Consider the following 56,396-nt stretch of genomic DNA (forward strand, 5'->3'; position numbering starts at 1 on the left):
AAGGTGATTTGATCGAAGTCTGCCAGGCGAATAGCCGGGGTTACAGCGCCGTAACTCGAAGGATGCTGCAGCTCACGCGAACAGCTTGTCGATGTCGTCCTGGGAAATCGCCACGCCCGGCCGCTTCGGGCCCTCCATCAAGTTCGGTGCATCTGGAACAGCAAGCTCGGCGGCCATCCGCGCCAGCTCCTCCTTTCCCCACATCCGGACCAGCCTGTTGATGTGGTCCTCCATGAACTGCAGCGACTTGACGACTCGCGTGATCCGCTGCCCTGTGAGGTCCTGAAACGCGCAGGCCTCGAACACGTTGTTCGTGCTATCGACGATCTCGCCGCATACCGCTGCGACTGTCGGCGCATCGACGCCCTGCAACTTCGCGACGCTGGCGACGATCGCCTCCATGTTTTCGAGGATCGCGTTCCCGGCTGTCTCCGTATTCTCGACAATCGCGTCGAGAGTGTCTGTCATCGTGGCGAAACTGCCTTTGCTGTTGCCTTGAAGAGCGGCGAATTCCCGCCGCATGCTGCTAATGTGGCCGAACATCTCGACCAAATGGGTTTTCAACACCCTCTCTTCTTGCGGCGTAATCATCAGAAATCCCCGACGGTGGCGATTTGCCCTTTGTGTGCCACAGCAATCTATGGCGGTTTCGAAAGGAAGCTTCGAATGAGTGGGCGCATTTTCGTGCTCTCAACTTTCGCGCGCCACCAAACCAAGCGATCGTTAAATAAGCAGCAAGACCGACACCCCTACGAAAGATATTCTCGTCTTTTCTCATTGGTTCGACTGCGGTACGGCGCCAGGGCTGGCCAGCGGCTCTGCGGTCCGTGAACCAAACGGCTGGCGGTGGCGAATCATCTCACAATCGCATGCGCCCCAAACAACTCGCCGGTGCCCTTTAGCTCTCCGGCCCCGCAACCGTAGCCGGCGCCGTCAGCGGCGCACCGCCAACCGACACGGGTCCAATCGAAACCGGCGCGTTCGACTTCGGCTGCCGGGACATCCGCTTGCGCATCAACAGCCGATCGCGCGCGCTCAGTCTCGGGATCGACGAGGTGAATTCCGACGACATTGCATTTTGCAGCGAGTCGATCTTCGCGATCAGCGTCGAGAGCTGCGGCGAGATCTTCTTCACGTCGCCCCGTTCTTCCGTGATGCTCTGTCGGAGCGACAGGAGCGTCGTCGAATCCTGCTGACGCATAGCCGTGTTCTGCTGCAAGGAGGAATTGATCTCCTGCAGCGCGGCCTGCTGCTGCTGCTGGGCCGACTGGATCTCTTTCAAGGCAGCAACAACCGGATCCGGTTTCGGCGCGGGCTCTTCCTGGCGCGGAAACAGCGCGGCCAAGTTGCTCAAGCTGCTGAGGTCTGGCGAGGGAAGATCATACGGCGAGGTGTAGATGGCCGCGGCGCCATTGATCGCCAGGGCACACACGGCAAACGCGAGAACCGATTTCCCGCTGGAGCGCTTGAGTGGTGCTGGTGTTTCCAGAGCTTCAGGTTCGGCCGGAGTGTCGGAGGCTGCGGCTGCAAGGGCTGCGGCGTCGAGGTGCTCGGCAAAGCCCAGCGTTTCGGATGTCGTGGTCATGCGCATTGACCTCATGAGCGAGCAAAAGGAGGCCGTCGCCGGAACGTCGTCACGACGCCTCCCTTACGCAGCACTCACTTACACAACTGCCTAAAATTGTCGGTGTTCTGGATTAATTCCACGTTAGCGGCGCGGCCGCCTGGAACCCCGGCCAACTACGGAACCGCGTCACTTCAGCGCGATCACGATCGTGCTGAGATTGGCGGCCAGCTCCAGGCCCGCCTTGGGGCCTCGCAGCGTGATGGTGACGCCCTTCTCGTTGCGGAGCTGGACGCCGTTGACGCCGCCGACCAGCGCAAAGCCGCCGCCGACGGAGCTGTAGGTGCCGGCGAAGTCGCCCACCTCATTGATGTCAGAGGCCCAGCCGTCGAGCCGGCCGACCGTGGCGCCGGCGGTGATGCCGAAGCTGAGGCCGGTGATCCTGAACGGATAGGTCTTGCCGCGATAGGTCAGCAGGCCGCGACCGGCACCTCCGCCGACCAGCAAGCCGGCCTTGACGATCCTGACCCGGACCTGGCCAGCGGCCTGCGCGAAGGACGGTGTCGCTGACGCGGCGAGCCCCACCGCCAGCAGGAGCATCGCGATCAGGCGGGAGATGCGCGCGCGCCGGTCAGGGTTTCGCGGCATCGACCTTCTTCCAGGTCTCGTCAGGATCGAACAGCGTGGTGCGCTCGGCGATGAACTCCGTCCGCTTGCCGAGATCCTTCTGGTAGACGGTGCCGGCATGATTGACCAGGAAGGTCATCACGCCGGAATTGCCGTATTCGGCGGGCCAGGCGATCAGCGCGAAGCCGCCGATCATCTTGCCCTTGACGACATAGTTGAGCGTACCGCCAGGCGCATCCCGACCCTGCCCCTTGAGGATGTGGAAGTAATAGCCGTGATAGGGTGTCGGCCCGACATCGGCCGCCTCATAGCCTTCCTTCGAGGCCCGGGCCGCCAGCGCGCCGAGCGGGCTCGGGTCGCTGTCGTCACGCCAGAACAGGCCGTCCTTCTTGCCGGGCGAGGAGACAAAGCGCTGGGCATAGACGCCGACGCCCTCGCCGCGATCCTTGTCGGCATATTCGTTCTGCGCGTCGACATAAGCCAGCGCCGTCTGGATCGCATCGAGCTCATTGCGGCCGATGCGGCGACGAAGCACCTCGATCCGCCCTTCGTCGGTGTCGAACTCCCAGCCGGTCCTGGTGTTGACCATCGGGATCGGGAACGGGAAGTCGTCCGGCCCCAGCATCAAGGTCGCGGTCTTGTTGCCCTCGACCTTGATGCCGTGCTTGGCGTCGTACATGGACGAGAAGCGCGCCCGGATGTCCTTGTCGGCGACCTCGTCGCCCGAGGAGACGATGTCTTCGGCGGCCCGCCCGAGCACCTTCAGGACGTCTTTCGGACCAGCCTTGACCGCCGCGGCGAGCGCAGCGGCGGCATCCTCCGGCGACTTGTAGGATTCCTGCGCGCGCGACGGCGAAGCGAACAGCGCGAGCGCGACGATGCCAGGCAGGATCGCGCGATGGAACGATTTCATGCAGATCATGGCATCACCTCCGCAGGGATCTTCGCGCCGCCGGCGAGCCAGTCGCGGTAGGTGCGGAATGTCAGCCCAAGCTTCTCGTAGTAGACGCGCAAGTACCCGTCGCTGCCGCGGGTCACCGCGTCAGGCATCACCTGCGCGACCTCCTGCGCCATCACGCCGACATAGGCCCTCTCGCTGCCGATGTAGCTGAAGCGATAATAGCCGAGGCCGTTGGAGAGATGGCCGAGCAAGACGATATCGTGCTTCAACGCGATATCGGAGCGCCGGCCACCGCCGCCGCCGCCGCCGCGACCTCCTCCGCCGCCTCCGCCACGCGCGGCCATGCCACCACCGCCGCCACGACCGGCCATCGCCGCTCCGCCGCCGCCGCCACGCGGCATGCTTCCCATGCTCTCCCGTCCGCGCGCCGAGGCTGCGGCCGCCGACCGGCCGGAGGAGACGTTCATCGCGCCGCCGCGATTGTCGCCACCGCCACGGTTGGCGGCAGCGCCGCCGCCGGCGCGGTTGGCAGCCTTGGCGCGGTCGCCACCGCCCTTGTTGCCTCCCTTGGCACGATCACCGGCGCCAGCGCGATCACCGCCACCGGGCCGATCACTCGTCCCCGCGCTCGGACGATCGCCACGATTACCTGCACCGGCGCGATCACCGGGGCCGCCACGATCGCCTGCACGATCGCCTGTACGATCTCCTGCACGGTCTCCCGGGCCGCCCTGACTGGGACGCAGCACCTGGTTGCCGTCACGACCGCGGAAGTCCATCCGATCCGATGCGCCGGCCCTGACATTGTTGTTGCCGAAGCGGTTCTGAACGTTGGTGTTGTTGTAGCGCACCCCGCCGCGATGCGCCGGATTGTGCTGCCAGCCGCCATTGATGTTGGTGGTGCGATGATTGACGTAGACGTTGCGGTTACCCCAGTTGCAGCCACCGCCCCAGTAATTGCCCCAGCGCCCGATCGCCCAGGCGGTGCCGAACGCGATGCCGGCCGCGACCACGCCCGCGCCGATATAGGACGGATAGCCCCAATAATACGGCGGATATTCCGCATAGGGCCAGGTGCCGTAGACCGTCGCCGGATCGTAATACGGCACGTACATCGTCTCAGGATCAGCCTGCTGAATGACGACGACCTGCTTGCCTTCCTGGGACTGCACGCTGACCTTCTGCTGCTTGGTGGTGACCAGCTTCTTGTTGTCATAGGCCTTGTTGCGCAGGCGCTGGATTGCATCCATCACGTCGGGCTGCTGCGCGAGGAACGCATCGCCGAGCTTCTGGGTCCATTCGAGCTTGTCGCTCATCATGGCGAGAACATCGGCCGTGCTGGCGAGCGCCTTGACGCTATCGTCCCAGCTCTGCTTGTCGACCTGCGTCCTCAGCGCGTCGCCCTTCAAGCTCTTGTTGTCCTTCAGCCAGCGGTCGGCCTGCACCACTTCGAGCGGATAGGTTGAAGCTGCGAGCACGTTGGCCAGGAGCTCGTCCGGATAGAGCGCGATCGGCGCGACCAGCGCCTCGAGCTGCTCGGGCTTCAGGAGTTCGGCGGCCGGCGCAGGAGGCGCGGCCGGCTGCGCCTGCGTGCCCGGAGCCGCCGGCGTCGTGGCCTGAGCCATTGCAGCGGCGGGGACCGCCACCACGAGCGCGAGCGCCATCAGGATCTTGCCGCAGCGAAACATCACGACCTCCACAAAGCTTTCCGGCCGCGACCATCGGGCCGGGGAACAAGCGTTTGTTGATCGAGATCAACGAAATCGCACCGCCCCGCTATTGCGATGCGAGGGCCGACGCAACCAGCTCACCAGCGCAACAGCGGCAGCCGGATGGTGAACCGTGCCCCACCCGCCGGCTGGTTGGTCGCGCTGATCGTGCCCTGATGGGCCTCGACGATGGTTTTCGCGATCGCAAGCCCCATGCCCATGCCCTGCTGCTTGGTCGTGAAGAAGGGATCGAACAGGTTGGCGAGATCAGAAGCCGCCAATCCCGGACCGGTATCGACGACGTTGACCTCTGCCTCGCGGCCGGCCCGCACGGTCCAGACGCTGATCTCGCGTTTTGCAGTGTTCGCATCCGAGATCGCGTCCATTGCGTTCATGATCAGGTTGAGAACCACCTGTTGAAGCTGGACCGGATCGCCCTTGACGTGGAGATCGACCAGCACGGGCGTGTAGACCAGCGCGATCCCGCGTCCCTCGGCAACGGCCGCAACCAGACCGATCGCCTCCCGCACCGTATCGTTGAGTTCGATGTCCGTGGTCTCGAACGGCGTCTTCTTCAGGACGCTGCGCAAGCGGCGGATCACCTCGCTCGCGCGGAGATCGTCGCGCCTGATGTCGGCAAGGATATGCTGGAGCTCCTCGATGTCAGGTGACGCGCCCTTGAGCATCAGCTCGGCGGTCTCGGTGTTGGTCAGAATGGAGCCGAGCGGCTGGTTCAGCTCATGGGCAATCGACGTCGTCATTTCGCCGACGGCCGAATAGCGATTGACGTGGGCGAGCTCGGCGAGGCGCTGACGGGACTCGACCTCGGCGAGCCGGCGGCGGCGACGCTCCTGCAGCAGTCCACTGATCAGACCCGCCTGCACGAGGATGATCGCGGCAATCAGCAGCATCTGCCAGCGGTAGCTTTGCCAGATGCTCGGCTCGCGAAACAGAACCTCGCTGCCCGGTGGCAACCGGCTCTCGCTGATGCGCCAGCGCTGCAGTTCCCGCCAGTCATATTTCGGCGCCGCGAATCCAATCGGCTGGTATTGGATGCTGGACGGTTTCTCCCCGCGGAAGATGCGGATGGCGGCATCGATGGTCTTCCGGGTCGTCTCCGCCGTCGAATGCATCGGGCCGCCGACAGAGCTGCCGCCGAAGAACGCCTCCTGGTAGGAAAAAATCGGCGCGTTCGCGACCGCGTGCAGGCTGCGCAGCGCGATGTCGCCCTCATGAACGATCCCCGCCGCATCGACCGACATCATGCCCCAGAACAGCACGGTGTGCGGCGGAAGCTTCGCCGCGCGATTCAGGATCTCATCGAACGACAGGTCCGAGTACCAGATCATCGCGAGGCGGTCGCCGAGCGGTTTGAGTTCACGAGCCACCTCGTCGATCCAGAATTTCTCCAGCGGCGAGGCGCCGATCACCATGGCGACCGTCTTGGTATCCGGCATCAGCCGGAGAATGTTTTGAAAGGCCGCCAGGAAATCGTTGCGAACCGAGACGACGACGTCGTTGTCGGTGAGATCATGACGGTTCACCAGCCGCTCCTCGACGACGGTCATGACCGTCGGGGCATCTGGAAAGAGCTTGCTTCGGTATCGCTGCACGAAGCGCGCCGCCGGAGCGCCGATGCTGATGACCAGGTCGGGCAGCGAGCCCTGATAGAGCGAGGCGAGATATTCGACGAAAGGCGCTTCTGGACCGGGATTATTGAAGCGCGCCGTCAGCAGCGTGTGCTGTTGGATGTCGAGCGGCCAGGGCGACTGCCGCTCGAGCTCGGCCTTGATGCTGCGCGCATATTCGCTCCACGGGCGGAATTCCCGACCGAAGGAATACAGGATGAGCACGCGCTTGGCCTCGGTGCGCGCCACCGCGCCCGGCTCGGCGGCGCGAGCCTGGCCGAACAGGACGAACGTGGCCAGCACGATGGAAAAGCAAAGGAGCGCGGCTGCGTTCAGCCACGGCCTGACCGACGCAATGGTCACGCGCCCGCTCATCCACCTCCCCGGCGACTTCAAACGGCCGCTCTCCATTGGCAATTCTAGCGGGAATTGCGTGGCACCGACAGCCCGCAGACCGGCACTATTGCCCCTGGTTGGGCTGACAGCGTTGATAGCGGATCGGTGAAACCAATCTGGCTGCCCTTGCGCTCGAAGACTCTTGGACAGTTGTTCGCATCGGTTGCCCATGCGCCGTTGAGTTCAATGACCGCTCAACACCAGCGTCTTGATGGGCATCAGCAAGGCCTGGATGCGCAGCAGCAGCGCATGTACGAGACCGACGCCATCGACCACATGGAGCGCAATCGCCCGCCCGGTGCCGGTCGTCGCCGCAGCAATCTCCTCGTGGTTGCTGGTATAGGCGTTGACGATGCAGCTGCTGCCCGGCGTCACGCCGTCGAGCCCATTCTTGTAGAGGGGTTCGAGGAACACCAGGATCGTGCCGGGTTTGGGCGCGTTGTCGGCCTCGACCAGTTGCTGGCCACCCTGGAACTGTCCGGCCGCGATATAGTCCTGCACGGTCGTGACAACCATGGGAATGATCACCCACGGCTTCGAGATGCAGGCGGCCTCCGCGACCATGCCTACTTTCAACACCCCAGCCTCGATCTGGCCGAAACCCGCCTGCAGAGACTTTCTGCCGGCGCCATCCGGGATGAGCACGCCCGCAGGCCGAAGCAGTTGATTGACCACGTCACCAGTGCGGAGCAGGAATTGTTCCACCCGGCCGTCAACGCCGGCGCGGATGATCGTCTGGTCCAGAAGCACCTGCGCCTCCGCCAACGCGGCCTCGGCGCTGGCCTTCTGCGCCGGAAGCGAGGTCGAAACCTGTAGCGCCGCCGCCTGTCTTGCGGCGGTCGCCGCATCGATGCCGGATTGGCGCTGATCCACCAGGACCAGGAGCTTGTCGATGTCACGCTGTGCGACGATGCCGGGATTGCGGCGCTGAAGCTCGCTCTTGACGTCGAGTTCGTCCTTCGCCTGTTGATAGTTCGCTTTGGCCTCGCCGATCTGGGCCTCGGCCTTGACGATATCAGCCTGCGCGGTCTGCAAAGCGGCGTCGATTTCGGCGATCTTGCGCTTGGCGGTTTCGACCGCGGCCTCCTGCTTTGCACTGTCGAGCCGGAACAGCACGTCACCCTTCTTCACCGCCGCGCTGAAACCCACGTTCACCTCGGCCACACGGCCGGCCACGCCCACGGGCGCGATGGGTACCGTACGGAAATACAGAGTCGCCGCGTCCGTCGCCGGATGGAAATAGAAGATCATGGTGATCAGCGAGATCGTCAGCATGAGGCAGCCGGTGATGCCCCAGCGCAGCTCGTACCAGACCGAGTAGAACGTGATCTCCTTGCCGAAGCGCTTGCCCTGGGCATAGCGGCGATAGAGGTAATCGGGCACGATCGTGAGGAGCGAGCAGAACATCAGCTCAAACATGGCTGGGCTCCTTCTTGGCGGGCTCCTGCATGCCCGCCGGTGCAGGCTCAGGACCGGCCTCTACCGGCTCGCCCTCCTGTCCCGGTGTCGCGTCCGCGATCTTCTCGACGGAATCGGCGATGCTGCGCAGCGGCGTTCCGAAATCGGGGATGTCGACCAGCGCAAGCAGGAGGCCTGCGATCCAGAAGATGTGCATGTGCGTGAACAGCGAGATCAGGCCGAGCACGGCCACGAACTCGAATTGCAGTTTCTGCGACTTGTGAGCCATCCGCTCCGGTAGGCTGTGCAGCTTCCAATAGAGCGTGCCGACCCACAGCAGGGTGCCGATCAGGAAGATCCCCATCACCACCATCAGCGTGTCGGTCCCGCTTCCGGGCGCGAGATAGAACGGCAGATGGTGCGGGGCCATCGGATTGAGCTGATCGTTCAAATGTCTCTCCCGGCAAAACGTGCACTGGCGACACTGTGTTCAGGCAGCTTCCCCATTTGCTTGATTTGAATCAAGGGAATGTTCCTCGCCGGACCTAGCGTTTTATGAATGCTGTTTGAATCATCAGAGGAGCCGCAGCCATGTCCGGGCTTGACGAACTCATCCCCAGTGCCACGCAGATCCGAAAAGAGGCAGCCCTCAAGGAGGCCGAGAAGGCGGAAGAGTATGTCCGTCTCGCCGCGGCCGCGGAGGCCGAGAAGCGCGCGCTGATCGAGCGCCTGGGCAAGCCCTCCGGCAAGAGCGAGGAGGAGAAGATCAAGCTCGCGGCGAGCGTGATCCAGCGTGCCGTGCGAAACGGCCTGACCGAAGTGATGGTCTATCGCTTTCCCAACTCGCTCTGCACCGACAAGGGACGCGCCATCAACCAGATGGAAAAGGGCTGGGAGACCACGCTGACAGGCATCCCCAAGGAGATCTTCCAGCTTTGGGCGGACTACCTTCAGCCGCGAGGTTATCGCATCGCCTACCAGATCATCGATTTCCCCGGTGGCATGCCCGGCGACATCGGTGTGACCATCTCCTGGGACGAGTGAAATTCGGACCGGGTGACAGCACAACAGCGAAAGGACAGGCATGGCCAAGGACCCGCCCTCGGAGAAAATGAAGCGCAAGGCCTACGAAAAGGAGCTCGAAAAGCTCCAGGTCGAGCTGTGTCACCTCCAGGAATGGGTCAAGGCCCAGAAGCTGAAGGTCATCATCATCTTCGAGGGCCGTGACGCCGCCGGCAAGGGCGGGACCATCAAGGCCTTGACCGAAAAGGTCAGCCCGCGCGTGTTCCGTGTGTGCGCCCTGCCCGCCCCCTCCGACCGGCAAAAATCCCAGCTGTTCATGCAGCGCTATATCGAGCAGTTCCCGGCATCCGGCGAGATCGTGATCTTCGACCGCAGCTGGTATAATCGCGCCGGCGTCGAATATGTCATGGGCTTCTGCTCGCGCGACGAGCACAAGCGCTTTCTCGAATTGTGCCCTCTGGTCGAGAAATTCGCCGTCGACGCCGGCATCATGCTGATCAAGCTTTGGCTCGAGGTCGGGATGGAGGAGCAGGAGCTTCGCTTCAAGGCGCGGATCGAGGATCCGCTGCGGCAGTGGAAGCTGAGTCCGATGGATACGGAGTCATTCGGCCGCTGGTACGACTACTCCCGCGCGCGCGACATGATGTTCGAGGCAACCGACACCAAACATGCGCCGTGGCGACTGATCCGCTCCGACGACAAGCGGCGCGCACGCCTCAACGTCATCTCGCATATCCTGCAAAGGATTCCCTACAAGAAGATCAAGCGCGAGAAGGTCAAGCTGCCGCCGCGGTCGCACAAGGGACGCTACAACGACCAAGCCAGCCTGCGCGGACGGAACTTCGTCGAAGAGCGATATTGACGCGCACGATCCTCATATGAAAACGGGCTGCAGTGATGCAGCCCGTTGTCAGCCTCATCCCGGCCTATTTCAGCTTGATCGTCACTCCGCCGACCGCAGCCGACACTTCCGCACCGACCTTCGGTCCGGTGAGCTGAAGGATCACACCATTGCCGTTCTGGAGCTGCACGGCGCCGGCGCCGGCAGCAACCGCACCGCCGGCTCCACCAGCGGCGTAGGATCCCTCGATCGAGGCCGGTCCCTTCATATTGTAGGCATGACCAACGAATTTGGTCGTCGAGGCGCCGATCGTGAAGCCGACGCTCATTCCTGATACCGTGAACGGATATTTGTGCCCCCGGTAGACCAGCACACCCTCCCCGCCGCCGACGCCGACGATGAAGCCGCCCTTGGTAAAGACGACGGCGACCTGTCCGGTGTCGGCACGCGAAGGCGTGCTGACACCGGCAACGATCGCAAGCGAAGCGACCAGGGCAGCTCCGACAGTCAATTTTCTCATAGCGTTCTTCCCCTCTGTTTACTGCGCCAGCAGCATTGCGAAGTAGCCGAAGATCGTGAGCAGGATGCCCGAGACGGCATAGCCGACCGGGAATCCGATCCAGGGCACGGAACTCTGGATCTCGACCGCCGCCTCACGGCACGGGCCGGAATGCGACCGTGCGCCGGCGACGCCACCCATCAGCACCGCCGGGTTGATCTTGAAGACGTGGAAGCCGATCGCCCAGACGATGAACGGCGGAATCGTGCAGGCAATGAAGCCCACGATGAAGATCTTCAGGGCAAGCGCACCCGTGAGCTGCGACAGCAGGCCCGCGCCCGCATTGACGCCGACGATGGCGACGAACACGACGAGGCCGAGATCCTCGAGCACGTTACGGGCCGCGTTCGGCGTGTTGCCGAAGAACCGCAGCCGCGACACGATCGAGGACACGATCACGCCTGACAACAGCAGACCACCGGCGTTGCCAAGGCCCACCCTGGCACCGAAGGCCGGGAAGTCGACCATGCCGATCAGGAAGCCGAGGATCATGCCGACCGCCAGCGTCAGCAGGTCGGTCGATGTGTTGGTCCGCGCGATGCGGCCCCACATCTCGCCGAGCTCGTTGACCGCGCCCTTGAGGCCGACCACCGAGACGATGTCCATCCGTTCCAGCTTGGTCTTGAGACCTGCCGGAATCTGCACGCCGCCGCGCTCGACCTTGGTCACCTGCAACTGGCCGGCGATTGCGGTATCGCGGAAAGATTCGAACGTACGCCCGACCATCTCCTTGTTGGTGATGAGGATGTCCGCCTGATCCATGGGAATGCCGAGTGTCTTGGCGTCCGCGACCTCCGGGCCGATCAGGCCCATCTTGTCGGTAAGACTCTCCGTCGAGCCGCCCAGCGCAACGACGTCGCCCTTTTGCAGCACGAAGTCCGGATCGGCGCCCTGCGGCTCGCCGTTGCGTCCGACGTTGACGATCCGGTATTCCGGATGCATCGTCCGAAACTTGGCGATGCTGAGCCCGGCGGTTGCTGGATTCTCCAGCCGATAGGCACGCAGGCCGAACTGGCGATAGCCTGTCAGGCCGCCGCCCTCGAGATCCTTGACGCCGTATTCCTGCTCATACTGCTTCGCGGCGGCCTTGGCGTCGACGCCCCACCAGCGCGGCAGATATTTGCAGATCAGAATGATGCCGACGGTGCCCCAGATGTAGGTGATGCCGTAGGACAGCGCGATCATGCCGGAGGCCTGCTCGGGCTTCATTCCTTCAGGCAGCTTGACGACACCAGAGGTGATCGCCTGCTCGGCTGAACCGATCGCCGCAGACATGGTCTGCGAGCCCGCGAGCATACCGCCGGCAGCACCCACCGGCAGATCGAAGATTTTCGCGCCAAAGACGACGAGCGCGAGGCCAATGACGCTGGACACGACGGCCAGGACGAGGAATTTGACGCCGTCGCCCTTCAGACTGTTGATGAAGGAGGGACCGACGCGCAGACCCACGCCGTACATGAAGAGATAGTAGAACAGGCTCTTGGCGAAATTGTTGAGCTCGAGTTTAACCCCGTAGCTCGACGCCCAGACCGAAACGCCCGCGCCGACCACGATGGCGCCGGCAACCATGCCGAGGCCATAACCCTTGATGCTGGCCCGGCCGATATAGACGGCGAGGCCTACGACGAAGAACAGCAGCAGATACGGATTCTGCTGCAGGAACGTGAAAAACCCCTGCATGGTGGTCCCTCCAAAACTTATGACGCAGCCTTGAGCTTCGGCGATGCGCCGGGCTTCGGACGGCCAATCTTGGCCAGGGCCTCGGTGCGCACCAGCTTCAGCCCCTCCTTGGCGTCGTAGCCATGGATCTCCTTCACATCGAGCTTGCGCATGAAGTCGATGGTTTCCTGCGTGATGACCTGGCCGGGCACCATGATCGGGAAGCCCGGCGGATAGGGGATCACGAAATTCGCCGAGACCAGCTCGGGGCCTGCCTTCAGCCGACGATCGATTTCGGGATCGTTGAGGCGGAGGTGCTCGCATCCTGCGACGTCATAAGCGGCATAGAAACCGCCGCGGATATCGCCCTCGTTGGTCTTGGCGCCGGAATCGCCGCGGAAGCTCGGGTGGAAGTGCGAGAAGTTCGGCAGATCAGGCACGTCCTTCATCAGGCTCTTGACGCGTGCCTCGAACGTCTTGCGCGCATTTTCGCCGCCTTGCGCCAGCCCGCGATCGACCTCTCCCGCGATCTCGGCGAGCACGCGGATGAGATGCGCGACGTCGCTGCGGGTGTTGTTGATGTTGGACTGGACCAGGACCGAGTTACGCGACGTCTTGTTGACCTGGATGTTGTACTCGTTGGCCAGAATGCCCTTGAACTGGGTGCCGTCAAAGCCGGCCGTGCCGCACACCAGTGTCATGCGGGTCGGATCGAGGCAGAACTCGTCTTCGTCCAGGCTCTTCAGCGTATTCGCCCAGTTTACGCCGGCCGACAGATAGTCGGTGAAGCCGCTCTGGCGATATTGCGCGGGCACCATGGCGTCGGCGCCAAGGACGCGGAAATATTTGGAGAGCAGCGGATTGTTGTTCACCGCCTGACGGATCGCGAACGCGATCTCGATCGCATTGGCGACGAGACCATAGCCCTCCAGCTCCATCTGCCGCCGCGAGATATCGAGGCTGGCAATGAGCTGCTGGTTCGGACTGGTGGAGGCGTGCGTGAACACGGCTTCCTTGAACTGCTGCTCGACCGTGTGGAATTCGACGTCCTTGACCGACAGCATCGAGCCCTGCCGGATCGCCGACATCGACTTGTGCGTCGAGTTGGTCTGGTAGACGCGGAGACGAATCTGCCTGGGATCGGGAATCAACCTCGTGCTGAGCAACACCTCGTCAGTCGGGTTCTTGCCAAGCTGCGCCTGTTGCTTCTCGTAAGTCTCGACCGACTTCGGATCCTGCATCCAGGCCTCGATCTCGTTGGCTGCGCCGAGGCCCGTGCGACGGCGCAGGAACGGCGAGAAGCGCGCAAAGCCGAACCAGGCCTCGTCCCACAGGAAGATCAGGTCCGGCTTGATGGCGAGACATTCCTCCATCACCCGGCGGGTGTTGTAGATGTGGCCGTCGAAGGTGCAGTTGGTCAGGTCCAGCAGCTTGACGCGGTCGAGCCGGCCTTCGGCCCTGGCGTTGAGCAGCGCCTGCTTGATGGTCTTCAGCGGCACCGCGCCGTACATCGAATATTCCGTCATCGGGAAGGCTTCGACATAGAGTGGCTGCGCGCCTGCGAGCACCATGCCGTAATGATGCGACTTGTGGCAGTTGCGATCGACGATCGCGATGTCGCCCGGTGCCAGCAGCGCCTGCACCGCCATCTTGTTCGAAGTCGACGTGCCGTTGGTGACGAAGAATACGCGGTCAGCGCCGAGCGCCCTCGCCGCCTTCTCCTGCGCCTTCTTGATGTTGCCGGTCGGCTCCAGCATGCTGTCGAGACCGCCGGTGGTGGCGCTGCTTTCGGCCAGGAACAGGTTCGGGCCGTAGAACTCGCCCATGTCGCGGATCCAGTCGGACTTGAAGATCGACTTGCCGCGGGCGATCGGCAGCGCGTGGAACGTGCCGATCGGACGTTGCGCGTATTTCTTGAGATTGTCGAAGAACGGCGTGTCGTAGCGATCCTGGATACCCTCGAGGATCGACAGATGCAGCTCCAGAAGCTCTTCCACCGAATAGAAAATGCGTCGAACGACATTGGCCTCGGGATTGCCGGCGAGTTCTTCGACGTCGCGGTTCGAGATCATGTAGAGGTCGAGCTCGGGCCTGACGCGCTTGATGATCTGGGCGAGGCGCAGCGCGGAGGCATCGGATTCGTCCTTGAGGCTGGCCGCGGCCGCCAGCGAGCGGAGCACCGGCGCATCGTGCCGCGAGCGGAGGCCAAAGCCTTCGTTGATGATCACAGCCCCGAGGTTGGGATTGAGCATGGTCGCGCAGAAGGCATCTTCGAGACTGCCGACGATGACGGGCTCATAGATGAATCCATCTTCCGGACGGCGCAGCTTGCGCCATTCGGCCGCGAGCGTCGGCCATTGGCTGGATGACACGCCGGTGACAATCAAGGTCTCGAAGTAGGGCCGACGAGCCGCGTGCGCCCCGAACGTGGGCGACACAAGTTCGGGCGCATCGCCATTGCCGTCGTCCCTCGCACTCCAGTCGCCGGCGTGCTGGCGGAACGATCGCGTGGCCAACGCCTGCGTGATCCTGCTCGCAAGCGACAGCGACGCGGACGCATCGCCTGACGAGGCTGCCTCGCGCAGGGCCGCCATCAATTGCAGGCCGGGATAACCGTGAAATTCCTCTGTCACCGACAGGCTGGCCAACGCCGCGTCGTAGGCTGCACGATCGCCGCCGCGCGCCCAAACCTTTGCGGTCTCGACCAGGTCACGCCAGTCGTCCGCCCGCGCCCCGGGGCCGGAAAAGAACTGATCGATGCGCTTCTGCGCGGCCTTGGTGTCCTTGGACATGTGTCTCTCCCGATCCTTTGGGGCGAAAGGTGATGCGGGATCGTGCTTTCGGCGCGGGTCTCTCCATTGATCCAAGTCAACGGTCGCGTGCATTCCAGGGAAGCGAAAGCGGTGTTATTCGCAACGCAACACGCCGCGTCAGGCCGGACGCTGTTTCTGATCGCCCTTGTCGCCGAGAACGCTATCGAGCGAGCGCAGCCACTGGCCGCTGTCAGTCTTCTCGCCCAGCCCTTCGGCGCGCAGGAGGTCACGCAGTTGTGCGTGTGCGCCGACGATGCAGAGGGTCACCCGACGTGACGCGAGCTCGTCATGGAGATCGTGCAGCATGCGCGCGCCCGCCAGATCGATATAGGGCGACGCCGAAAGGTCGCAGGCAACCAGACGGATTCCCGGCGCGTTCTTGAGCGCGGTCAGGACGGTTTCCAAAATCGTCTCCGCGTTGATGTAGAGCAGCGATGCCTCGGGGCGGAATGCGATGATTCCAACCAACGGCTCGACATCCGCGTGCCGCGCGCTGTCCGAATAGCGGCCGCTACCGGGCAAGCGGCCGAGGAACGCGACATTCGGCCGCGACGCCCGCGCCAGCAGCAGGAAGATCGAGGCGATCGACGCCAGCAGCACGCCTTGCAGGATGCCAAGCAGCAGCACCGAGATCAGGGCAATCGACGCCGCGTAAAAATCGATCCGGCTGACCTGCCACATTCGCAACAACGCACGAATATCGACCAGCTTGTAAACGGCAGCGAAGACGATGGCCGCGAGCACCGCCTTGGGCAGATTGGTGAGCAGCCCGGTGAAGAACAGCAGGCACAGCCCCAGCGTCACCGAACAGATGACCAGAGCCAGAGGTGTTCGTGCACCGGCACTGTCGTTGACGGCCGACTGCGATAGCCCGCCGGCGACCGGATAGCCGTGGCCGAAAGCAGCCGCGAGGTTCGCAGCGCCCAGCCCCAAAAATTCCTGGCGGACATCGAGCGGATAGCCGTGCTTGGCGGCAAAGCTCCGCGCTGCCGAAACGCCTTCAATGTAGGCCAGCAGCACGCAGCCGGCGGCAAGCGGAAACAAATCGTCGAACTCGAGCAGGCCGAAGGTCGGCATGCCCAGCGCCGGCAGCCCTTCCGGGATCTTTCCGGTGACGGGCACACCGAAGCCCGGAAGGTTGAACACGGTCGCCACGGCAATCGCCAGCGCCACGATGGTGATGCCGACCGGTTTGCCCGGCAGCAGCCGTTCGCCAAGCAACAGCAACACGATCGCGACCGCGCCGATCGCCAGCACGAGCGGATCGAGATGACCGAGCTGCCCGACCAGCCTGAAAGCGCGATCGAAGAAATTGTGGCCGCCACCGGCGACGCCGAACAGGCTCGGCAACTGGCTCATGATAATCGTCAGCCCCGCCCCGGCCTTGAAGCCGACCAGAATACTATCGCTGACGAGGCGGACGAGCACGCTGAGCTTGAACAGCCAGGCGGCGAAGCACAACACGGCCACGCCGAACGCCGCGAGGCTTGCAATTTGCGCGTACTTCACGGCGTCGCCACCGGCGAGCGCGCCGACGGTTGCGGCGATCATCAGCGAGATCGCCGAAGTCGGCCCGATCGCGAGCTGCCGCGATGCCCCGAGCAACGCATAGCCGATGCCGCCGAGCATATAGCCATAGACACCGATCTGCGGCTGCAGGCCGGCGAGCGCGGCATAGGCAAGTGAGACCGGGATGGCGTAAGCGGCGAGCGTGACGCCGGCGACGGCGTCGGATGGCAGCCATTCGCGACGATAGGCCGCGAGCCAGTCGGCCGGCGGAAAGAAGCGCATCCAGTTCGCTTCGGGCGGTGTACTCACGTCACGACCTCACGGGGTGTCGCTTCGCAGCGCAACAAGACAATCAGGAGAACACTCACTGGAATCCCCAGCGCAAGGTTGGGAATGGCTTGGGTGGCGAAGGCACCGGCTGCCGCGCCGCAGCCAAACACCGCACACAGCGCGAAGAAGATGGCCGACTTGCGCAAGGTCCCGATGGGTGCGCCTCCGTAGATAACCGCGAAGACGTTCTCGACCATCTGACGCATGTTACCGGTAATCATCACCGTGCTGCACACGGTACCCTCCACCTTGATGAAGACCGCCGCCTGTATTGCCGCAACCATGGAAATACCGAGCGTCCCGGCGATATCCGGCAGCCTGTTGTGCAGGATACCGATCACAGTCAGGAAAATGATCTCGACGAGGATGCTGAGCGCGCCGGCTCGTTCGCCAGAGATGCGGCGCAGCCAGGCGGCAATCACGATGCCGACGGTGAAGGCCAGGATCGGCGGCACGAAATGAATTGCCTTCGCCCAGTCTCCGGCCATCGCATTCACCCAGAGGAAGATCACATTGGCGGTCTGCGCGTTCGCCAGCACCCCGTGATTGATCCAGGTATAGGCGTCGATATAGCCGCCGGCGAAAGCCAGCAGCAGAACGATTTCGATGGTTTCATCGCGGCGGATCGCGCTCGCGGCAACTTCCATTGTACTCATGTCGGCAATGAAGACTGTGGCAGATAATGCATGACCTCATTGGCGGTGCGTTGACGCCGGCAATGCTTGATCTGGATCAAGAAATCTTTTCCGGCCGGAACTCAAATCAACGCAAAGCGCCGGGGGATTGCGACCATGGCTACCATCAGGTGGATCATCACCACCGCTCCCGAAATTTTCCTGCTGCTGGCGATTGCGATCGGCACCATCCTCGGCCGGCAAAAAATCCGAGGCTTTTCCATCGGCACGACCGCCTGCATCCTGATCGTTGCGGTTCTGATCGGACAGCTCGGGACGTTCGCGTTTCCATCGCTGTTGCGGGTGATCCTGTTCAGCCTGTTCGTGTTCACGATCGGCTATCGTTCGGGACCGGAATTCTTTGCCTCTCTGAGCTTCCGCACGCTGGCGCAAGTCGTCATGGCGCTGGTGCTCGGCGGCACCGGTCTCATCATCGTCCTGATTTTCGCCCATAGCTTCAAGCTCGATCCCGGCACAGCTTCAGGCATCGCCGCTGGCGCGTTGACACAGTCCTCGGTGATCGGCACGGCATCCGGCGCGCTGGCGCAGCTCGGACTGCCAGCGGACGTACTGAAGCAGCAGGAGGCCAACATCGCGGCCGGATACGCCGTGACTTACGTGCTCGGCTATATCCTGACGCTGCTATACGTCCCCTTCGTTGCCCCGAAGCTGATGGGGGTGAACCTGAAGGCCGAAGCGAAGAAGCTCGAGGCCGAGCTCGCCGGCGGCGATCCGCCAAAAACCGAAAATCTCCACTATCGCAAATTCCAGGCCCGCGCCTATCGCGTAACCGCCGGCGCCGGTCGCACTGTCAAATCGATCGAGGAGGAGATCGGAAGCCGTACGGTCATCGAGCGTATCGTCCGCGGAGGCACGGACATCGAACCGCATATCGACACCGTGCTTGAAGCCAACGACGACATCGTCATTGCCGGCCGCACCGCCGTCATCGTGGCAGCCAGACCGATCATCGGCAATGAGATCGACTCCGACGAGATCTTGAAGGCGATGCCGGGCAACGTGATCGAGGTGCTGGTCGACAACCGTCACCTTCATGGCCGATCAATCACGGAAGTGGCCGCACGGGTCGGCGACGATGCACGGGGTGTATTCCTGCGCGCCCTGACGCGCACGGGCCGCGAAGTCCCCTTGAGTGCGGAAACGCGGGTTTATGTCGGCGATGTCATGACCCTGGTCGGCAGTACCCGCAACGTCGAGCGGGCGGCAAAGAGTGTCGGCCAAATCTTGCGTTCTGGCGACCGGACCGATATCGCCTTCCTTGCTGCAGGCATCGCGGCCGGCCTGCTCGCCGGGCTCCTCAGCTTCAAGGTCGGTGGCATCCCGCTGACGCTCGGCGGCGGGGGCGGCGCGCTGATCGCCGGCCTCGTCTGCGGCTGGATCCGCGCACGGCGACCGACCGTGGGCGCATTGCCGCCGCAGGCACAACAGACGCTGAGTGATCTCGGCCTCGGCGGCTTCATCGCCGCGATCGGGCTTGGCAACGGTGCGGCGGCCTGGGCGGCGATCCAGGCTCACGGCGTGCTGCTGGTCGGCATGGGTCTCGTCATCACGATCGTGCCGCTCGTCGTCGCGACGCTGTTTGCGCGCTACGTGCTGCGCATGAATCCAGTCGTGACATGCGGGGCGCTCGCCGGCGCCATGACAGTCGATGCCGCGGTGACCGGTGCGTGCGACGTCGCCGAAAGCCAGACCCCGGTGCTGGGCGTCGCCGTTCCCTATGCGGTCGGGAATGTCATCCTGACCGTGCTCGGGCCGATTATTGTAGCTCTCACCTACACCGGCTGAGGGAAACCACGATGTACGGACTTGCGGCTGCAATCCTCCGGCGCCTTGCAGCAACCATGCTGCTGATTGCGACATTCGCCATGCCTGCGCGTGCGGAGGACGACGTCCGCATCCAGGAGGAGATCTGGGCCCTGCCGCTGCCGCTGCCGATGTTCGCCTATCTGGTCCGTCCGGTTGGTGACGGTCCCTTCCCGCTGGTGATCATGAACCACGGCGTGTCGCTCAATCCGGTCGATCGCAGTTTCTTTCCGCTGGTCGAATTCCGCGACGCCGCGAAATGGTTCGCCAAGCGCGGCTATTTGGTGGTGGCGCCGGTCGGTAGCGGTTATGGCGCCGCCGCCATCGACATTCCCGAACGAGCCATCTACGGCCCGTTCTTCTCCAAGATCGGCAAGTGCATCAACCCCAACTTCCACGACGCTGGGCTTGCCATCGCGCAAGTCGATCTCTGGATCATCGACTATCTGGCTGCCGAAAAGCGCACCATTCCGAAGGACGTGATCGTGGTCGGCCAGTCCGCTGGCGGCTGGGCGTCCATCGCCCTGTCGAGCTTGAACCCGCCGCCCGTGAAGGCGATCATCACTTTCGCCGCCGGCCGTGGCGGTCGTGTCGGCGGCAAGCCCAACAACAATTGCGCACCCAACAAGTTGGTCGAGGCGACCGCAGATTTCGGCCGCACCTCCCGCGTGCCGATGCTTTGGATCTACATCGAGAACGACACCTTCTTCGGTCCCGAGCTGTCCAAGCGGATGCGTGACGCGTTCACGGCCGCCGGCGGCAAGGCCGAGTATCACTTGCTGCCGCCATTTGGAAACGAAGGTCATTTTTTCATAGGCTCACCGGACGCGGTCCCTATCTGGTCGCCGCTGGTCGCAAAGTTCCTCGATGCGCAAAAATAGAAACCAACTCGGGAGGCGCGATCATGCCCTGCGCCCGTCACAATCTGGTAGCCCTTCCCATCATCATCGCCGCGGCCGCGGTACGCCCGGGGTTGGCGGCCCAAGCTGACAAACCGGCCGAGGTCCCAACGCGTGGTCAACGCGAGGCCAAGGATATCACCTATGGCGATTGGCAGAAGCTATGCTTCAAGGCAGGCGGCACGCCGACGCTGTGCCGGACGACGATCACGGGTAAATTCCCAACCGGCCAGATGGCCGTGCGCATCGATCTGATCGAGCGCGAAGGCGCTCCGACGGCGCGCGTGCAACTCTTCGTGCCCGTCGGCGTGTATCTGCAACAGCCGGCCAAGCTGACCGTCGATCAGGGCACCCCGGTCCGCGTGCCGTATACCTGGTGCCTGAGCAATGCCTGCATCGCAGCCGACGTCGCGCAGCCCGGGATGATCAAGCAGATGGAGTCCGGAAAGACGCTGGTCCTCGAGACTGTCGATTCCAACCTGCTGGCCCTCACGACATCAGTGCCGCTGGCCCAGTTCGCGGCCGCCCACAAGGGCGCGCCAGCCAAGATGCTGGAGCAATATGTCGACGAATGAGCGGCCCGCGCCCGTGACATGCTTCGCGAACCGCGGGGGCCGGCGCCCCGTCAACTAATCGCCGTCCTTGTCGAGCATTCCAAGTCGCTCCGCGATCGACACCAGCTCGGCCAGCGAATGGACCTGCATCTTTTCCATCACCTGGTGCCGGTGCGCCTTCACGGTGCGCTCGGTGGTTCCAAGCTCGTGCGCGACCTGCTTGTTGATCTTGCCGCGCACGATCAGATCGAACACCTGTCGCTCGCGATGGGTCAGCGTTGCGAGACGAGTACGGAACGTTTCGAGCCTGCCTCGCTGCGCGCGCGCGACATTCTGCCGCGTCAGCGCGCGCTCGATCGCATCGAGCAACTGCTCCGACGAGACCGGCTTGGTCAAGAAATCCTCCGCGCCGGCCTTGATCGCCCGCACGGTTGTCTGCGTGTCGGCATGCCCGGTCAAAAAGATGATCGGCAGCGTCGAACCCTGCGCAATCAGGCGGCCTTGCAGGTCGGGCCCACTCAACCCCGGGATACGCACGTCGAGAAGAATGCATCCCAGCTGCGCGTCGTCGGGATCGGCGTCCAGCAAATCCTCTGCGGACGCATAGGTCGCGACGTCGTAGCCAGCCAGCTTCAGACGGCGTTCGATCGCCGTCCGGAATGAAGCGTCGTCATCGACCACATGAACCAGACCACGCACCCTCTCCTCGCGCGGGAATCCACCGAGACGGAATGAAGCCCTCTGCGTTCTGAGCGTCTTGACAAACGCTCCGACAATCGTCGCGTGGACCTCCAGAACGGATACGTTCCACGCAAAGCCAAACGATTTCTCATTCTGCGCAACAAACGCCGCTCTCGTTCCTTGGTACTATGCACCTTAGGACAATGGATTGAAAGACCGCCCTGGCCGTAAATCAACCTCGGCGGGAGTGGGATAGCGCGGCACATTCCCCCATAAAGTTCAGCCTGACAGACCAATTCGGCGATTGAGCCTGAGGAGTTGGCCATGTTCGTTCGCATCACTACGGATTCCGCGCAGCGCCCCAATTCCCTTCGTGACCTCGGAATGACCAGCGATTCAAATGCGCTCGTCAGTTTAAGCGAATTTTCCTACAAGAAGGGCTCCGAGATCTACGGCGAGAAAGAGCCCGCCGAGTATGTCTATCAAGTCAAGTCCGGCGCCGTGCGAAGCTATAAGCTTCTGTCGGACGGGCGCAGGCAGATCGGCGCCTTTCATCTCGGCGGCGACATCTTCGGCCTGGAAAACGGCACCGAGCACCGCTTCACGGCGGAAGCGATCGTCGACACCAACGTGCGCCTGGTCAAACGGCAAAGCGTGGAAATCGTGGCCGAGAGCGACGCCATGGTTGCCAGGAATCTGCTCAGCATGACCACGACCAATCTGCAGCATGCGGAAGACCACATGCTGCTGCTCGGCCGCAAGACGTCGCTGGAACGGGTCGCGGCATTTCTGCTCGAGATGGACAAGCGGTTGACTGCGGCTGGCGTCATCGCATTGCCGATGTCCCGGCGCGACATTGCCGATTATCTCGGTCTCACATTGGAGACCGTCTCCCGTGCCTTGTCGCGGTTGCATGAGCTCGGCATTCTCGGCTTCATCGGCAACACCCAGCGCCAGATCGTGCTGCAGGATCGGGACCGACTGGCGAGCCTCGATCTTCAATCCTGACCCCACCGGACGACTACTGGACAGTGCGCGAGGCGCTGTCCAGGACAGACCGCGCGACCTCCGATCCGCCTGTGATGATGATCTGCACGCCGATGCAGAGCAGCAGGAATGCCGATAGCTTTGTCACTACGCTGGTTCCTTCCTCGCCGAACATCCGCGCCATCGCGCTCGATTTCCGGTAGGCGTGGTAGATCGCCGCAGTCACCGCGATCGCGACCAGAAGCGAGACGATCGACGATGCAAACATGGCATCAAGGCTGTCTGTTCGACTGATCCCGATTGCGATGGCGGTTGCGATCGTGCCGGGGCCGGTCGTCAGCGGAATCGTGAGTGGAAAGAATGCCATTCGCTTCATCGTCGCGAGGTCGGACGATGATGCTTCGTGAGGTTCGGCGGGCCCCGACGGGGCGTGCAGCATGGACCAGCCGGTTGCGGCAACGACAAGGCCTCCCGCGATCCGCAGCGCCGGGATGGTCACGCCGAAGAAGTTGAGGATCTGGCTACCGAGAAACTGCGACACCAGCAGGACCACGAAGGCATAGCCGGCGACCCGCAGCGCCAGGCCCGCACGCTCCTCCTCAGACAAGCCTCTCGTCTTGTCCAGGAAGATGAAGGCAAGACCATAGGGATTGATGATGGCGAACAGCGCGCCGAAGCCGAACAGAAAATCGGCGAAGAGCCCCGATGTCGCCATTTCACGCATACCGCGCGCACTCTGCTGTTCGGACTACGACCATGTGAATCCGGGCGCCTTGATATCGGCGAGATGGTCGAGTGTCTTGCGCAGAACCTCGAACAGCACGGCCGCCGACCAGCCGAACAACAGCACACCGTTCATAGCGGTCAGCGGGCCGATGAGCCGCCACGCCTGCTGGGGTGTGATATCGCCATAGCCGAGCGTCGTGTAGTTGACAAAGGCGAAATAGAGCAATTCGCTGTCGGGAACCGTCGCGGCGCGGACGAAGTCGTACGTCAAGGCCCACACGAGGACTTCAAGCCCGTGCGCCAGCTCCAGCACCGCTGCGGTCGCGACCATCACACCCATCAAGTGCAGCCTCGGCCGCACGGTCTCGCGAATACCAGCGCGGCGAGCAATTGCGACAGCGACGACGGTCACCAATGCGTGGATCCCGATATTGATCGCGCTGACCAGCGCACCGACCGTCAACTGCAGCAACATAAGGACCGACCAGACCTCAATGGCACCTGACGGAACTCTGGACGAACAACGCCGGCAGTTCAACTCTTTGGGCTGAACATGCTGCCCGCCGCCTTCATCGCGGATTCGCCCATGGTTCGGGTCTGATCGGTCAATGCCCGCATTTGCTCCTGGAAGAAATCGGCCTGAAGTTTGAGCGCATCCTGCACGTCTTTGGCCTGGATCAGTCTGTCGCCGAGATCGAAGGTTGCGGTGACATTGCGCCGCATGAAGCTGCAAAATTCCTTTGCCTGGTTGGCGATCGGTAACGGCGACGAGTTCAGGCCTTTTTCCAGCAGCTCGAAATACTCATTGTTGGCTTTGCGCACGCGTTCGAGCGCTTCGGTCAGTGAAGCACGCATGCCCTCGACGGATGCATTGATCTCAGCCATGACATCTCTCCCTTCAAGGATTTTGCGGTTACGCGGGAAGTCCTCCGAACCAGGCGCCGAAATAGCCGGCATAAAGCGCCGGCATTTCCAGATTCATCGAATGTCCGATGCGCGGCACGACCACCAGGCGGCAGTCCGGCATCGCCTTTGCCATGGTTTGGAGGTCGGCCGGCGGAATCCAACCATCCCATTCGCCCCACAGTACGAGATGCGGATGCCGGAGTTCGCTCATGCGGCGCTCGAGTTCGCGGCTTTCTTTTTCCCACGTCAGATTGACTGGCGTGCCGATCCAGATGCCTTCGGAGACACCAAAAGTCTGGTCGATGATCCGGTCGAAAAAGGCCTGGATCTCCCCAAGCCCGTCGCGGAAGCGTGGCACGGCGTTCGGTGCCATGCTGTCGGGCACGAACAGCGACGAGGCCGCGGTCGCCATAATCGTGCGGGTCAACTCCTTGCTCGCCATCATCGCCCGGAACAGGCCGATCTGGTCGCTATTGAAGGCCATGCCCAGCGGCGTCACCGGGTCGAGCGCGAAGACCCGGCCGAAACGCTGCGGCTGGGCCAGCAGCATGCGCGCGGCAATGATGCCGCCGGTCGAATGCGTCGCGAGGTGGCAATAGCCGATGCCCAGCGTATCGAGCGCGGCGAGCATGTCCTCGGCATGCTGCTGCATGGAGTAGTTCGAATAGTCCGCGGTCGGCTTCGGTCGATCGCTGTCGCCGCAGCCGCGCCAGTCGATGCCGATGACGCGGAGGCCTGCGGGAAACAAGGGCGCGGCGAGCTCGATCCAGTCCTTGCTGGCGAGATTGCCGTGGATGAAGACGACCGTGACATCGCCCTCACCCCAACTCCGCCAGCCAAGCTGGACTTCACCCGCCTGCACCCTTGCCATGTGCAGCCCTATTTGTTGAGGCCGGCCGTGGGTGCAACGCCCGCCGGGGTCGGTGCCACCGGCAGGGCCGAGACCACGGCTCCCTTGATCATGCGATCGATGCCCTGCGGCGACGACGTATCGACGAAGCCTCTGGTCACGAAATCCACCACATCAGCCGGGAATTCGACCGGATTGTCGGTGTGGATGAAGTGACCGGTCTCAGGATAGATCTTGAGCATCGGCCGGTTGCCGGCATTGGTCATCCGCGTCATGAAGGGCGAGATGACGTCGCGGCCGAGATCCGTCAGCCCATTGAACGCGGGCGTCGGAATGAACGGCTCTTTGTCGCCGAACGCGAGGAAGATCGGCGCCTTGATCTGGGTAACCAGCTCATAGAGGTTCTTCGGGTCCTCCTGCTGGAGCTCAGACCCGATCGTGTAGATGTCGTAGATGAAGACGTTGCACCACTGATCGAGCTCCTTGGGATTGCCCTTGATGAGGCCGACGCGCTGCTCGGTGTGGAAGCGGGCATATTCGCTGTCGCTGAAGAAATAGCCACTCTTGGATGCCGACACCACCCCGGTCGCTGGGTCCCGCTTCTTGAAGTAGAAGAAATCGCGGACGCTCTGCTCATCCCGCGCCTTCTCCGCGGCGAGGATGCCGGTCTGGTCCCACGTCGCCTTCCACTTGTCGAAATCATGGCCAAAGGCCGGCTCGAACAGCTTTGCCTTCTTGTCCTTGGCGATGGTGATCTCGCGCGGATATTCCTCGAGGCCCGACGGCGCTTCGAGCGCAAGCCCCTGCACCGCATCCGGCCAGGTCAGCGCGTAGCCCATCACGAACTGGCCGCCGAGCGAGTGGCCGAGATAATAGGCCTTCTTCACGCCGAGCTGGTTGACGACGAGGTCATAGATCACTTCGCGCATGTCTTGCATGGTGCGTGCCGGGCTCTTGTCGAGATTGCCCGGGCCGGACATGCCGTAATGCGGCAGGTCGGGCACGATCACGCGCAGGCCGCTGCGGAGCGCATACTGCATGATGTTACCGTAATGGCCGCCGAACGCGCCCTTGCCATGAATGATGACGAGCACCTTCGGATCCTTGTCGGTGCCGTTGTACTCATCCATGTAGCCGATCTGCCAAGTGGTCCCACTCTTCTCCTTGGCGTTGGCGTATTTGACCGGATATGGATAGGTCACAAAATCCTTCCAGAAGGACTTTTGCGGATCGATCTTTTCGGCCACGCCTGGCACGCGATAGTTCTTGTCGACGAACTTCTGCGCGCGGTCGAGTGCCGCGACGTCATCCATGAAGGCGACGAATTTCGGATCGTTCTTGCGATCGTTGATGATCGGGAACACGCCGTAATGCGCGACCGGACTCTCCTCCGCGATGAGGTCAGCACCGGGCACGCGATCAACGGCCTTCTGGGCGAGCTTGAAGTTGAGCCACTGGTCGTTGGTGATGTGCATCACCAGCGTGCGCGCGCGGATGCGACCGAGATAGGGATTGACGTTGTGGATCTCGCCGACCCGGTTGCGCCAGACGAGGTCGACTGCGTCGTAGAGCTTGGCCCGGTTGGTGACGCTCAGTCCCGCCTTCTCGTTCGGCGCGTCCCAGTAGAAGATCTCAGGCTGCACCGCACTCCAGTTCTGGGTCGTACGGAAGCCAAAGTCGTAACCGGTCATGCCCAGGATCGACCAGCCGAACGCCACGCCCGGCACCGGATGCTTTTCCTTGGGCAGCTTGTAATAGTCGCCCTTGGTCGCCTGCCACACTGGGTCGGACTCAATCGCGGCCGTCATCATCTGAAACGTCCAGTTGCCGACGGGGTCCTCGCTATCCGACTGCGTGGTGCCGCCGATCGGCATCAGCGCGTTGACATATTCCGGATGCATCACGCCCCAGACATAGGTCTGCGTGCCGCCCATCGAGACACCAGCGACCAGTGCAACGCGTGCGACCTTCAACTCGTCACGCAGCAGGCGATAATTTGCCTGCACCATGTCGTAGTAGCTGTATTGCGGAAACTTGATGCCGAGACCGTCCGACGGCTTGCTGGCGCCCCAGGTGCCGAGCGGGTCGACCATGATGACGTAGTAGCGATCGGTATCGATCGGCCGACCAGGCCCGATGATGGGAACGCCGCCCGAAAGCGCAGCGCCCTTGACCCACTGCTCATACATGTCGGTGGAGTCGCCGGAATAGTAGGAATTGATCACGACTGCATTGGTGATCTCGCCGCTCGCATTCTTTCGGGCGTTGCCGATCGCGATGTAGGCGGTGCGCAGCTTGCCCCCACCGAGCGATTCCAGCGTCACGCCGCCCTCGCCGCCGTTCTCCCATTTCGAGGGATCGGCGAGGTCATACTTCCCGCCGAGGCGGAAGTTGGCGATCTCGTAATATTTCTTGAGACCGTCATGCTGCACCTGCGACGAGCGACGCGTGAACGGCTGCCCCACCGCAAGCGCGGTGCCGACCAGCAACAGGATCAAACTGACGAAGCAATGTTGGAGCGCGGCTCTCACGGTCATGACGGACTCCTCCCGGCAATGGTTTTGAGCGCACGCTAGGTCGGGCATCGGGCCGAGGTTTGATTTAGCTCAATGGATTGCTCGCGCCTGCGTTGAGGATCGCCGCAATCATCACGCAGGTCCCGCAATGCCCTTCCTCAGTCACGGCTCATACCGGATCCGCTATGAGCTGGATGGGCCGGCGGATGCACCGGCTTATGTGCTGGTCAACGGTCTCACGCAATATTCCGAGCTATGGGGGGCCTACCGTGACGCGCTGATCGCGCGGGGCTTCCGGGTCGCGACCTTCGACCTGCTCGGCCAGGGAATCTCCGACAAGCCCGCGCTGTATATCAACCAGGACGACCACGTCGCCGTGCTGCATCGGCTGATCGGCGAGCTCGGCGACGGGCCGATCTTCCTCAGCGGCATCAGCTTTGGCGGCCTGATCGCGCTCCGCTATGCCATCGAGCATGGCGCGCGGCTGTCGGGCCTCGTGCCGATGAGCTGTTTTGCGGAGCTGTCGCCGCAGCTGCTGCTGATCGGCAATGCCTTGCGCACCGGGCTCATTCTTGGGGGCACCAGCTATCTCCAGGATCTGCTGCTGCCGATGAACCTGTCCGACGAATGGCTGAAGCCGCTGCTGGACAAGCTCGACAGCGTCAAACGACAGGGCTGGCTGGTCAACGACGTCTATGCGCTGCAGAACCTGATGGAATCTTTCCTCGACTTCAAGCCGCTCACGCCGCTTCTGGCGTCCATCGCTCTGCCGACCATGATCCTGAATGGCGAGTTCGACTTCCTTACGCCGCGGGCGCTGCACGAAACCCTCCGTGTCGAGATTCCCAACAGCGCGCTCGTCATCATCCCGAGAGCGTATCACGCCTTCACGCTCGAGAAGGCGGCGCTGACAGCGGATCTGTTGGCGCGATTTGCCGAGGACGTGATGGCCGGCCGCTGGCAAGGCAACAAGCAGGTGTTGATCGCGCCGGAAGATCCCGGCGGTGCGCTTGCGCCCTTCCCTGAAGGCTACGACCATCTGCGCGCGATCCCGGTGCAGAGGGCCGCGACATGAGCACATTCTTTGGCCCCCTGGAGCCTGATGGCCGCGTATCGCCGCGCCAGCAGACGCGGGTGGCTGCGTTCCTGGTCTCCGCCCATGGCGCGTTGGCGCGCCAATTCGGACTGGCTCTCCCCGCGAAATTCGAGGCCGCCTGGCAGACCGAGTTGAACGCGCAGTTCTATCGCGAGAGCGAGATCGTCTCGCTGCTGATGCGCGCGACCACATGGGTGCCGGACCTTGCGCTCGTCCCCCTGGCGGCGTCCTGGGAAATAGCCTGGCTCCCCGTCCCGACCGACGGCATCGCCGATCACGCCCACGCGCAGGCCATCCACCTTGCGACACTTGCGCACGCCGTGCACGCCGGGATACGGCCAGCAGCGCTGCTGCCGACAGAGGCAAACGCGAACGACCCCTTCGTGTTCGCCCTCCGCCGGATCGAATTCGAAAGCAGCCGGCTGCTGCAGGCGCAGATCCTGTACCTGAAGGGGCCGGACCTCCTTCCTTTCCGGGACTCCGTCAGCGCCGCGCTCGAACGACGGCATGCCGAGGTGCGCCGGCTCTGGACGGAGACGCTGGAAAGCATCGGCATCTCATTTGCGGATGACACGAAGCGTTGACGCAGATCAAAGATGCAGGATCGCGCGCGCCCAAGATTGATGTGCATCTCTCAAGCCTGCCGAGCGGGGTTCGTCCATGAAGGCCGTTTCCGTCGAAGAAGCCGTTGCGATGATCCCGGCCGGCGCGAGCGTCATGGTCGGCGGGTTCATGGGCGTCGGCACGCCCGAGCGTCTGCTCGACGAGCTCGTCCGGCAGAACAAGACCGGCCTGTCATTGATCTGCAATGATGCGGCCACGCCCGGCAAGGGTGTCGGCAAGCTGTTCGATGCGGGGCATGTCGCGAAGCTGACCGCCACCCATATCGGGCTCAATCCGAAGGCGCAGCAGCAGATGCTGGGCAACCAGATCGCGGTCGAGCTCGTGCCCCAAGGTACCTTCGTCGAGCGCATCCGCGCCGGTGGCTGCGGCCTCGGCGGCGTGTTGACGCCGACCGGCGTCGGCACGCTCGTTGCCGAAGGCAAGCGCCAGATCGAGGTCGACGGCAAGCCGTTCCTGCTCGAGACCGCCATCCGCGCCCAGTTCGCGCTGGTCCACGCCTTCCTCGCCGACTACCTCGGCAACCTCACCTACGCGCTCACGGCGCGCAATTTCAATCCGATCATGGCGATGGCGGCGGACACGGTGATCGTGACGGCCGAGCATATCGTCCCCGTCGGTGTGATCGCGCCGGATCATGTCGTGACGCCGGCGCCGCTCGTCGACTATCTCATTGCGAACGGGTAAGACCATGGATCCGCAGATCATCATCGCCCGCCGCGTCGCCAAGGAATTGAAGAGCGGCAACCTCGTCAATCTCGGCATCGGCATCCCGACGCTGGTGGCGAACTACGTGTCATCAGATCTCAAGGTGTTCTTCCAGTCGGAGAACGGGCTGATCGGCACCGGGCCTATCCCCGAGCAGGGCATGGCGCATCCGCTGCTGACCGACGCTGGCGGCCGGCCGATCAGTGCGCTGCCAGGGGCGGCCACCTTCGACAGCGCGATTTCGTTCGGCCTGATCCGTGGCGGTCATGTCGACGTCACCGTGCTCGGCGGCCTGCAGGTCGATGCGCATGGCCTCCTCGCCAACTGGATGATCCCCGGCAAGATGGTGCCGGGGATGGGCGGGGCGATGGACCTCGTCAGCGGCGCCAAGCGCGTCATCGTCGCCATGCAGCACGCCGCCAAGGGCAAGTCGAAGATCGTTCCCAAATGCACCCTGCCCCTGACGTCGGCGCGTCCGGTGAGCCTAGTCGTGACGGACCTAGCCGTGATCGGCTTTCCCGACGGCAAGGCGACTCTGCTGGAAACCGCGCCCAACATCAGCGTCGGCGAGGTCTTGGCGGTCACGGAGGCCGAGCTCGTCGTTCCCGACCATGTCCCCCAGATGAAACTCTGAGGTGACGGCCATGCGGGTGTTCAGCGACTTCAACGAGATCAAATCCGCCGTTGGCACCGAGATCGGCGTCAGCGACTGGGTCGAGGTGACCCAGGATCGCATCAACCAGTTTGCGGAGGCGACCTGCGACGAACAGTGGATCCATGTCGACCAGGCGCGCGCCGCCAAGGAGATGCCCGGCGGCAAGACCATCGCCCATGGGCTGCTGTCGCTCGCACTCGCGCCGCTGTTCATCCGCTCGGTGATCGGGCTGAAGGGCCTGCGCAATACGCTCAACTATGGCGCCGACCGGATTCGCTATCTCGCGCCGGTGCCGGCAGGTTCAAAGCTGCGCGGCCGCGTCAGCGTCGCGGAGGCCGAGGACGTGCCGCCGGACGGGCTGCGCGTGAACTACCATCTCGTGATCGAGATCGAGGGCGGCAAGAAGCCGGCCTGCGTCGCCGAGCTGATCGCCCTGCACTATCGCTGAGCAAAAAGCAGCGTCCGCTATCGCGGCGGTTGGGCTCTGCGGCAAGGGCTGATCATGCCACTATGCCGGTGTTTTGCCCGACGGAGCAACTGGATTTTGGCTGACCTGTTTTCAGCGACGAAAAACGTAATGACGACAAGCCTATGCCTACTGTGCATGGGGTTGTTTTCGCTTGTTCGAATTCGCGTCAATCGATGATGTGATAGCCGCCGTCGATGTAGAGTACACCGCCGGTGATCAGCTTGGCGCCGTCGAGCGCGAGGAACGCCGTAGCATTGCCGACATCGTCAATGCTGACCAGGCTGCGCGTCGGCGCCTTGGATTGCGCCTTGTCCATGAGCTCGTCGAATTCAGGGATGCCTGAGGCCGCGCGCGTCGCCAGCGGCCCCGGCGAAATCGCGTGGACGCGAATGCCTTTCGGGCCGAGCTCGGCAGCGATGTAGCGAACCGAGGCTTCAAGCGCCGCTTTCGCGACGCCCATCACGTTGTAGTTCTCCACCACCATCTGGCTGCCGTAATAGGTCATCGTGAACAGCGTGCCGCCATTCTTCATCAGGGGCTCGGCGAGATGAGCCATGCGCATGAACGACCAGCACGACACGTCCATGGTCTTCAGAAAGCCGTCGCGACCGACGTCGACGACACGGCCGTGCAAGGCCTCCTTCGGCGAGAAAGCAATGGAATGAAGCAGGAAATCGAGCTGCCCCCATTCCGATGCGATGCGCTCGAACACGGCTTCCGTCTGGCCTTCGACCATCACATCCATCGGCATGAAGATCGGCGCCTCCAGCGCCTGCGCCAGCGGCTCGACATGCTTTTTGGCGCGGTCGTTCAGGTAGGTCACCGCGAGGTCGGCGCCGAGCGCGCGAAACGCCCGCGCGCAGCCCCAGGCGATCGACTGGTCGTTGGCGATGCCGACGATCAATCCCTTCTTGCCCCTGAGGGCCACCTTGCTGTCAGGGAATACGGGGATCATGACACCCTCTCAGGTCTTGTGTTGGTCGCTTGACCGTTCATCAGCAGCGACAGCGTGTGCTGCGCAATCATCAATTCCTCGTCCGTCGGCACGACATAGACGGGGATCTTGCTATCGGTCCGCGAGATCAGCCGCGCGTGGCGGGCATTCTCCCCGGCATCGAGCGTGACCCCGAGCCAGCCAAGCTGCTCGGCGATGCGCGCGCGGATCGAGGCCGAGTTCTCGCCGATGCCGGCGGTGAAAACGAACGCGTCCAGGCCCTGCAAGGCCGCAGCCAGCATGCCGGCGTTGAGGCCAATGCGATAGACAAAATAGTCGATGGCGAGCCGCGCGTACGGGTCGGGGCTTGCTTCCAGCTCGCGCATGTCGTTGCTGACGCCGGAGAGCCCCTTCAAGCCGCAGTTGCGATACAGAAAGTCCTGCACCTTGTCCGCCGGCATGCCCTTCTCGGAGATCAGATAGAGCACCACGCCGGGGTCGATCTGCCCGGGCCGTGTCCCCATCGGCAATCCGTCGAGCGCCGTAAAGCCCATGGTGCTCTCGACGCTGCGCCCATCCTTGATCGCGCACATCGAGGCGCCGCTGCCGAGATGGGCCACGATCACGCGCCCCTTCGCGATATCGGGCGCCACGCTCGGAAGCGTGCGAGCGATATATTCGTAGGACAGACCATGAAAGCCGTAGCGCCTGACGCCCTCGGCATAGAGCTGCTGCGGGATGGCGTAGTGATCGGCCACCAGATCATGCGTGCGGTGGAACGCGGTGTCGAAGCAAGCCACTTGCGGCAGCGCCGGAAAATTCGCAAGCAGCGAGCGGATCGGCGCGAGATTGTGCGGTTGATGCAGCGGCGCAAGGCTGACAAAGCGCTCGAGACGCGACACCACGCCATGGTCGATCAGCACCGGTCTGGAGAAATCCGGACCGCCATGCACGACGCGATGGCCGACCGCGATCGGCGTAGCCCTGATCTCGTCGCGCAGCCAATCACCGGCAACGGCCATGGCGGCGGGAACATCAGGCACAGATTCGATCGGATAGGCACGATCGGCAAGCGGATCGCCGTTTGCGCCGCTGGCGCGCAGACGCGGGCGGCTGCCGATGCCGTCCATCTGTCCCTTGATCTGGCGGCGGAGCACACCGTCACCTTCGGCCGAATAGACCTGAAACTTGACGCTGGAGGAGCCGGCATTGACGACAAGGATTGTATCCATGTTCGTATCCCTGGCCATCACGCCGCCACTGTCGGCGCCTTCTGGCGCCGGGCGCGAGCATAGAGCGCGGCCACCGCGCAGGACGCCATCCGCGCGCGCGGCGAATCCGCCCGCGACGTCAGAACAACGGGCACACGGGCGCCCAGCACGATGCCGGCACCATCCGCCTTGGCGAAGTAGGCGAGGTTCTTGGCCAGCATGTTGCCGGCCTCCAGGTCGGGGACGACCAGGATCTGCGCCCGGCCGGCGACCTCCGACGTGATGCCCTTGATCCGCGCGGCCTCAGGGTCGATGGCATTGTCGAATGCCAGCGGACCGTCCAGCAGCCCGCCGGTGATCTGGCCGCGGTCGGCCATCTTGCAGAGGGCGGCGGCCTCGATCGTGGATGGAATTTTCGACGTCACGGTCTCCACCGCCGACAGGATCGCAACCCGCGGCGTGTGGCCAAAGCCGGCCTGGTTATACAGATCGATCGCGTTCTGGATGATGTCGCGCTTGGCGTCGAGATCGGGGAAGATGTTAATGGCGGCATCCGTGACAAAGATGGTCTCGGCATAAGCAGGTACGTCCATGACGAAGACATGGCTGATGCGTCTGTCGGTGCGCAGGCCGCCGGCCTTGGCGGTGACGGCGCGCATCAGCTCGTCGGTGTGCAGGCTGCCCTTCATAAGCAGCTCGCCCCGCGCAGCATGAATGAGCTCGACGCCCTTGGCGGCGGCATCGTCGCTATGCGCGGCATCCACGATCTCGAAGCCGGAGACGTCGAGATCGAATTTGGTGGCGATCTCCCTGATCTTCCGCTCCGGCCCCACCAGGATCGGCCGAATGATCCCCGCGCTGGCGCTGTCGACGGCACCGCGCAGCGAGGTCTCGTCGCAGGGGTGGACGACGACAGTCGGCGTCGGCGGCGCGGCCCTCGCCGCCGCGATCAGGCGGTCATATTTGCTGCCGTGTTGGGCTTGCGTCGTCTCGGTCGACATCCTGTCACTCCCGCTTCCACCCATGCGCGCTACGACGCCCGTGCCTTTGAGTCGGCCTTGGGGTCGAAAGGGGCGACATTCGACGTCCACTCTCCTTCCCCGTCCAGTCCGAACAGTTCGGCGACGCGCTTGAGACGGCTGGCGCGCTCGCCGGTGATATCCTCGCTGGCCGATAACACTTCGCGCATCGTGGCGAAGGCGGCGCGCCGCTGGTTCATGTCGTCAGGCAACAATCCGGGGATCGCCGCAAGCGCGGCCTCGCGATCGAGCAGCAGCATGAAGAACTGCTCGCGTACGAGCATCTTGAACTCTGCGAGCGACATCCGCGGGCCGATCTGGTCACGCCGGACCTGCCGCAGCGCCTCGATGCTGCGCTCGTCGACCATGCCGCGCGCGGAGCCCACATAGAGCAGCGCCCGGATCGCCGCCTCGCGAAGGCCGCCCTCGCCGATGCGGGATTTCAGCTCGGCAATGCGCTTTGCGAGCATCGCCTGATGCTCGGCCGACATCTCGCGCCGCCGCGACGGCACCGAATTCGGATCGATGCCGAGGGCGGCCTGGAGTACGGGCGAGCCGTAGATATTAAGGAACAGGGTTTCGCTCAACGCCTCCGCGGCGTCACGCCAGCTATCGAGCGCATGGACGATCTGCTTCGACATCTGCTCCTGGAATGCCAGGAACGGATTGTCCTTCGAGACCGGCTTGCGATTATCCTCGACGCCGTCGGCTGCCGACTTGATCGTGGACATCCAGGGATTCTTGCTGCTGAAGATCTCATATTGCAGCCGCAAGGGGTGCATGTTGCGCGCCCAGTCCGCGAGCTGCGGCGTCACCATCCCCTTCACCAGCGGCCGCAGGAATTTCTGATAGGCTGCAAGATTAAGCTCGGAGACGCGCTTGGCGGCGGCGAAGCGGCGCTCGTCCTCGGGTGAATTGCCGCCCATGGCCCTGATGTCGTCCAGCGTCCGGGCCTCGCAGCGCATCACCCATTGGCCGCTCGCGAGATCGGCATTGAGCGTCTCGTTGCCCCGCGCCTCGAACGTCGCCTCATAGAGCCCCGGCGGCAGCACATCGATCAGGTCGATATTGCTGGAGAATTCGGCATGTTCCTTCTTCGCCACGCCGCCGGAGACGAAGATGCCGAGATGGCCGATGCTCTCATGCACGGTGTAGACGATGGTCTGGCCATAGGCCCTGATCTCGTCGACATCGGCGTAGCATTCCAGGATCCAGTCCAGTGCCTGCTGTGGCGGGGTGACGTTGTCGCCTTTGGAGCAGAACACCACGATCGGCGAGCGGATATTGCGCAGGTCGACCTTCTGCCCATCCGACATCTCGATGCGACCGGCGGCGAGATTGTTGCCGATGAACAGCTCATCGACGATGAACTGAATCTCCTCGGCATTGAGGTTGACGTGCCCGCCCCACCAGCGCTCGAAATCGAGATAGCGCTCGGCCTCGGTGTCGACCTTGGAATAGACGTTGTACTGCTTGGTCCAGAGCGTGTTCGACGGGTTCTGGTTCTCGAAGTTCTGCACCAGCCAGGCGCCGTCGAACTTGCCGCCGCCGAGGTCGCTGGTCAGCGCCGTCAGCCAGCTGCCGCCCATCAGGCCGCCGGAATATCGCATCGGATACTGGCCGTGCACCCCTGCCCAATAGGCAAGCGGCGCGCCGGCGATGATCAGGGGGCCGAACAGCTGCGGCCGCAGCGATGCCAGGATCATGACGGCCCAACCGGCCTGGCAATTGCCGATCACGCAGGGCTTGCCATCGGCATCAGGGTGCCGGCTGATCACCGTCTCGATGAACTTCGCCTCCGCGTGGGCGATGCGCTCGATGGTCTGGCCCGGCATCGGCTCGGGCAGAAAACCAATGAAATAGCAGGGATGTCCCGCCCTCATCGCGACGCCGATCTCGCTGTCCGCCTTGAAGCCGCCGATCCCCGGACCGTGGCCCGCGCGCGGATCGACCACGATAAACGGCCGCCGGCTCATGTCGATCTCGACATCCTTGGGCGGAATGATGCGCACCAGCGCGTAGTTGACCGGCTCGTCCAGCGTGCGGCCGTCCGTGATCAATTCGGCGGCATATTGCAGCACATGCGGTGCGGTTTGCGCGACGTGCTCGCGATATTGGTCTCCACGCTGGCGCATGATGTCCATGAACAGCACACTGCGCTGTCCCGCATCGACCATATATTCCACGGCGGAAGAGACCAGACCCGACATCGGGCCGCCGGGCAGTTTCATATTTTCTGTCGTCATGTTCGACCTCGCCGTCGCGCATGACCATTCAATGTGCACTGCGTCAGAGGACGTTGATTTAGGTCAACGGTCAGCAACAACATCCGACGCCGGCGCGGCACGTTCGATGCGGATCCAGGCCGCCGCGAGTTCCCAGGCAACCGCTAGAATGATCGGCCCGATGAAGAGACCGATGATCCCGTGCGCAAGCGTTCCGCCGATCACGCCGATCAAGATCACCAGCGTCGGCGTGGTCAGCCCGCGTCCCATCACCAGCGGTTTCAAGATGTTGTCGAGGAGACCGACGATGACGAGGAATATCGTCAGAGGCAGTGCCGTGGTCACGTCCTTATCCATCCATAGCCAGATGATGACGGGAATAAGGACAATCGCCGCGCCGATCTGCACGATCGACAGCAACAGAACGATGACAGCGAGCAGGCCCGCGCTCGGAATGGCCGCGAGCTTGAAGCCGATGCCGGCCAGCAAGGCCTGAATGATCGCAACGCCGATCACGCCCTGCGACACCGCGCGGATGGTCGCACCGGAGAGCTCCAGAAAATGCTCGCTCTGCTCAGGCACGATCCGGAACAGGAAACCGCGGATCGCGCCGGCGAGCTGTGGCCCGTACGGAAAAAGGAGTCCGGCGACCAGCACCGACAGCAGGAACTGCAGCGTACCGATGCCGGCGCTGCCGGCAAATGACAACATGAACCCGGCGACCGGCTTCAGATATGGCGTCACCTCGCGCAGCACCGCGCGGACATTGGTGTAGGCCAGATTCCAGAGATCGTAGAGCTGAGGACCGATCAAAGGCCAACTCTTGATCTGCTCGGGCGCGGCCTGAAGCGCGAGATCACCGGCACTGATCTGGCTTGCGATATCCCTGATACCCTCGACGGCGCCGAGTCCCAGCCACGCCGCGGGGCCGATGACAATGCCGAGCATGACCACAGTGAGAATAGCCGCCGCGATGCGCGGGCTGCCGCCCAGGATTTTCGCGAGCGAACTGAAAACCGGATAGAACGCCACCGCCAGCACCGCACTCCAGGTCAGGATCGGTATGAACGGCTTGACGATCAGGAAGGTCCAGATGATCAGCAGCGCCAGCAATGCAAGCCGGATCACGAGCTGAACGACGGCGTCTGCAGGTAGAAGGCTGCGAATTGTCTTCACGATCTGGACCTTGTCTTGCGGAACGGCGGTTTCGGCGAGCGTAGTGGCCCAGCTCCCGAAATTGGGTTGATCCAGATCAAGCGATTTACGGCGATCGACGGCGTTATCGGCTCAGGAGCTTCGCGAGATCACCGCATGACAGATACCGCACATTATCTGCGTCATGAGCAATTGCGCGACGGCGCGCCAGTCGACATCCGCGCGCAACGCCCCGACGACGAAGCTGGAATGCTCGCCGCGCTGGACCAGACTAGCACGCAGTCGCGTCAGCGCCGCTTCTTCATCCCGAAGCTAGCACTTCTCGGACAAGGAGCGCGACTTCTTCATGGAGATCGATTTCGTGCAGCATGTTGCGCTGGTGGCCTGTGTGGACGATGCAGGCCGCAGCAGCATCGTCGGCGGCGGCCGTTACGTCGTCGCCAAGCCGGGCAGTGCCGAGATGGCGTTCATGGTGATTGACGCCTGGCAGGGCCGCGGCATCGGCACGATGCTCGCGCGTCACCTCATCGCAATCGCGCGCGAGGCCGGGCTGACCGAGCTGGTCGCGGAAGTCCTGCGCGAGAATATTGCGATGCGCCGCGTGTTCGAGCGGCTGGGCTTCGTGGCCGGCGCCAGGAGCGATCCCGACACGATCCATCTGGTGCTGGACCTCACCGGCTTACCGCAAGACGGTGCTGCACTGCGCTAATCCTGTCCCCTGCTCTATCCATCTGCCTGAAAAAGCCAGGAGACAAGCCGCTGGAAAGGTGTAGGATTCGACAAAACGGAGGAGCGGCATGTTTGAAATCACCGGTTTCGACACGGCGGGCGTCGTCAACCTCAAGCGGGAGTCTCTCGCCGCCGCCCTGAAGAAGGCCAGGGAGTTGATCCAGGACGGGTGCCACGACGTCCAGATTGTCGACCCCAATGGTCGAGTCTACACCTCCTTCGAGGAGCAGGCCGCCTAGCCGCCCCGCATATCTCCCCATCGCATCAACTCCTTCCGATCGAGCAAGCGCATCTTGTGCGATGCGGCGAGCGTTCCGCCGCGTGGCGAGAAGCAGCTTCCAAAGCTGGATGGAAGCGCCATTGCGGTGCGGCACGCCTGCTGCAAGCTCGCGTTTGCCATGTCGTTGCCAATCAACTGAATTGAGCGCACGCTCCCTTCAGGCGCGCAGACGCCACAGAGGGAGCGAAACATGAAGGAACCCGGCCTGGATGGTCGCCACCGGGACAAGGATGGCGCGATCAGCAAGAAGCACGGCAACACGCTGGTCGGTACGTTGCGCAAGATCTATGGAAAGGGTTTTGCGGCCGGATATCCGGATGCGACGACACTCAGCGAGGTCTTGCATCAGTTGAACGAGACGTCGCTAAGCCAGTTGCGCCGCGATCATGACACCGGGCATTTGGGCCACAAGATCGACCACGTCCCGAAGTGACTGCCCTCACTCCGACGCCGACCCGGCACGCCACCTGATCGGTCACGTCCCGCACTTGGCGCAGACCGTTGAGCCGCCCGATAGCGGGCGCTAGGATGAGCCTTTTTACGGAGGCTCATTTGAAACAGGTCATGATTGCTGTCGCAGCTGTCGCGCTGCTCTCCACCTCGCCTGCCCGATCCCAGCCGCTCGTCGATCCCAGCAAGGTTGCGCCCGAATACCGCGAGGCCGCCGAAAAGCGCCGCGCCGAGCAGCTCCGTCAGCGCGAATGCGCCCAGAAAGCTGATTTGGTGAAGGTGCTGCCGCGCGATCGGGCCGACTTCGTCAATCGCTGCCTGGATGCGATGGCTGCGAAGCAATAGTCCGCGCAAATGGCCTTTAGGCTTTCTTCAGATATTCGGCTCACCTTGGCCGCCGATTTTCAGTGTTCATTGTTGTCGCCGCATGAGTTCCGTCCAGATCCAGTGCACGCGTTGCAAGACGATGTTTCGCGATCGGGCGGGACGGCTGCAGGACGGCTATTCCAGACAGTGTCCCAGTTGCGAGGTGGTGCTGTTCTTCGCCGAGGACTCGCCCCATCCGTTCATCAAGCGGGCCATGAAAAGCGCGCGCAGGGTCCGGAAGGAACAGCGCGAGGCCGAGGCGGTCAGGATCACGGCCCCGCAAGAACCGCGCGTTGCTCCCCGCTCGCGATCCTCAGTAAGTCGTGCGCGGGCACAGGGCCGATCAGATTAGCGTTGATCAGGTCGTCTCGATCCAGATGCCAGCGTCCGATTGTGCGCGGATATGGTCGACCAGAAAGTCCGAAAACACCCTGATCTTCGCCGGCAGCCGGACGCGGTTCTGATAGGCCACGTTCATCGTCAGCAACGGCAGTTCCCAGTCGGTCAGGACAGGCACGAGCCTGCCGGAGGCGATGTCGCTCTGGACGATATAGAGCGGCTGGATCAGGATGCCGAGCCCTGCGCGCGCAGCGCCGCAGATGATCTGGCCATCATTGCTATCGAGCGTCGGCGCAATCCGGACGGTCTGCGTCGCACTGCCCTTGCTCAATCGCAGCGAATAGGGATCGTTGGCGAGGTTGTAGACCAGCATGTCGTGACGCGCGAGATCGGCGGGATGCGCAGGCGTGCCGTGCGTCTCCAGATAGGATGGCGCGGCCGCCAGCACGCGGCGCATCTGCCCGATGCGACGGATGATGATGTTGGAATCCGGCTCCTGCTCGCGCGTGCGGATCGCAACGTCGATGCCGGCCTCGATGAAATCAGGGTAGCGGTTGGCGGCGATGATCTGGACGTCGAGCTTTGGGTAGAGCTTGCGAAACGCCGGCAGCATCGGCGCCATGTAGATCATCGCAAAGGACAGCGAGCTGGTGACGCGCAGCATGCCCTTGGGCGACAGCGCACGATCGCTGACGGCGTCTTCGGCCTCCGCAAGCTCGTTCAGCAGCGTGCCGCAACGCTGCAGCAGCTCCTGCCCGGCCTCGGTCAGCCATTGCCGGCGCGTATTGCGCTCGATCAGCCGGACCGCGAGCCGCTCCTCCAGCGCGCTGAGGTGCCGGCTTGCCGCCGCGTTCGACATCCGCAAGCTATCGGCGGCCTTGGAGAGGCTGCCGAACTCGGCTGTCTTCGAGAATACCTCGAGCTGGAGCAGGCGGTCCATTCTTCCTCATAGTGGAAAAGAGACTTACGATTTTTGGTCTTTATTTCCGATTTCTGCAAGGCAAAATGCGCTCAACAAGAAAGATCACAGGCGAGGAATTCAGGGAAATGTCGGGTCCGATCAAGCACATCGTGATGTGGCGGCTGCGCGCGGAGACGGCCGCAGAACGCCTGGCGGCCCGGACCAAGGTCAAAACCCTGTTTGAGGGCCTCAAGGGCCGGATCGACGGCCTCACCCATATCGAGGTCGGCGTCGATGTCAGCGATGTCGATTACGCCTGCGACGTTGTCCTCGTCACCGAGTTTACCGACAGCAGCGCCTTGAAGGCCTACGCCACCCATCCGGAACATCTGCGGGTGCGCGAGGAGCTCGGCGACTTGCGGATCGGACGCTTCCAGGTGGATTATCCCGTTAAACAAGAGACCGGCGCATGATCGGTTCGTTCACGTTTGAGAACCTGCCCTGCCGCGTCGTGTTCGGCAGCGGCACGTTGGCCGCGGCCAGGGCCGAGGTCGAGCGGCTGGGCGGCAAGCGCGCGCTGGTACTGACGACGCCGCAGCAGGAAGCGCAGGGCAAGGCGCTCGGTTTAACACTCGGCCCGCTCTATGCCGGCCTGTTTGCCGGCGCCGCCATGCACACGCCGATCGAAGTCACCGAGCGCGCAATCGCAGCGATGAAGGATTGCGACGCCGACTGCGTGGTCGCGCTCGGCGGCGGCTCGACGACCGGCCTTGGCAAGGCGCTGGCCTTGCGCACCGGAATCAACCAGCTCTGCATCCCCACCACCTATGCCGGCTCGGAAATGACGCCGATCCTCGGCCAGACCGAAAAAGGCCTGAAGACCACGGTGCGCGATGTCGCCGTGCTGCCGGAGACCGTGATCTACGACGTCGATTTGACGATGACGCTGCCGGTTGGCCTCACGGCTACATCAGGCATCAACGCCATCGCCCATGCGGTCGAGGCGCTCTATGCGCGCGACACCAACCCTGTCACATCGCTGATGGCGGAAGAAGGGATCCGCGCGCTGGCACGTGCCCTGCCCGCGATTGCCGCCAAGCCCGACGATCGCGCCGCGCGCAGCGATGCACTTTACGGCGCATGGCTGTGCGGCGTGTGCCTCGGTACCGTCGGCATGGCCCTGCATCACAAGCTCTGTCACACGCTCGGCGGCACGTTCGACCTGCCGCATGCCGAGACGCACACGATCGTGCTGCCACATGCGCTGGCCTATAACGCGCCCGCGGTGCCCGAGGCCATGGCGCGGATCGCGCCTGCGATCGGTGCGTCGGATGCATCGCAAGGACTCTTCGATTTGGCCAGGCGGCTGGGCGCCAAGGTCGCGCTGCGCGATATCGGCATGCCCGAGAGCGGCATCGACAAGGCGGCTGACCTCGCGGTCACCAATGCCTACTGGAATCCGCGCCCGCTCGAGCGGGGCGCCATCCGCGACCTGATCGCGCGCGCCTGGGCCGGCGAGCCGCCGGTCGCCAACAAAGCGGCGGCATAACCGACATGCGGCGTACCCTCATCCAGTCGGCGACGATCATCAGCATGGACGCTTCGATCGGCGATCTCCTTGACGGCGATGTGCTGGTGGAGAACGGACGGATCGCCGACGTGCGTCCGGGCATCGACGCCGCCGACGCCGAGATCGTCGATGGGCGCGGGCGCATCGTCATCCCCGGGCTGATCAACGCGCATATGCACACCTGGCAGACGGGCTTGCGCGGCTTTGCCGCGAACTGGACGCTGTTGGAATATTTCCGCCGCATGCATGCGGGGCTCGCGACCCTGTTCACGCCCGACGACATCTACATCGCCACGCTCGTCGGCGCGCTGAACCAGATCAATTGCGGCGCCACCACGCTGGTCGACTGGTGCCACAACAATCCGACGCCTGCTCATACCGACGCCGCGGTGCGCGGGCTGATCGAGAGCGGCATTCGCGCTGCGTTCTTCCACGGCTCGCCGAAACCGGAGCCGAAGCCGGGCGAGCCGCATTTCTCGGAAGTGCCCCATCCCCGCCGCGAGGTCGAGCGGCTGCTGGCCGGCCCCCTCGCCGACCGCAACGGCCTCGTCACGCTCGGGCTTGCCATTTTGGGCCCGCATTATTCAACGCTCGACGTATCCATGCATGATTTCAGGCTGGCGCGGGAGCTCGGCCTGATCGCCTCGATGCATCAGGGCGGCGGTCCGGCAAAGACGCAAGGCGGCTGGGAGAAGCTGATCGAGGCGGGCCTCGTCGGGCCCAACGTCAACATCGTTCATGGCAATGATTTGCCCGACGAGCTCCTGCAAAGGCTGATCGATCTCGGCGTCACTTTCTCCGTGACGCCGGAGAACGAGATGATCCAGGGCCATGGCTTTCCGATCACCGGCCGGCTGCTCAAGCGCGGCGTGCGTCCGACCATCGGCATCGATCTGGAGTCGGTGCTGGCCGGCGACCTCTTCTCTGCGGCCCGCGTGGCGCTGTCGATGCAACGCGCGCTTGATAATGCGCAGATGCGAAAGAGCGAGGGCACGATTCCGGCAACGACCACGATTCCCGCGCGCGAGGCGCTCGCGTGGGTCACCACCGAAGGTGCCCGCTTGCTCGGCCGCGAGAGCGAGATTGGTTCGCTCACACCGGGGAAACTCGCCGATCTCGTCATCATCAATGCCGACGATCTCAACCTCTTCCCGGTCCACGATCCCGTTGCGTCAGTGGTGATGCAGACGAGCCTCGCCAATATCGAGGCCGTCATGATTGGCGGCGTCTGGGAGAAGCGGAACGGAAAGCTGCTGATTGACGGACTCGAGCGGAAGAAAGAGCTGCTCGCGCAATCCGGCCATCGGCTGGTGCGGGGCATCGAACGACAAGGGCACGCCGCACACTAGCGACCAACGGACAACAATAATGACTGAGACAAGCAAACAGGTCGCCTTCATCGGCATCGGCAAGATGGGCCTGCCGATGTCGCAACTCATCGCCAAGGCGGGCTTTGGCGTCACCGCCTTCGACCAGAGCGCGGCACGGCTCAACGAGGCGCGCGAGCACGGGATCGGTGTTGCGGGCTCGCTCGCTGAGGCCGTCAACGGCCGCGCCGTGGTGATTACGTCGTTGCCCGATGACGCCGCCTTGCGCGCGGTGATGCTCGGGCCGACCGGGCTGATCGGCGCGATGGCGCCGAAAGCGGCGCTGATCGAGACAAGCACGGTCAGCGCTGAGGCGTCGGCCGAGGTCGATGCCGCAGCCCAAGCGCACGGGATCGCCTATTTGCGCGCGCCGGTCTCCGGTAATGCCAGCATCGTGCATACCGGGGCGCTGAGCTGCTTTGTTTCGGGGCCGAAGGATGCATTCGAGACCGCAAAACCGTTGTTCGCGAGTTTTACCCGCGCCCAGACCTATCTCGGCCCCGGCGAAGAAGCACGCTACGCAAAACTCGCGGTCAATCTCATGATCGCGGTGTCGGCGGCGATGATGGCCGAGAGCCTGGCACTGGCGCGCAAGGGCGGCATCGGCTGGCAGGACATGTTGAACGTGCTGGACGAAAGCGCGGTCGCCTCGCCGATGGTAAAGTACAAGACCGCGCCGCTGCGAAAGCGCGACTTCGTCTCGAGCTTCTCCTGCAGGCAGATGGCCAAGGACCTCGACCTCATCCTGGGTGCAGGCCATGCCGTCGGCGTGCCGCTGCAACTCGCAGCGCAAGTGCGCGAGACCTATGGCTCGCTGGTTGCGCAGGGCGACGGCGAAACCGACTTCATCGCGACGGTCAAGCATCTCGAACGGTTGTCGGGCCTTGACGAGCCCAAACTCTGATCGACGGAGGCGAATATGCGTAATTTCAGCGAGACCAACATCACCGACGCCGTGCTCGAGCGCACCGCGGGCGCGACCGATCCCCGTATCAAGCAGGTCAGCGAGGCGCTCGTGCGTCATCTCCACGCCTTCGTGCGCGAGATCAGGCCGACGCAGAAGGAATGGGAGTTCGGCATCGACTTCCTGACCCGAACCGGCCACATGTGCGACGACAAGCGGCAGGAGTTCATCCTGCTGTCGGATGCGCTCGGCGTCTCCATGCTGGTCGATGCGATCAACCATCCGGTGCCTGAGGGCGCGACCGAGACGACCGTGCTTGGCCCGTTCTTCGTCAAGGCCGCGCCCGAGAAGCAGAACGGCGACAATATTTCGGGGACCATGGAAGGCGATCCCATGATCGTCACCGGCTCGGTGGCGACCGTCGACGGCAAGCCGCTCGCCGGTGCCGTGGTGGATGTCTGGCACTCCGACAATGACGGCTATTACGACGTGCAACAGCTCGACGAGATCGGCGATCTCGCGATGCGCGCCCGCTTCCACACCGACGCCAATGGCCGCTTCCATTTCTGGTCGATCAAGCCGGCGGCCTATCCGATCCCGCATGACGGCCCGGTCGGCGAGATGCTGGAGGCGCAGGGCCGCCATCCCTGGCGTCCGGCGCATGTGCACTTCATGATCTCGGCGTCGGGCTTCGAGCAACTGGTGACGCATGTGTTCGTCGCCGGCGACAAATACCTCGACTCTGACGTGGTGTTCGGCGTCAAGGACAGTCTGATCCACGACTTCGTGCACTGCCCGCCGGGCCGTGCGCCTGACGGTCGCATGGTCGCTTCAGCCTACTATCACCTCAACTATGATTTCGGCCTGAAGCAGGCCGCAAGCAACGCGCAAGCGGCGTAGGCCAAACGTCGAATCGACGGACTGACAACACTCCGCGACAAGGGACGACGACGGGGAGAAACGATGGGACCGCGGGTCAACAGTGCCGCATTGGCTGAACGCCTCGAAGGCGTGATCGGTCCGCGCGCGACCGTCGCGCGCGGCGTGCTCGACCAGCATGGCCAGAGCGAATCCTACTACCGCGCCCTGCCCCCTGACATCGTCGTCTTCCCGGAGACGACCCAAGAGGTCGCCGAGATCGTCAAGCTCTGCGCCGGCGCTGATATGCCGATCGTCCCGTTCGGCGCCGGCACTTCGCTCGAGGGCAATGCGTCGGCGGTCGCAGGCGGCGTCTGCATCGACTTCGCGCGGATGAACAAGGTGCTTGCTGTCCACGACAGCGACATGAATGTCGTGGTCCAGCCCGGCATCACCCGCAAGCAGCTCAACGCGGAGCTGCGCGGCACCGGCTTGTTCTTTCCGATCGATCCCGGCGCCGATGCCTCGATCGGCGGCATGACGTCCACGCGCGCCTCCGGCACCATGGCGGTGCGCTACGGCACCATGAAGGACAATGTCATGGCGCTGGAGGTCGTGCTGGCGGACGGACGGGTGATCCGCACCTCCCGGCGCGCCCGCAAATCCGCGGCCGGCTACGATCTGACGCGGCTGTTCGTCGGCGCCGAAGGCACGCTCGGAATCATCACCGAGATCACGCTGAAACTGCACCCGCTGCCGCAGGCGATCTCGGCGGCGGTCTGCAGCTTCGATACCCTGCACAACGCCGTCGATACCGCGATCGGCATCATCCAGGCGGCCATTCCGGTCGCGCGCGTCGAGCTGCTCGACGACGTCATGATGCGCGGTATCAATGCTTACGCCAAGCTCGGCTATCGCGAGGCACCGACGCTGTTCTTCGAATTCCACGGCTCGGAGAGCGCGGTGGCCGAACAGGCCGAGCTGGCGCAGGCCATCGCGGCCGACCATGGCGGGCGCGGCTTCGAATGGGCCAAGGCACCGGAGGATCGCAGCCGGCTCTGGCACGCCCGCGACAACACACTCTATGCCGGCCTCGGCTTGCGCCCCGGCGCGCGCGCCGTCATCACCGACGTCTGCGTGCCGATCTCGCGGCTCGCGGAATGCCTGACCGACACCCGCAAGGATGCCGACGCGCACGGCTTCACCGCGCCGATCGTCGGCCATGTCGGCGATGGCAATTTCCACATGCTGATCCTGGTCGACCCCGCAAAGCCGGAGGAAATCGACGGCGCCAAGGCGCTGCAGGCCCGCATGGTCGCCCGCGCCATCGCCATGGACGGCACCTGCACCGGCGAGCATGGCATCGGGCTCGGCAAGATTGACTATCTCACCGATGAGCTCGGCGAGGCCGTGGACGTCATGCGGTCGATCAAGACCGCGCTCGATCCCCATGGATTGATGAATCCCGGCAAGATCTTCGCGGGAGCGCGGCCATGAACGCCCATGTGAACGTGCCCGGCGAGACCTCGGCGGTGCCGCTGCTTCAACTGCGCGGCATCAGCAAGGAATTTCCCGGCGTCAAGGCGCTGGATGACGTGTCCTTTGCGCTCTACCCTGGCGAAGTGCACATGCTGTTGGGTGAGAACGGCGCGGGCAAATCCAGCCTGATGAAGGTGCTGTGCGGAGCCTACAGGGCCGATTCCGGCGAGTTCTTTTACAAAGGCGAGAAGGTCACGATTGCTTCGACGGCGGACGCCCAGAAGCTCGGCATTGCCGTGATCTTCCAGGAATTCTCACTCGTCCCCTACCTCGACATTGCGAAAAACATCTTCCTCGGCCGCGAGCCGAAGGGCCGCATCCCCGGCACCATCGACCGCCGCAAGATCCTGGCCGATGCCAAGCGCCTGCTCGACACGATCGGCTTCGACATCGATCCGTCCATCATCGTCAACACGCTCGGCGTCGCCCAGCAGCAGATGGTCGAGATCGCCAAGGCCATCAGCCAGAATGCACGTATCCTGGTCATGGACGAACCGACCGCGGCGCTCTCCGATCGCGAGACAGAGCTGCTGTTCGCGCTGATCGCAAGGCTGAAGGCCGACGGCGTTTCCATCGTCTACATCTCGCATCGCATGGCCGAAGTGTTCGCGCTCGGCGACCGCATCACGGTCCTGCGCGACGGCCGCCGTATCGACGGCGTCAAGCCGGCCGACGTCACGCCCGACCAGCTCGTGCGCATGATGGTCGGCCGCACCGTCGATATGACCTATCCGCGCAATTTTGCCGACAAGCCCGGCGAGGTGCTGCTTCAGGTCAAGAACCTCACCGCACCGAGCGGCATCTCCGACATCAACATCGAGGTCCGCCGCGGCGAGATCGTCGGCCTCTGCGGCCTGGTCGGATCCGGCCGCACCGAAGTTGCGCGCGCGATCTTCGGCGCTGATCCCGTCGCCTCCGGCGAGATCGTGTTCGACGGCAAGCCGATCTCCGGCGAGCCCGATGTCGCCGCCCGCCGCGGCATCGCGCTGATCCCGGAAAGCCGCAAGAGCGAGGGCCTCGCCCTGCTCCGTTCGGTCGGCGACAATCTCGTGGTCTCGGCGCTGCGTAAACTTTTCCCGAGCGGGCTGTTCGATCCGCGCAGCGGCCAGCGCACCGCCGACGGCCTGATCCGGCAGCTCCGTATTGCGACGCCAAGCGCGCGCCAGACTGTCGGCCTGCTGTCGGGTGGCAACCAGCAGAAGGTCGTGATCGGCAAATGGCTGGCTGCCGGCGCAAAGCTGTTCATCTTCGACGAGCCGACCCGCGGCATCGATGTCGGCGCCAAATCCGAGATCTTCGCGCTGATCGACCGGCTGGTCGCCGAAGGTGCGGCGGCGCTGATGATCTCGTCGGAGCAGGTCGAAATCTGCCACGTCTGCGACCGCGCCTATGTGATGCGCGAGGGCCGCGTCGCCGGACATCTGACGCGCAGCGAGCTGACCGAGGAGAACATCGTGCGATTGGGGATGCATCATGCGTGAAGCCGCGGTCGTATCGCAACCGAACCCGCTCCAGCGTATTCCCGGCGTCGCCATCGTGCTCGGCGCACTCATCGTTTTGTTCGGTGCCATTGCGCCCGGCTTCCTCACCCCGGCCAATCTCTCCAACGTGCTGGTGCAGTCCACCATCCTGACCATGCTGGCGCTGCCGATGACGCTGATCATCATGACCGAGGGGCTCGACCTCTCGATGGGTGCGGTGCTGACACTGACCTCGCTCTGCGTCGCCATCGTCTCGCTCGCGACCAAGTCGATGCTGCTCGGCCTCGGCGCCGGCGTGCTGGTCGGCGCGGCCTTCGGCACCGTCAACGGCTGGCTGGTCGCAATCCTGGGCATTCCGCCCTTCGTGGCGACGCTTGGCACTCTCGGCATGGCGCAGGGCCTGTCGCTTATCGTCTCCGACGGCCAGAGCGTGGTCGGCATCCCCCACAGCGTCCGCGACATCTATTCGGCAACGCTGGCTGGCATTCCCGTGCCGATCGTGCTGGCGCTCGTGACTTACGCCGCCTTTCACGGCCTGCTCTATCACACCCGCTTCGGCAGCTACGTGTTCGCGCTCGGCGGCAACCGCGAGGCACTCCGCTATGCCGGCCTCTCGCCAAACAAGCTGCTGATCGCGGTCTACGCGCTGGGCGGCACCATGGCCGGCATCGCCGGCCTCTTGATGACCGCACGCATGAATTCGGGACACCCGACCGCCGGCCTCGGGCTCGAATTCGATGCGATCGCGGCCGTCGCGGTCGGCGGCACCTCGTTCGAGCGCGGCAATGGCTGGCTGCTCGGCACGCTGCTTGGCGTCATCGCCGTCGGCGTGCTGCGCAACGGGCTGAACCTGATCTCGCTGCCCTCCTCGGTACAGGTTGCAAGCGTCGGCGTCCTCGTCATCGTCGCGCTGTTCCTCGATGGCCTGCGGAGCCGGTCATGACCGATATCGCCAAGGAAGCCCTGTCGCCGCCACGTTCGTTCCTGTCGCAGGACACGATCCAATTGTTCTACCGGCTGCTCGCCGTGTTCCTGATCTGCGCCGTTCTGGCGGTGCTCAACGATTCCTTCCTCAGCCTCGGCAATATCCTCAACGTGCTGCGCCAGGCGAGCCTCACCTTCTTCATCGCCTCCGGCCTGACGCTGGTGGTGCTCACCGCCGGCCTCGATCTGTCGGTCGGCGCCAATGTCGCGCTGTCGGCGTGCGTCGCCGGCACCGTGATCCACACCACGGGATCGGCAACGCTTGGAATCCTGACCGGGCTTGCCTGTGGCGGCATCGTTGGCCTCCTGAACGGCATCATGGTGACGGCGCTGCGCATCCCCTCCTTCATTGCCACCTACGGCATGCTCTGGGTGCTGAACGGGCTCACTTACTGGTACATGGCGGGCGAGACCCTGCACGGCTTCCCGGCCGGCTTCCGCCAGATCGGCAGCGGCTATCTGTTCGGCCTGCCGATCCCGATCTATCTGCTGCTGGTGTTCCTCGGCATCGGAACGCTGTTTGCCCAGCGTACGATCTGGGGCCAGGAGATCTACGCGATCGGCGCCAATCCCGTGGCCGCCCGCCTCTCCGGCATTCCCGTCACGCGCCGGCTCCTGCTGGTCTACGCGGTGTCAGGCACGATGGCGGGGCTCGCCTCGATCATCTTCCTGTCGCGCCTCAATTCGGCCGAAGCCGACATCGGTGAGAGCCTGACGCTGCCCGCGATCGCGGCCGTGCTGATCGGCGGCACCTCCTTGTTCGGCGGCGTCGGCACCGTGTTCGGCACCTTCATCGGCGCGCTGATCCTGACGCTGGTGCTGAACGGCATGAACCTCTTGTCGGTCAGCGCCAATTGGCAGCCGCTGGTCACCGGCATCATCGTCATTCTTGCGGTCTGGCTCGACATGAAGACCCGCCGCCGCGCGCAATGAGTTCTCAAGCAATCTAACTAGCAAAACGAGGGATGGAGACGACATGAAACAGAGACTGGGCTATCTCGCACTGCCGCTGGTGATGGCGGCCGCGTTCACCACGCAGGCGCGCGCCGACGGCGAGACCATCGCCGTGTTCACCAAGAACCAGACCAACCCGTTCTTCCAGACGGTGCGGGTCGGTGCCGACAACATGGCGAAGACGCTGAACGCCAAGACGCTGCAGTACATTCCGACCAAGCCGGACTCGATCCCCGAGCAGCTCAGCCAGATCGAGGACGTCGTGGTGAAGAAGCCGAGCGCGATCGTCTTCACGCCCGTCGACTACAAGGCCATGGTGCCTGGTGTCGAGAAGATCAACGACGCCAAGATCCCCGTCGTCAACATCACCGACCGCTCCGCCGGCGGCAAATTCCTCTCCTTCGTCGGCGCCGACGATTACAGCCTCGGGCTCGAGACCGCGCGCTTCCTGCTCAAGACGCTCGGCGGCAAGGGCAACATCGTCATCATCGAGGGCGTCAAGGGTTCGCTGACCAATGTCGACCGCGTCCGCGGCTTCAACGACGCGCTGAAGGAAAATCCCGGTGCCAAGCTGCTGGCGTCGCAGCCCGGCAACTACCAGCGGCTGCAAGCGCTCCAGGTGATGGAAAACCTGATGCAGTCGAATTCGCAGATCGACGGCGTGCTCGCCGCCAACGACGCTATGGCGGTCGGCGCGATCGAGGCGCTCGACGGTGCCAACCGCAAGGCGCAGGTGATCGGCATCAACGGCACCAAGGAAGCGATCGACGCGATCAAATCAGGCAAGCTGCTGGCGAGCGGCGACTACAACGGCTTCTACCAGGGCTGCCTCGGCACCATGATGGCGATCCGCGCCCTGCGCGAACAGCCTGTCATCAGTGAGATCGTGCTGAAGCCGACCGTCATCACCAAGGACAATTACCAGCCGTTCGATCAACCGCTCGAGCAGCGCACCTGCCCGACCTTCGAGGAAGCCAGCAAGCTCAGCGCGAAGTAAGCCTGTTCAGATCCAACACGGACGGCCGCCAGTGCGGCCGTCCCAAGAACGCAAGCCAAGAAACGGAGACATCATGCTGTTCGCCATCCACGCCATCGACCGCAGCGGTGCATTGCCGACGCGCCTTGCCAATTACGATGCCCACAAGGCGTTTCTCGGCGACACCTCGCGCTTCGGCGTCAAGATCGTGATGTCGGGGCCGCTCGTCGCCGACGACGGCGCCACCATGATCGGCAGCCTGTTCCTGATCGAGGCCCCTGGCCGTGCCGAAGTCGAAGCCTTCAACCGCGCCGATCCGTTCGCGGCCGCCGGCATCTGGGAGAAGGTCACGATCACGGGGTTTCTGCGCCGGCAGGGCTAAAGGGTGGCGCGTTGGAGTTTTGGGGTTGCACTTGTTGAATCACCGGTCGACTGATGGCCGGTCGCCCACGGACAGCGGCCCAAATGCGGACCTTCCCTGGGGTCGCAGATCGGCCAAGTAGGCGACATCGCCGGAACGAGCCTGTTATAGTACGCCAACCGACCCTGGCGTTTTGAGCGATTGATATGGAGACCGTACGCGATATCTTTTACGTTGGCGTGATATCGGCCTTCCTGACTTCCTTGCTCACCGGCTCCTACTTTTCGGTTCGCGCCAGCCTTAATCGTCGTCGTCCCTCGCGGCGCAGCTTCGTTCAGGCGAACCCTCTCAATGCGCTGCTCTTTGCAGATGAACTGTTACCGGAAGGTCTGAAGTATAGAGCTAAGGCATTCCGAGCATTCCTAGTTACATTCATTTCGATCGTTGTTTCGCTTCTTTTCAGATAATCGAATTATGCCGCGCTGGTACCATCTTCTAGTCCTTCGTACCGCGAACCTAATTAGCGTGGCCTTGTTGCTCTTAGCCGCCATCATCGCTCTTTGCGTTGCCGCGGACTGGATTGGTCACCTTGGATGGGGCTATCCCTGGTACGTGCTCCCATTTCTTATCGCCTATGCCGTCGGTGCCTTCGCACTTCATCGCGGCGCGGCGAATTAGAACACTTACTAAATCAACTTAGGTAACTGAAATTACGCAAATTACGGTACACCCAACTGGCCGTTCCGCTTCTAGCCCGGTCACCGAAATTCTGGCGGAATAGGCAATTCTGCGCCATCTTCGCGGCGAAGGAGAGGCTCCGTGGCAATCGAAATCAGATCCGCGACCACCGGCGATGCCGGAGCGATCCAGCGCATCTATGCGCCGTTCGTGCTGGCGACGGCGATTTCATTCGAGGACCAGCCGCCGTCAATCGACGAGATAGCTGGACGGATCGTATCGATCTTAAAGACGCATCTTTGGCTCGTCGCAGTCGATGGAGGAGAAGTCTGCGGCTATGTCTACGCAAGCGCGCATCGCGAGCGTGCAGCCTATCGCTACTCCGCCGACACCACGGTTTACATCTCGCCCGAGGCACAGCGACGCGGTGTTGGCCATGCGCTCTACGCCGAACTGCTGCCGCGGCTCAAGCAACGCAACATACACATGGCATTTGCCGGCATCGCGCTGCCAAATCCAGGAAGTGTCGCGCTCCACGAGTCAGTAGGCTTCACGCCGGTCGGCATCTATAGCGAGGTCGGTTTCAAATTAGGCCGCTGGCACGATGTCGGGTGGTGGCAGCGCATGCTTTGATGTGAGGTCCGCCTTGGAGCCACTGCCGGCCTTCAGGATTTGGCTATTATCCGTGCCTCGTGAGACCAAGCCTGATCTTGCACGGGTCTAAATCCAATGCTTCCCAAAACTTGGCGACCCCATCGTTTCCTGCGTGCACGGTCAAGAAGGAAACCTTATCTTCTGCTTCCAACATCAGGGCGCTCGCTATGGTGCGGGCAATTTCGCGCCGTCCGAATCGACGGTGCACGTAAAGTCGGCGCATCCGCCAGGCGGGATGCACGGTCATCGCTGGTTCGTCCGTAGTTGCCCCAATCCCAGCCAATTGGCCATTCATGCGACCAGCCGGGAGCTACCCCTACGAGACCAGCGTCTCGCCGCGGCGTGCTCTCTTGGCGGCTCTGCCGCGATTGATGAACTGGACGCCTACGAACTCGCCATTGATCCAGGCGAGCTCGCAGTGCCGGTAGGCCAACCCGATCGGTGACAACACCAGGAAGAATTCTCTCTGGCCGATATCGGTCACCGTACCGTCGATCACCAGCTTGGCCCCCATTTCAGAGATATCGTAGATCTTGCAGGGGCGCTGCCAGGTGCCGTCGATCGCCATCACGCGAGCTTCGATCGGTCGCTCGAACGCGACACGCCGATCGTTGCGTTGGTCTCCCTCGCCCACCAACCCCCCCCGCTGATGAATCCCCAGGCAGCCGCTCCAATTAGAGCAAAAACCTTGATCTTCGGTGAACGGCGGGCCTGCGCGTCGCATGACCGGTGCCAGTGAGCAAACACGCTGCGACTCTCATGCCGGCAACAGCGGAACACGCCGCTTCATGGGTCCCGATGTTCGAGGAATTCCTTCACCGGCCCGACGAAGGGGTGCAGGAATTGGCCGAACATGCCGCCGGGGATCGGCTTCACCGTACCGTAGTTGACCGGCCAGCGGTCTTTGGGCAGGTGCCAGGTTCTGCCGAGCATATCGAACAGCGGCGTGTGTGCTGCGTAGTTCTTGTCGATGGCCTCGGCGTCCGAGGCGTGGTGCCAGTGGTGAAATTGCGGCGTGACGATCACGTAGCGCAGCCAGCCGACGTCCATCTTGATGTTTGAATGGATCAGCACCGATTGCACGGAGATGAAAATGAGATAGGCGAAGATCGTGTCTTGCGGGAATCCGAGCAGGAAGATCGGCACCAGCACCAGGGCGCGCGTTGCCAATGGCTCGAAGAAATGGAGGCGCGATCCCGAGAGCCAGTCCATGTGTTCGGGCGAATGATGGACCGCATGGATTCGCCACAACCACGGCACCTCGTGATAGGCACGGTGGGAGACGTATTCGACGGCATCGGCCGCCAGGATCATCAGCACGAAGCGGACGATCGCCGGCAGCGCCACGACATGCGCTTGCAGTGACGGGCTGATCGCCCAGGCGAAATAGTCATGGGCAAAATGTGTCGAGACCACCAGGAAGATGCCGATCAGCAGGTGGTTGACGCCGAAATAGGCGAGATCGAGTCTCCAGCCGGGGCTGAGCGGCCCTTGCTCCGGCCGCACCCGCGGGAAGACCCACTCGAGCAGCACGAAGGCTGCGCCGGTGAAGAAGAGATCGAGCACCAGCCAATCGAGGCCGAGATAGACGCGCGGCTGGAGAAATTCCGGAGTCGGCACATAGGGCCCGCCAAGCAGCGTGGCGAGGAAAAGCGCGCTGAGGCCGATCGTAGCGGGCACCCGTGGGCCGCCAAGCACGATCCCGATGACGCCGAGCCAGGCACCGACGACCATGGCGATCGCGAGGGTGAGGCGGAGCAGCTCGACGTCGTAATGGACGCGCAGCTCAGGCGTCGTGAGAAAGGCGGGGTAGCGCAGGCATAGCACCGCAGCGACGCTGAGCACGCCGATCGCGGCGCAGAGAGAGCTGCCGATGCGCCCTTCGCCGATGCGCGGCCTCGAACTTTCTTGAGCCATCAATGGTCTCCCAACGAAGTTTCTCAAGCGCGTCAGCATAGGCGCGCGTTTCTCAGATCCAGCGGCCAGGGTACGTAGATGGCCGAAAAGAGTTAAAATTGCCAGAAGTCACAAGTCCGCTTTGGGTCAAAGCAGACGAAACAGGATCGGACGGCGGCCGGGCTCATAACGAAAAACCCCGGTGCGTGGGGCACCGGGGCGTTTCAAACAAAATGGATTGGTAAGGCAATGACGCCTCTATAGCAGTGAACCGGGCTGGCGCTTGTGAACTGGTTCACACTTGCGACGTGGTGACCGGACCATTTGTCGCGCCCGGAGCGACCCGAGCTCAGCTCCGCCGCGACTTCCGCGGAAACAGGCGATCGCGGATGTAGCGCGAGGTCGCGGTCAGGCGGATCCCGCGCGGCTTCTGCCAGGCGGCGCGGTCGAGCTCCTTCTTGTCGCCGATCGCAAGCCGGCCCTTGGCGTTCTTGGCGATGAAGATCGCATCGCTCATCTTGCGGCCCGAACGCTTGTTCTTGGCCGTCACTTCCTTCCAGAGGCTGATCCGGCCGAGCTTCAACTTCGGCAGCTCTTCCTTGATCTCACGCCGGAGGCAGGCCTTGTCGGATTCACGCGCGCGCTTGCGGCCGCCCGGGAACATCCAAAGGCCGTCCGACCGTCGCCTGACCAACAGAACCTTGCCGCGCCTGGCGGCAACCAGCTTGGAAGACTTCGCCATACCTGTCGCAAACCGAGAAAAGAATCTGACACCATCGTAACTTGTCTATTTCATTAGACAAGTTCGATGGCCGTTCCGGTTGCCCCGGCCTGCCGCACTTGTCCACATCCTGCGAGGGTGCGGCCAATCTCGCAAGGCGTCTCGGGCGCGTGCCGCGCTAGGTGACCTCGTCCGCTGCTGGCGCCGTCGGTGGCGGCTTCGCCGCCTCGCTCCCGATCCAGGCCGCTGCCATCTCCCACGCCACCGACAGGATGATCGGCCCGATGAACAGGCCGACAATGCCGTGGGCGAGCGTGCCGCCGATCACGCCGACGAAGATGACGATGGTCGGCGTGTTGAGACCGCGTCCCATGACGAGTGGCTTCAGCATGGTGTCGATGAAGCCGACGACGACGAAGAACACGGTGAGCACCAGGGCCGTGGTGACGTCCTTGGCGGTCCAGATCCAGATGATGACAGGCAGCAGCACGAAGAAGGCGCCGATCTGCACGATCGACAGCAGGAGCACGATGAAGGCCAAGAGGCCGGCGCTCGGCACGGCCGCCAGCTTGAAGCCGATGCCGGCAAGCAATGCCTGCACGATGGCGACGCCGATCACGCCTTGCGCGACCGCGCGGATGGTGGCGCCGCCAAGCGTGAGAAAATGCTCGCCCTGCTCAGGCACGATGCGCGACAGGAAGCCGCGCCCGGCTGCAACCAG

The 56,396-nt window shown here is 63.4% G+C and carries 56 protein-coding genes (1 of these 56 running past the window's edge); 27 read left to right on the forward strand and 29 right to left on the reverse strand.

Features of this window, described 5'->3' with window-relative positions; translation table 11 throughout:
• Positions 1–72: 72 nt before the first annotated feature.
• From M2427_RS34965 to M2427_RS35000, 8 genes are all read right to left on the reverse strand, one after another.
• Positions 73–591 carry a protein phosphatase CheZ gene (locus M2427_RS34965; protein WP_280711359.1) on the reverse strand — a complete coding sequence of 173 codons (519 nt, stop codon included), beginning with the start codon at positions 589–591 and terminating at the stop codon, positions 73–75.
• A gap of 307 nt (positions 592–898) precedes the next feature.
• Positions 899–1,585: a hypothetical protein gene (locus M2427_RS34970; RefSeq protein ID WP_348521962.1), complete on the reverse strand. Its 687-nt coding sequence runs from the start codon at positions 1,583–1,585 to the stop codon at positions 899–901.
• A 168-nt stretch (positions 1,586–1,753) separates the two neighbouring features.
• Entirely contained in the window at positions 1,754–2,212 is a 459-nt protein-coding gene (locus M2427_RS34975) for a hypothetical protein (protein WP_280711361.1), read from the reverse strand.
• Positions 2,196–3,113, reverse strand: coding sequence for a DUF2950 domain-containing protein (locus M2427_RS34980; protein ID WP_280711362.1), 918 nt, complete (start codon positions 3,111–3,113; stop codon positions 2,196–2,198). Before M2427_RS34980 ends, M2427_RS34975 begins: the two co-directional genes overlap by 17 nt.
• Positions 3,110–4,780 (reverse strand): DUF3300 domain-containing protein, encoded by a 1,671-nt coding sequence (locus M2427_RS34985; RefSeq protein WP_280711363.1) that lies wholly within the window; start codon positions 4,778–4,780, stop codon positions 3,110–3,112. Before M2427_RS34985 ends, M2427_RS34980 begins: the two co-directional genes overlap by 4 nt.
• A gap of 119 nt (positions 4,781–4,899) precedes the next feature.
• The gene (locus M2427_RS34990) at positions 4,900–6,804 is read right to left on the reverse strand and encodes a HAMP domain-containing sensor histidine kinase (protein ID WP_280711364.1); all 1,905 of its coding nucleotides are present in this window, start codon (positions 6,802–6,804) and stop codon (positions 4,900–4,902) included.
• A 204-nt stretch (positions 6,805–7,008) separates the two neighbouring features.
• Positions 7,009–8,244 (reverse strand): biotin/lipoyl-binding protein, encoded by a 1,236-nt coding sequence (locus M2427_RS34995; RefSeq protein ID WP_280711365.1) that lies wholly within the window; start codon positions 8,242–8,244, stop codon positions 7,009–7,011.
• Positions 8,237–8,653: a hypothetical protein gene (locus M2427_RS35000; protein WP_280711440.1), complete on the reverse strand. Its 417-nt coding sequence runs from the start codon at positions 8,651–8,653 to the stop codon at positions 8,237–8,239. The genes M2427_RS34995 and M2427_RS35000 overlap by 8 nt, the downstream gene beginning before the upstream one ends.
• Positions 8,654–8,814: 161 nt before the next feature.
• Here M2427_RS35000 and M2427_RS35005 point away from each other — a divergent pair, with 161 nt between their 5' ends.
• On the forward strand, positions 8,815–9,267 hold the full coding sequence (locus tag M2427_RS35005) for a hypothetical protein (protein ID WP_280711366.1): 453 nt from the start codon (positions 8,815–8,817) through the stop codon (positions 9,265–9,267).
• Between the two features lie 40 nt (positions 9,268–9,307).
• A complete protein-coding gene (gene ppk2, locus M2427_RS35010; RefSeq protein ID WP_280711367.1) occupies positions 9,308–10,108 on the forward strand; it encodes a polyphosphate kinase 2 in 801 nt (266 codons plus the stop codon).
• Positions 10,109–10,172: 64 nt separating this feature from the next.
• Here ppk2 and M2427_RS35015 read toward each other — a convergent pair whose 3' ends face one another.
• The 5 genes from M2427_RS35015 to M2427_RS35035 form a co-directional block, all read right to left on the reverse strand.
• Positions 10,173–10,607: a hypothetical protein gene (locus M2427_RS35015; protein WP_280711368.1), complete on the reverse strand. Its 435-nt coding sequence runs from the start codon at positions 10,605–10,607 to the stop codon at positions 10,173–10,175.
• Positions 10,608–10,625: 18 nt separating this feature from the next.
• A complete protein-coding gene (locus tag M2427_RS35020) occupies positions 10,626–12,326 on the reverse strand; it encodes a transporter (protein WP_280711369.1) in 1,701 nt (566 codons plus the stop codon).
• Between the two features lie 17 nt (positions 12,327–12,343).
• Complete coding sequence (locus tag M2427_RS35025) at positions 12,344–15,097, reverse strand: decarboxylase (RefSeq protein WP_280711370.1); 2,754 nt, start codon at positions 15,095–15,097, stop codon at positions 12,344–12,346.
• Between the two features lie 138 nt (positions 15,098–15,235).
• Positions 15,236–16,936 carry a SulP family inorganic anion transporter gene (locus M2427_RS35030; protein WP_280711371.1) on the reverse strand — a complete coding sequence of 567 codons (1,701 nt, stop codon included), beginning with the start codon at positions 16,934–16,936 and terminating at the stop codon, positions 15,236–15,238.
• Positions 16,933–17,613 carry a YoaK family protein gene (locus tag M2427_RS35035; protein ID WP_280711372.1) on the reverse strand — a complete coding sequence of 227 codons (681 nt, stop codon included), beginning with the start codon at positions 17,611–17,613 and terminating at the stop codon, positions 16,933–16,935. Before M2427_RS35035 ends, M2427_RS35030 begins: the two co-directional genes overlap by 4 nt.
• Positions 17,614–17,748: 135 nt before the next feature.
• On the opposite strand from M2427_RS35035, the gene M2427_RS35040 reads away from it, so the two are divergent.
• Genes M2427_RS35040 through M2427_RS35050 form a run of 3 tightly spaced genes read left to right on the forward strand, consistent with a single transcriptional unit; the run spans position 17,749 to position 20,929 of the window.
• Entirely contained in the window at positions 17,749–19,437 is a 1,689-nt protein-coding gene (locus M2427_RS35040) for a TrkA C-terminal domain-containing protein (protein WP_280711373.1), read from the forward strand.
• 11 nt (positions 19,438–19,448) lie between these two features.
• Positions 19,449–20,336 (forward strand): dienelactone hydrolase family protein, encoded by an 888-nt coding sequence (locus M2427_RS35045; protein ID WP_280711374.1) that lies wholly within the window; start codon positions 19,449–19,451, stop codon positions 20,334–20,336.
• 23 nt (positions 20,337–20,359) lie between these two features.
• On the forward strand, positions 20,360–20,929 hold the full coding sequence (locus tag M2427_RS35050; RefSeq protein WP_280711375.1) for an invasion associated locus B family protein: 570 nt from the start codon (positions 20,360–20,362) through the stop codon (positions 20,927–20,929).
• Between the two features lie 54 nt (positions 20,930–20,983).
• On the opposite strand, the gene M2427_RS35055 is transcribed toward M2427_RS35050, so the two are convergent.
• On the reverse strand, positions 20,984–21,607 hold the full coding sequence (locus M2427_RS35055; protein WP_280711376.1) for a response regulator: 624 nt from the start codon (positions 21,605–21,607) through the stop codon (positions 20,984–20,986).
• A 306-nt stretch (positions 21,608–21,913) separates the two neighbouring features.
• Between M2427_RS35055 and M2427_RS35060 the strand changes: the two genes are divergently transcribed.
• Positions 21,914–22,597, forward strand: coding sequence for a helix-turn-helix domain-containing protein (locus M2427_RS35060; RefSeq protein ID WP_280711377.1), 684 nt, complete (start codon positions 21,914–21,916; stop codon positions 22,595–22,597).
• 13 nt (positions 22,598–22,610) lie between these two features.
• On the opposite strand, the gene M2427_RS35065 is transcribed toward M2427_RS35060, so the two are convergent.
• The 5 genes from M2427_RS35065 to M2427_RS35085 are packed head-to-tail and all read right to left on the reverse strand — an operon-like array spanning position 22,611 to position 27,595.
• On the reverse strand, positions 22,611–23,291 hold the full coding sequence (locus tag M2427_RS35065) for a MarC family protein (protein ID WP_280711378.1): 681 nt from the start codon (positions 23,289–23,291) through the stop codon (positions 22,611–22,613).
• A gap of 33 nt (positions 23,292–23,324) precedes the next feature.
• Complete coding sequence (locus tag M2427_RS35070; protein ID WP_280711379.1) at positions 23,325–23,777, reverse strand: potassium channel family protein; 453 nt, start codon at positions 23,775–23,777, stop codon at positions 23,325–23,327.
• Positions 23,778–23,836: 59 nt separating this feature from the next.
• Entirely contained in the window at positions 23,837–24,187 is a 351-nt protein-coding gene (locus M2427_RS35075; RefSeq protein ID WP_280711380.1) for a phasin, read from the reverse strand.
• A gap of 28 nt (positions 24,188–24,215) precedes the next feature.
• Positions 24,216–25,079, reverse strand: a complete 864-nt coding sequence (locus tag M2427_RS35080) for an alpha/beta hydrolase (RefSeq protein ID WP_280711381.1) — start codon at positions 25,077–25,079, stop codon at positions 24,216–24,218.
• Between the two features lie 8 nt (positions 25,080–25,087).
• Complete coding sequence (locus tag M2427_RS35085) at positions 25,088–27,595, reverse strand: alpha/beta hydrolase (protein ID WP_280711382.1); 2,508 nt, start codon at positions 27,593–27,595, stop codon at positions 25,088–25,090.
• Positions 27,596–27,722: 127 nt separating this feature from the next.
• Between M2427_RS35085 and M2427_RS35090 the strand changes: the two genes are divergently transcribed.
• The 5 genes from M2427_RS35090 to M2427_RS35110 all read left to right on the forward strand — a co-directional run bounded on the left by M2427_RS35090 (position 27,723) and on the right by M2427_RS35110 (position 31,102).
• Positions 27,723–28,649, forward strand: a complete 927-nt coding sequence (locus M2427_RS35090) for an alpha/beta hydrolase (RefSeq protein ID WP_280711383.1) — start codon at positions 27,723–27,725, stop codon at positions 28,647–28,649.
• On the forward strand, positions 28,646–29,254 hold the full coding sequence (locus M2427_RS35095) for a hypothetical protein (RefSeq protein WP_280711384.1): 609 nt from the start codon (positions 28,646–28,648) through the stop codon (positions 29,252–29,254). Before M2427_RS35090 ends, M2427_RS35095 begins: the two co-directional genes overlap by 4 nt.
• A 76-nt stretch (positions 29,255–29,330) precedes the next feature.
• Positions 29,331–29,978, forward strand: coding sequence for a CoA transferase subunit A (locus M2427_RS35100; protein WP_280711385.1), 648 nt, complete (start codon positions 29,331–29,333; stop codon positions 29,976–29,978).
• 4 nt (positions 29,979–29,982) lie between these two features.
• Positions 29,983–30,633: a 3-oxoacid CoA-transferase subunit B gene (locus M2427_RS35105; RefSeq protein WP_280711386.1), complete on the forward strand. Its 651-nt coding sequence runs from the start codon at positions 29,983–29,985 to the stop codon at positions 30,631–30,633.
• A gap of 10 nt (positions 30,634–30,643) precedes the next feature.
• Positions 30,644–31,102, forward strand: a complete 459-nt coding sequence (locus M2427_RS35110) for a MaoC family dehydratase (RefSeq protein WP_280711387.1) — start codon at positions 30,644–30,646, stop codon at positions 31,100–31,102.
• Positions 31,103–31,289: 187 nt separating this feature from the next.
• On the opposite strand, the gene fabI is transcribed toward M2427_RS35110, so the two are convergent.
• The 5 genes from fabI to M2427_RS35135 form a co-directional block, all read right to left on the reverse strand.
• Complete coding sequence (fabI, locus tag M2427_RS35115) at positions 31,290–32,078, reverse strand: enoyl-ACP reductase FabI (RefSeq protein WP_280711388.1); 789 nt, start codon at positions 32,076–32,078, stop codon at positions 31,290–31,292.
• Positions 32,075–33,289, reverse strand: a complete 1,215-nt coding sequence (locus tag M2427_RS35120) for an acetate kinase (protein ID WP_280711389.1) — start codon at positions 33,287–33,289, stop codon at positions 32,075–32,077. Before M2427_RS35120 ends, fabI begins: the two co-directional genes overlap by 4 nt.
• A gap of 17 nt (positions 33,290–33,306) precedes the next feature.
• Positions 33,307–34,293, reverse strand: coding sequence for a phosphate acetyltransferase (locus M2427_RS35125; protein ID WP_280711390.1), 987 nt, complete (start codon positions 34,291–34,293; stop codon positions 33,307–33,309).
• Between the two features lie 5 nt (positions 34,294–34,298).
• The gene (locus M2427_RS35130) at positions 34,299–36,533 is read right to left on the reverse strand and encodes a DUF3141 domain-containing protein (RefSeq protein ID WP_280711391.1); all 2,235 of its coding nucleotides are present in this window, start codon (positions 36,531–36,533) and stop codon (positions 34,299–34,301) included.
• 63 nt (positions 36,534–36,596) lie between these two features.
• Positions 36,597–37,688 carry an AI-2E family transporter gene (locus M2427_RS35135; protein ID WP_280711392.1) on the reverse strand — a complete coding sequence of 364 codons (1,092 nt, stop codon included), beginning with the start codon at positions 37,686–37,688 and terminating at the stop codon, positions 36,597–36,599.
• Between the two features lie 325 nt (positions 37,689–38,013).
• On the opposite strand from M2427_RS35135, the gene M2427_RS35140 reads away from it, so the two are divergent.
• The 4 genes from M2427_RS35140 (at position 38,014) to M2427_RS35155 (ending at position 39,471) form a co-directional block, all read left to right on the forward strand.
• Positions 38,014–38,376: a GNAT family N-acetyltransferase gene (locus tag M2427_RS35140; protein WP_348521963.1), complete on the forward strand. Its 363-nt coding sequence runs from the start codon at positions 38,014–38,016 to the stop codon at positions 38,374–38,376.
• Between the two features lie 88 nt (positions 38,377–38,464).
• A complete protein-coding gene (locus M2427_RS35145; RefSeq protein WP_271673282.1) occupies positions 38,465–38,635 on the forward strand; it encodes a hypothetical protein in 171 nt (56 codons plus the stop codon).
• 231 nt (positions 38,636–38,866) lie between these two features.
• Entirely contained in the window at positions 38,867–39,109 is a 243-nt protein-coding gene (locus M2427_RS35150; RefSeq protein ID WP_280711393.1) for a hypothetical protein, read from the forward strand.
• A 95-nt stretch (positions 39,110–39,204) separates the two neighbouring features.
• Complete coding sequence (locus tag M2427_RS35155; RefSeq protein ID WP_280711394.1) at positions 39,205–39,471, forward strand: hypothetical protein; 267 nt, start codon at positions 39,205–39,207, stop codon at positions 39,469–39,471.
• 379 nt (positions 39,472–39,850) lie between these two features.
• Here the strand turns inward: M2427_RS35155 and M2427_RS35160 are convergent, their stop codons facing one another.
• Positions 39,851–40,771: a LysR family transcriptional regulator gene (locus M2427_RS35160; RefSeq protein ID WP_280711395.1), complete on the reverse strand. Its 921-nt coding sequence runs from the start codon at positions 40,769–40,771 to the stop codon at positions 39,851–39,853.
• A gap of 107 nt (positions 40,772–40,878) precedes the next feature.
• On the opposite strand from M2427_RS35160, the gene M2427_RS35165 reads away from it, so the two are divergent.
• The 12 genes from M2427_RS35165 to M2427_RS35220 all read left to right on the forward strand — a co-directional run bounded on the left by M2427_RS35165 (position 40,879) and on the right by M2427_RS35220 (position 53,037).
• Positions 40,879–41,205: a Dabb family protein gene (locus M2427_RS35165; RefSeq protein ID WP_280711396.1), complete on the forward strand. Its 327-nt coding sequence runs from the start codon at positions 40,879–40,881 to the stop codon at positions 41,203–41,205.
• Complete coding sequence (locus M2427_RS35170) at positions 41,202–42,281, forward strand: maleylacetate reductase (protein WP_280711397.1); 1,080 nt, start codon at positions 41,202–41,204, stop codon at positions 42,279–42,281. Before M2427_RS35165 ends, M2427_RS35170 begins: the two co-directional genes overlap by 4 nt.
• A 5-nt stretch (positions 42,282–42,286) precedes the next feature.
• A complete protein-coding gene (locus tag M2427_RS35175) occupies positions 42,287–43,651 on the forward strand; it encodes an amidohydrolase family protein (RefSeq protein WP_280711398.1) in 1,365 nt (454 codons plus the stop codon).
• A 19-nt stretch (positions 43,652–43,670) separates the two neighbouring features.
• Positions 43,671–44,573 (forward strand): NAD(P)-dependent oxidoreductase, encoded by a 903-nt coding sequence (locus M2427_RS35180; protein WP_280711399.1) that lies wholly within the window; start codon positions 43,671–43,673, stop codon positions 44,571–44,573.
• Positions 44,574–44,588: 15 nt separating this feature from the next.
• Entirely contained in the window at positions 44,589–45,473 is an 885-nt protein-coding gene (locus tag M2427_RS35185; RefSeq protein ID WP_280711400.1) for an intradiol ring-cleavage dioxygenase, read from the forward strand.
• Between the two features lie 63 nt (positions 45,474–45,536).
• Complete coding sequence (locus M2427_RS35190) at positions 45,537–46,928, forward strand: FAD-linked oxidase C-terminal domain-containing protein (protein ID WP_280711401.1); 1,392 nt, start codon at positions 45,537–45,539, stop codon at positions 46,926–46,928.
• Positions 46,925–48,451: a sugar ABC transporter ATP-binding protein gene (locus tag M2427_RS35195; protein ID WP_280711402.1), complete on the forward strand. Its 1,527-nt coding sequence runs from the start codon at positions 46,925–46,927 to the stop codon at positions 48,449–48,451. Before M2427_RS35190 ends, M2427_RS35195 begins: the two co-directional genes overlap by 4 nt.
• Positions 48,444–49,394, forward strand: coding sequence for an ABC transporter permease (locus tag M2427_RS35200; protein WP_280711403.1), 951 nt, complete (start codon positions 48,444–48,446; stop codon positions 49,392–49,394). The genes M2427_RS35195 and M2427_RS35200 overlap by 8 nt, the downstream gene beginning before the upstream one ends.
• On the forward strand, positions 49,391–50,368 hold the full coding sequence (locus M2427_RS35205; protein WP_280711404.1) for an ABC transporter permease: 978 nt from the start codon (positions 49,391–49,393) through the stop codon (positions 50,366–50,368). Before M2427_RS35200 ends, M2427_RS35205 begins: the two co-directional genes overlap by 4 nt.
• Before the next feature lie 43 nt (positions 50,369–50,411).
• A complete protein-coding gene (locus tag M2427_RS35210) occupies positions 50,412–51,386 on the forward strand; it encodes a sugar ABC transporter substrate-binding protein (protein WP_280711405.1) in 975 nt (324 codons plus the stop codon).
• 73 nt (positions 51,387–51,459) lie between these two features.
• Positions 51,460–51,747: a YciI family protein gene (locus tag M2427_RS35215; RefSeq protein WP_280711406.1), complete on the forward strand. Its 288-nt coding sequence runs from the start codon at positions 51,460–51,462 to the stop codon at positions 51,745–51,747.
• A gap of 798 nt (positions 51,748–52,545) precedes the next feature.
• Positions 52,546–53,037, forward strand: coding sequence for an arsinothricin resistance N-acetyltransferase ArsN1 family B (locus M2427_RS35220; RefSeq protein ID WP_280711407.1), 492 nt, complete (start codon positions 52,546–52,548; stop codon positions 53,035–53,037).
• Between the two features lie 337 nt (positions 53,038–53,374).
• Here M2427_RS35220 and M2427_RS35225 read toward each other — a convergent pair whose 3' ends face one another.
• The 4 genes from M2427_RS35225 to M2427_RS35240 form a co-directional block, all read right to left on the reverse strand.
• A complete protein-coding gene (locus M2427_RS35225) occupies positions 53,375–53,695 on the reverse strand; it encodes a PilZ domain-containing protein (protein ID WP_280711441.1) in 321 nt (106 codons plus the stop codon).
• Positions 53,696–53,844: 149 nt separating this feature from the next.
• Complete coding sequence (locus M2427_RS35230; protein ID WP_280711408.1) at positions 53,845–54,975, reverse strand: sterol desaturase family protein; 1,131 nt, start codon at positions 54,973–54,975, stop codon at positions 53,845–53,847.
• Between the two features lie 328 nt (positions 54,976–55,303).
• On the reverse strand, positions 55,304–55,696 hold the full coding sequence (locus M2427_RS35235; RefSeq protein ID WP_280711409.1) for an NUDIX hydrolase: 393 nt from the start codon (positions 55,694–55,696) through the stop codon (positions 55,304–55,306).
• Positions 55,697–55,853: 157 nt separating this feature from the next.
• Positions 55,854–56,396, reverse strand: the end of a protein-coding gene (locus M2427_RS35240; RefSeq protein ID WP_280711410.1) for an AI-2E family transporter. Its footprint extends 558 nt past the window's final position; only the last 543 of its 1,101 coding nucleotides appear in the window; its start codon lies off the right edge, out of view — the gene reads right to left on this strand; its stop codon occupies positions 55,854–55,856.

Origin of the sequence: Bradyrhizobium sp. BR13661 (assembly GCF_029892425.1) — a bacterium.
In the GTDB taxonomy this organism is placed as follows: domain Bacteria; phylum Pseudomonadota; class Alphaproteobacteria; order Rhizobiales; family Xanthobacteraceae; genus Bradyrhizobium.

Excerpts from the sequence above, each read along its gene's own strand:
- M2427_RS35210 (WP_280711405.1), top strand. The coding sequence starts at position 50,412 with ATGAAACAGAGACTGGGCTATCTCGCACTGCCGCTGGTGATGGCGGCC.
- M2427_RS35165 (WP_280711396.1), top strand. The coding sequence starts at position 40,879 with ATGTCGGGTCCGATCAAGCACATCGTGATGTGGCGGCTGCGCGCGGAG.
- M2427_RS35035 (WP_280711372.1), bottom strand. The coding sequence starts at position 17,613 with ATGAGTACAATGGAAGTTGCCGCGAGCGCGATCCGCCGCGATGAAACC.
- M2427_RS35095 (WP_280711384.1), top strand. The coding sequence starts at position 28,646 with ATGAGCACATTCTTTGGCCCCCTGGAGCCTGATGGCCGCGTATCGCCG.
- M2427_RS35155 (WP_280711394.1), top strand. The coding sequence starts at position 39,205 with ATGAGCCTTTTTACGGAGGCTCATTTGAAACAGGTCATGATTGCTGTC.
- M2427_RS35205 (WP_280711404.1), top strand. The coding sequence starts at position 49,391 with ATGACCGATATCGCCAAGGAAGCCCTGTCGCCGCCACGTTCGTTCCTG.
- M2427_RS35075 (WP_280711380.1), bottom strand. The coding sequence starts at position 24,187 with ATGGCTGAGATCAATGCATCCGTCGAGGGCATGCGTGCTTCACTGACC.
- M2427_RS34965 (WP_280711359.1), bottom strand. The coding sequence starts at position 591 with ATGATTACGCCGCAAGAAGAGAGGGTGTTGAAAACCCATTTGGTCGAG.
- fabI (WP_280711388.1), bottom strand. The coding sequence starts at position 32,078 with ATGATCCCCGTATTCCCTGACAGCAAGGTGGCCCTCAGGGGCAAGAAG.
- M2427_RS35215 (WP_280711406.1), top strand. The coding sequence starts at position 51,460 with ATGCTGTTCGCCATCCACGCCATCGACCGCAGCGGTGCATTGCCGACG.
- M2427_RS35015 (WP_280711368.1), bottom strand. The coding sequence starts at position 10,607 with ATGAGAAAATTGACTGTCGGAGCTGCCCTGGTCGCTTCGCTTGCGATC.
- M2427_RS35235 (WP_280711409.1), bottom strand. The coding sequence starts at position 55,696 with ATGGCGAAGTCTTCCAAGCTGGTTGCCGCCAGGCGCGGCAAGGTTCTG.
- M2427_RS35000 (WP_280711440.1), bottom strand. The coding sequence starts at position 8,653 with ATGGCCCCGCACCATCTGCCGTTCTATCTCGCGCCCGGAAGCGGGACC.
- M2427_RS34975 (WP_280711361.1), bottom strand. The coding sequence starts at position 2,212 with ATGCCGCGAAACCCTGACCGGCGCGCGCGCATCTCCCGCCTGATCGCG.
- M2427_RS34985 (WP_280711363.1), bottom strand. The coding sequence starts at position 4,780 with ATGTTTCGCTGCGGCAAGATCCTGATGGCGCTCGCGCTCGTGGTGGCG.
- M2427_RS35195 (WP_280711402.1), top strand. The coding sequence starts at position 46,925 with ATGAACGCCCATGTGAACGTGCCCGGCGAGACCTCGGCGGTGCCGCTG.
- M2427_RS35130 (WP_280711391.1), bottom strand. The coding sequence starts at position 36,533 with ATGACGACAGAAAATATGAAACTGCCCGGCGGCCCGATGTCGGGTCTG.
- M2427_RS35110 (WP_280711387.1), top strand. The coding sequence starts at position 30,644 with ATGCGGGTGTTCAGCGACTTCAACGAGATCAAATCCGCCGTTGGCACC.
- M2427_RS35070 (WP_280711379.1), bottom strand. The coding sequence starts at position 23,777 with ATGTTGCTGCAGTTGACGGTCGGTGCGCTGGTCAGCGCGATCAATATC.
- M2427_RS35065 (WP_280711378.1), bottom strand. The coding sequence starts at position 23,291 with ATGGCGACATCGGGGCTCTTCGCCGATTTTCTGTTCGGCTTCGGCGCG.
- M2427_RS35200 (WP_280711403.1), top strand. The coding sequence starts at position 48,444 with ATGCGTGAAGCCGCGGTCGTATCGCAACCGAACCCGCTCCAGCGTATT.
- M2427_RS35185 (WP_280711400.1), top strand. The coding sequence starts at position 44,589 with ATGCGTAATTTCAGCGAGACCAACATCACCGACGCCGTGCTCGAGCGC.
- M2427_RS35145 (WP_271673282.1), top strand. The coding sequence starts at position 38,465 with ATGTTTGAAATCACCGGTTTCGACACGGCGGGCGTCGTCAACCTCAAG.
- M2427_RS35230 (WP_280711408.1), bottom strand. The coding sequence starts at position 54,975 with ATGGCTCAAGAAAGTTCGAGGCCGCGCATCGGCGAAGGGCGCATCGGC.
- M2427_RS35160 (WP_280711395.1), bottom strand. The coding sequence starts at position 40,771 with ATGGACCGCCTGCTCCAGCTCGAGGTATTCTCGAAGACAGCCGAGTTC.
- M2427_RS35100 (WP_280711385.1), top strand. The coding sequence starts at position 29,331 with ATGAAGGCCGTTTCCGTCGAAGAAGCCGTTGCGATGATCCCGGCCGGC.
- M2427_RS35080 (WP_280711381.1), bottom strand. The coding sequence starts at position 25,079 with ATGGCAAGGGTGCAGGCGGGTGAAGTCCAGCTTGGCTGGCGGAGTTGG.
- M2427_RS35045 (WP_280711374.1), top strand. The coding sequence starts at position 19,449 with ATGTACGGACTTGCGGCTGCAATCCTCCGGCGCCTTGCAGCAACCATG.
- M2427_RS35140 (WP_348521963.1), top strand. The coding sequence starts at position 38,014 with ATGGAGATCGATTTCGTGCAGCATGTTGCGCTGGTGGCCTGTGTGGAC.
- M2427_RS35180 (WP_280711399.1), top strand. The coding sequence starts at position 43,671 with ATGACTGAGACAAGCAAACAGGTCGCCTTCATCGGCATCGGCAAGATG.
- M2427_RS35190 (WP_280711401.1), top strand. The coding sequence starts at position 45,537 with ATGGGACCGCGGGTCAACAGTGCCGCATTGGCTGAACGCCTCGAAGGC.
- M2427_RS35105 (WP_280711386.1), top strand. The coding sequence starts at position 29,983 with ATGGATCCGCAGATCATCATCGCCCGCCGCGTCGCCAAGGAATTGAAG.
- M2427_RS35125 (WP_280711390.1), bottom strand. The coding sequence starts at position 34,293 with ATGGGTGGAAGCGGGAGTGACAGGATGTCGACCGAGACGACGCAAGCC.
- M2427_RS34990 (WP_280711364.1), bottom strand. The coding sequence starts at position 6,804 with ATGAGCGGGCGCGTGACCATTGCGTCGGTCAGGCCGTGGCTGAACGCA.
- M2427_RS34980 (WP_280711362.1), bottom strand. The coding sequence starts at position 3,113 with ATGATCTGCATGAAATCGTTCCATCGCGCGATCCTGCCTGGCATCGTC.
- M2427_RS35050 (WP_280711375.1), top strand. The coding sequence starts at position 20,360 with ATGCCCTGCGCCCGTCACAATCTGGTAGCCCTTCCCATCATCATCGCC.
- M2427_RS35040 (WP_280711373.1), top strand. The coding sequence starts at position 17,749 with ATGGCTACCATCAGGTGGATCATCACCACCGCTCCCGAAATTTTCCTG.
- M2427_RS35150 (WP_280711393.1), top strand. The coding sequence starts at position 38,867 with ATGAAGGAACCCGGCCTGGATGGTCGCCACCGGGACAAGGATGGCGCG.
- M2427_RS35090 (WP_280711383.1), top strand. The coding sequence starts at position 27,723 with ATGCCCTTCCTCAGTCACGGCTCATACCGGATCCGCTATGAGCTGGAT.
- M2427_RS35025 (WP_280711370.1), bottom strand. The coding sequence starts at position 15,097 with ATGTCCAAGGACACCAAGGCCGCGCAGAAGCGCATCGATCAGTTCTTT.
- ppk2 (WP_280711367.1), top strand. The coding sequence starts at position 9,308 with ATGGCCAAGGACCCGCCCTCGGAGAAAATGAAGCGCAAGGCCTACGAA.
- M2427_RS35060 (WP_280711377.1), top strand. The coding sequence starts at position 21,914 with ATGTTCGTTCGCATCACTACGGATTCCGCGCAGCGCCCCAATTCCCTT.
- M2427_RS35120 (WP_280711389.1), bottom strand. The coding sequence starts at position 33,289 with ATGGATACAATCCTTGTCGTCAATGCCGGCTCCTCCAGCGTCAAGTTT.
- M2427_RS34995 (WP_280711365.1), bottom strand. The coding sequence starts at position 8,244 with ATGTTTGAGCTGATGTTCTGCTCGCTCCTCACGATCGTGCCCGATTAC.
- M2427_RS35005 (WP_280711366.1), top strand. The coding sequence starts at position 8,815 with ATGTCCGGGCTTGACGAACTCATCCCCAGTGCCACGCAGATCCGAAAA.
- M2427_RS35020 (WP_280711369.1), bottom strand. The coding sequence starts at position 12,326 with ATGCAGGGGTTTTTCACGTTCCTGCAGCAGAATCCGTATCTGCTGCTG.
- M2427_RS35085 (WP_280711382.1), bottom strand. The coding sequence starts at position 27,595 with ATGACCGTGAGAGCCGCGCTCCAACATTGCTTCGTCAGTTTGATCCTG.
- M2427_RS34970 (WP_348521962.1), bottom strand. The coding sequence starts at position 1,585 with ATGACCACGACATCCGAAACGCTGGGCTTTGCCGAGCACCTCGACGCC.
- M2427_RS35170 (WP_280711397.1), top strand. The coding sequence starts at position 41,202 with ATGATCGGTTCGTTCACGTTTGAGAACCTGCCCTGCCGCGTCGTGTTC.
- M2427_RS35175 (WP_280711398.1), top strand. The coding sequence starts at position 42,287 with ATGCGGCGTACCCTCATCCAGTCGGCGACGATCATCAGCATGGACGCT.